The organism is Pelomonas caseinilytica, from assembly GCF_021353235.1.
GTDB classification, from domain to species: Bacteria; Pseudomonadota; Gammaproteobacteria; order Burkholderiales; family Burkholderiaceae_C; genus Pelomonas; species Pelomonas caseinilytica.
This window is the reverse complement of record NZ_JAJTWT010000009.1, coordinates 55,719-111,184: the sequence shown is the minus strand read 5'-3', so window position 1 is coordinate 111,184 and position 55,466 is coordinate 55,719. Positions and strand designations below refer to the sequence as shown.

Below are 55,466 nucleotides of genomic sequence, written 5' to 3'. Positions count from 1 at the left end.
GCCATCGGTGGTGATGAAGCCGGCGTCGATGGCCGCCAGCGTCGTGGCCAGGCCCTGCTCGGTCTCCAGCAGGTGGTCCTCGGCGCTGTGGCGGCGGTCCATCTCCTGGCGCAGGGCCTCGTTGGCGGCGCGCATCTCGTCCACCGACGGCACGGCCAGCAGCCGCGGCATCAGCCGCCAGGCGACCACGGCGGTCAGCACCGAGGCGATGGCGGTGACGGCCTTGGCGGCGGTCTGCAGCGCGTAGTCGGGCCGCCAGATCGTCCAGACGTCCATCACATGGGTGGTGCCGCAGGCGAAGATGAAGACGGCGAACAGCGTCGCCAGGCTGCCCAGGTTGACCTGGGGCCGCCGGCGCGAATAGCTGGCGATGACCAGCGGGATGGAGAAATAGGCCAGGGCGATGGCGAGGTCCGAGCCCACCATGGTCCAGAGCAGGCCCGGCGACCACTGGAAGCAGTAGCCGTGCGGCAGGAAACCCGCCTTCGCGACGATCCCGGTCAGCTGGTCCATCCCGTGCTCCGTCCCCTGCAACAGGGCGTTATGAGCGGAGCATTTTGATCCCTCGAACGGGCGAAGGGGCGACTCCGGGCGTGGCTTACTACCGGGCGGTCAGCGGGGTGCGAGCACGCCGAAACCGGCGTAGCGGGCAATGAAGCGCTCGCGCCCTTCGCGGGCGAAGGCCTCGGCGTCCCAATCGCCGGGCAGCAGGCGGTCGGCGAAGGCGGCGCGGAAACGGTAGACCTGGGCCGGCAGGGTGCGGCCGTCCGGCAGGACCACGAGGACGTCGACGCGCTCGTACTCCTCGCCCTCGAAGGCGTCGAGCCGCGCCCAGGCTTGCGCGTCGACGTCGCGGTAGAGCCGCCCCGGCACGAGCCCGCCGGGTGCGGCGCACAGGCCGGGGTAGTCCTGGCCGCGCACCGGACGGCGCGCGTGGCCGGCCAGCGAGGCGGGCTCGCCGGCGAACTCGCGCCCGCAGACGCGGGCCATGATGTCGGCCCACATCAGCGAGCCGTAGGTGAAGCAGTGGGCCGTCACTGCACCTTCTGCGCCAGCTCGCCGCGGGCATAGGCCGCGGCGACGTCGGCCAGCGTGCGAGGCTTGATCTTGCCGGCCTGGCCTTCGCAGCCGAACTCCATGTAGCGCTGCTTGCAGATGGCCTTGGCGGCCTCGCGGGCGGGCTTGAGCCACTCGCGGGCGTCGAACTTGTCGGGGTTCTCGGCCATGAACTTGCGCACGGCGCCCGTCATCGCCAGGCGGATGTCGGTGTCGATGTTGATCTTGCGCACGCCGTGCTTGATGGCTTCCTGGATCTCCTCGACGGGCACGCCGAAGGTCTCCTTCATCTTGCCGCCGTACTGGTTGATGATGGCCAGCAGCTCCTGCGGCACGCTGGACGAGCCGTGCATGACGAGGTGGGTGTTGGGGATGCGGGCGTGGATCTCCTTCACGCGGCCGATGGCCAGGATGTCGCCCGTGGGCTTGCGGCTGAACTTGTAGGCGCCGTGGCTGGTGCCGATGGCGATGGCCAGGGCGTCGAGCTGGGTGGCCTTGACGAACTGGGCGGCCTCCTCGGGGTCGGTCAGCATCTGGGCGTGGCTGAGCTTGCCCTCGGCGCCGATGCCGTCCTCCTCGCCGGCGTCGCCGGTCTCGAGGTTGCCCAGGCAGCCGAGCTCGCCCTCGACGGTCACGCCCACCTTGTGCGCCATCTCGACGACCTTGCGGGTCACCTCCATGTTGTAGTCGAAGGAGGCGGGCGTCTTGCCGTCTTCCATCAGCGAGCCGTCCATCATCACCGAGCCGAAGCCCAGCTCGATGGCGCCGGCGCAGACCTTGGGGCTGGTGCCGTGGTCCTGGTGCATGACGAGCGGGATGTGCGGGTAGGCCTCGGTCGCCGCCAGGATGAGGTGCTTGATGAAGGGCTCGCCGGCGTATTTGCGGGCACCGGCCGAGGCCTGCAGGATGACCGGCGCGCCGACCTCGTCGGCCGCGGCCATGACGGCCTGCACCTGCTCCAGGTTGTTGACGTTGAAGGCCGGAATGCCGTAGCCGTTTTCGGCGGCGTGGTCCAGCAGCTGGCGCATGGAGACGAGAGACATGGGAATTCCCCGGTGGAGTTGAAAAACCTTCTGGCTCGCGATCCAACCCTAGGCCGTAACCGCGTCGTAACTGGTTGGGGATTCTATGGAGGCCGCCGGGTCGGTGCCGACCCCACCCCCCTCGGTTGACGGGAACGACCACAATCCGGCGCCATGACGCGCCTTGTGTTCGACCACCTGACCAACTGGATCACCGCGGCGGCGAGCGAGCACTCGCACGACCTCGCCGTGCACGTGGAGGAGCGCACGGGCGCCAGCCGCCGGGCCGTGCTGGCGGCGCTCAAGCGCCTGGTCGACGCCGGCTGGCTGACCCGTTCGGGCACCAGCCGCCGGCCGGTGTTCGGCCCGGGTGCGCTGCGCCAGGTGGCGCGCAGCTACACGCTGTACGGCCTGCAGGAGGACCTGCCCTGGCAGCGCGACTTCGCCCCGCACTTCGCCCTGCCCCGCCACGTCGAACGCATGATCCAGCACGGCTTCACCGAACTGGTCAACAACGCGGCCGACCACTCCGGCGGCACCAGCGTGACCGTCTCGCTGCGCCAGACGCCCACCCACGTGCAGCTCCTCGTCAGCGACGACGGCGTCGGCGTGTTCGACAGGATCTGCGCGGCCTTCCAGCTCGAGGACCCCCAGCACGCCATGCTGGAGCTGAGCAAGGGGCGCCTGACCAGCGCCCCCGACGCCCACACCGGCCGGGGGCTGTTCTTCAGCAGCCAGCTGGCCGACGTCTTCGACATCCACGCCAACAACACCGCCTACCAGCGCCGCGCCTGGGAAAGCGCCGGCTGGCGCAAGGGCCGCGCCCTGCCACGCCAGGGCAGCAGCATCTACATGGCCATCGCGCTGAACACGACGCGCACGCTGGACGGCGTCATGGCGGCCTGGAGCATCGCCGGCGACGGCATCGACTTCGACCAGACCCGGGTGCAACTGCGCCTGCTGACGAGCGAGGGCCAGGCGCTGGACTCGCGCGCTGCGGCCCGCCGCGTCGGCTCGCGGCTCACCACCTTCAAGCGCGCCGAGATCGACTTCGAAGGCGTGACCGACGTGGGCCACGGCTTCACGGACGAGCTCTTCCGCGTCTTCGCCAAGGCGCATCCGCAGATCGAGCTGGTGGCGACGAACGCCACGCCGCGGATCGAGGCGCTGGTGAAGAGCGCGCGAGGGGGCTGAGGGCTTAGGGCCTGCGCAGGGCCGGCACCGGCGGCACGGGGATGCGCGGGCCGTCGTAGCCGCGCACGGCGCCGAAGCGCCCGCCGTCCTCGCGCGCCCAGTCCAGCGCCCAGGCCTGCATCTCGGCGGGCTCCCGGCCGACGAAGTTCCACCACAGCAGCGGCGGCACGGGCCAGGGCGCGCCGCCCAGCAGCAGCAGCCGGCAGGCGGCGCCGGCGCGCAGCTCGACCGACTCGCAGCCCGGCCCGACGTAGAGCAGGGTGCCGGGCGCGATGGCCTCCACCGTTTCGTGGCCCATGGGCGCCACCTCGATCTCGCCCTCCAGCGGCATCAGGCCGTATTCGAAGCCGGGCCGCAGGCGCAGCACCGCGTCGACCGGGCCGCCGGCGGCCAGGTCCATGCCCAGCAGCGGCGTGAAGCTGGGCACCGGCGAACGCTCGCCGCCGAACTCGCCCACGAGCAGGGTCGCGTCGAAACCGCCCAGGCCCAGGCGCGGCAGCGTCGCGAAATGCTGGAAGCCGGGCTGGCGTTCGCGCTCTGCGTCGGGCAGGGCGATCCAGAGCTGGGCGAGGTGGATGCGGTCGGTCAGCGACTCCTCGCTGTGGCTGATGCCATGGCCGGCCGTCATCAGGTTGACCTCGCCCGCGCGCAGCACCTGCTCGGAGCCCAGGCTGTCGCGGTGCAGCACCTCGCCCTCGATCATCCAGCTGAAGGTGGACAGGCCCGTGTGCGGGTGGGGGCCGACGCGCATGCGCTGGTCCGGCGGCAGCGTGGCCGGGCCGGCGTGGTCGGCGAAGCACCAGGCGCCGATGGTGCGGCGGACCCGGTTCGGCAGCGAGCGCTGGATGGGGATGCCGCCAACGTCGCCGACGTGGCTCTGGATGCGCTCGACGGCAAAGCTCATGGCTGGCACCGCTTCTGCACGAAGGCGACGAAGCCCTCGACGAAGGCCTGCAGCTGCGCGTGGACCTTGTCGTCCACCAGCCGGCCCTCGGCGTCGAAGACCGCCCCGGCGCGCGACACCATGAGCCGGCCCGCCATCCAGAAGTCGCAGCCCAGGGTGCGCAGCACCGACAGCAGCGCGTCCTGCGATTGCACCGTGCCGAAGCCGCCCGGCGTCGCACCGATCAGGGCCGTGGGCCGCCCCCCGAAGAGCCTTGCCCCCTCGCCGCTGGGCCGAGACAGCCAGTCGATGCCGTTCTTCAACACGCCGGGGATGGAGTTGTTGTACTCGGGCGTGCCGATCAGCAGGGCGTCGGCCGCGCGGATGTCCTCGCGCAGCGTGGTCACCGCCTCCGGGATGCCCTGGGCCTCGACGTCGCCGTCGTAGAGGGGAATGCCGTGCAGGGTGCGCAGCTCCATCGTCACGCCCTCGGGCGCCATCGCGATGGCCGCGCGCAGCAGGGCGGTGTTGTAGGAGGCGCGCCTCAGCGCGCCGCTCAGGGCGATGATCTTCATGGGGCCCGCTCAGGCGAATTTGAACGGCAGTTCCCGTTGCCGCTGCCCCGTCAGGCGCGCCACGGCGTTGGCCAGGGCCGGGGCCAGCGGCGGCAGGCCGGGCTCGCCCATGCCCTTGGGCGGGTCGTTGCTGGGCACGATGCTGACCGTCATCACCTGGGGCGCGTCGGGCATGCGCGGCATGGCCATGTCCTGGAAGTTGCCCTGCTCGACGACCCCGTCCTTGAACGTGATGCGGTGGGTCGGCATCGTGGTGGCCAGGGCCATGATGGCCGCGCCTTGAACCTGGGTCTCCACGGCACGCGGGTTCACGCAGAGGTTGCAGTGCACGCCGGCATGCACCTCCTGCAGCACCGGCTGGCGGTCCTTGCCCTTGCCCTTCATGCTGGCCACGACGACGTAGGCAACGACGGACTCGAAGCTCTCGTGCACCGCCACGCCCCAGGCCTGGCCGGCCTTCAGCTTGCGCTTGCCATAACCGCTCTTGTCGACGGCAGCCTGCAGGGCCAGGCGATGGCGCTCGGCCTTGGCGTTGCCCTCCATGAGCTTCATGCGGTAGGCCACCGGGTCCTGCTTCGTCGAGAAGGCGATCTCGTCGACCAGGGTCTCCATGACGTAGGCCGTGTGGGTGGAGCCCACCGAGCGCCACCACAGCACCGGCACGTTCACCTCCGGATGGTGCACGCTGAGGTTCATCGGCAGCCCGTAGGGCTCGCCCATGCCCTCCGTCGTGGTGTTGTCCACGCCCTTCTGGTAGCCGAAGCCCTCCAGCGGCGAGCCCTTGAGGATGCTCTGGCTGACGATGCGGTGCTGCCAGCCGATGACCTTGCCGCCGGCGTCGAAGCCGATCTCGGCGCGGTGCACGGTCATGGGCCGGTAGTAGCCGGCCTTGACGTCGTCCTCGCGGCTCCAGATCACCTTGACCGGCATGCGCTGCCCCGCCTGGGCCAGTGCCACGGCCACGGCCGCCGCCTCGCGCGGCCACTCGGTGGCGGGGGTGGCGCGCCGGCCGAAGCCGCCGCCGGCCATCTGCACGTTGATCTGCACCTGCTCGGGCTTCATGCCGACGGCCTTGGCCAGGTTCATGGCATCGATGCCGGGCATCTGCGAGGCGTAGTAGAAGTCGCAGCGGTCGGCCTTCAGGTCCACCGTGCAGGCCAGCGGCTCCATCTGCGCATGGTTGAGGTAGGGGAAGACGAAGTCGGCGACGATCTTCTTCGGGGCCTTCTCCCAGCCGCTGGCGTCGGCCTGGAACTCGGGCTTGGGCGCCGGGGTGCCGGGCGTCCTGGCGAGCGCCAGGTACTGGGCCGTCAGGGCGGCGGTGTCGGGCTTGGGCGTGCCGGCCAGGTCCCAGTCGATCTTCAGCGCGTCGCGCCCCTTCTTGGCGGCCCAGTAGCCGCTGGCCACGACGGCCACGCCCTGGCCGCCCCGGTCCAACGTCACCGGCAGCACGGCCTTGACGCCCTTGACCTTGAGCGCCTCGCTCGAATCGAGCCTCGCGACCTTGCCATTGAACACCGGCGGGCGCTGGATGACGGCCACGGCCATGCCGGGCAGTTGCACGTCCATGCCATAGGCCTGCCTGCCGGTGGACTTGGCCTGGCTCACGGTCAGCGTGGTCGGCCGGCCGATCAGCTTGAAGGCCTTGGGGTCCTTGAGCGTCACGGCCTCGGGCACGGGCTGCTTCATCGCCGCGTCGAAGAACTCGCCGTAGCCGGCGCTCTTGCCGCCGCCGGAGATGACCCCGTTTTCCGCCTTCAGGGATGCCGCCGGCACGCCCCAGCTCTGGGCGGCCACGGCGACCAGCATGGCCTTGGTGCGGGCGCCGAGTTCGCGGTACTGCTGGTAGCTGTTCTTGACGGAGTTGGAGCCGCCGGTCAGGTGGATGCCGAACAGCGGGTCGACGTATTCGGCCTTCTGGTCGCCGAAGCCGGTGCGCACCCGGCTCCAGTCGGCGTCCAGCTCCTCGGCGCAGATCATGGCCAGGCCGGTCTCGATGCCCTGGCCCATGTCCATGCGGTTGCACAGGATGGTGGTGGTGCCGTCCTTGGCGATGGTGACGAAGGCCAGCGGCTGCTCGGTGGGCTTGGAACCCGGCTTGGCGGGCGCGCCCTGCTGGGCGGCGGCGAGGCCCGGCAGCAGGGCCAGGCCGACGGCGCCGCCGACGGTGGTGGTCACGAAGGCGCGGCGCGAAAGCCCGCCGCTGACGATGCGGTCGATGCGTTGGGGGTTGAGCATGGGCGTCTCCTCAGGCCAGCTTGGCCGCGGCGGCGTGGATGGCCGCACGGATGCGGGTGTAGGTGCCGCAGCGGCAGAGGTTGCCGGCCATGGCCGCGTCGATCTGGGCGTCGGTGGGCTTCTTGTTGCCCTTGAGCAGGGCGACGGCGCTCATGACCTGGCCGCTCTGGCAATAACCGCACTGGGCCACGTCGTGCTCGACCCAGGCGGCCTGCACGGCCTGGCCGACCTTGTCGTTGGCGATGCCTTCGATGGTCGTCACCGGCCCCGTGACCGAGGAGATCGGCGTCAGGCAGGACCGCACGGGGCTGCCGGCCACGTGCATGGTGCAGGCCCCGCACTGGGCGGCGCCGCAGCCGAACTTGCTGCCGGTCAGCTGCAATTCCTCGCGAACGGCCCACAGCAGGGGCATGTCGGGCTCGGCGTCGAGCGAGACGGCGCGACCGTTGACGGTCAGGTTGATCATGGGGCCTCCGGGGGGTCGGGAAGCGGGCGACTCTAGCCAGAAGCAGTGCCCCCGTACATCACTCAGGCATTGCGATGCGCAGGCGCCTGGCGGCGTCAGACGCGCGCATGCCGGGCCAGCGCCTGCTGCAGCGCCGCCAGACTGACCGGTTTGGTGAGATGGGCATCGCAGCCCGCCTCGAGGGACTGTCGCACGTCGGCGTCGCCGGCATGGGCGGTGAGCGCCACGATGGGCGTGCGCGGGCGGCCCTGCTGCGCCTCCTCGGTCCGCCACCGGCGTGTGGCCGTCAAGCCGTCCATGCCCGGCATCAGCACGTCCATCAGCACGAGGTCGAAGTCGCCCTCGCGCAGGGCCGCCAGCGCCTCGGCGCCGTCGCGCACCCGCGTGATGCGGTGGCCCAGCGGCTCGAGCATGCCCTCGACGATGAGGACGTTGACGTCGTTGTCCTCGGCCAGCAGCAGGTTCAGCGGGCGGCCGGGGGCGTCGCGCTCGGGCCGGGCGCCGGCGGCGTCGAGCTGCACGGCCGGCGTGGCCGGCAGGTCCAGCCAGGCCTCGAAGCGGCTGCCCTCGCCGGGGCGGCTGCTGACCGTGACGTCCCCGCCCATGAGCCGCGCCAGGCTGCGGGTGATGGCCAGGCCCAGGCCCGTGCCGCCGAACTCGCGCGAGATGGCGGCGTCGGCCTGGGCGAAGGGCTGGAAGATGCGCTCCAGCCGTTCCGGTGCGATGCCGATGCCGGTGTCCTGCACGGCAATGCACATCCGGCCATCGGCCGCGCGCGACAGTTCCACCGTCACCCCGCCGGCCGAGGTGAACTTGACGGCATTGCCCACGAGGTTGGTGACGATCTGGGCGACGCGCTGCGCATCGCCCAGCACCCAGCCCACGGCCTCGCCCTGCACGACGGCGCGCAGCCACAGGCCGCGGCTCTCGGCCCGCTCGCGCAGCATCGCCAGCTGCAGCTCAACGAGGTCCGGCAGGTTGAAGGGGTGGGGAGCCAGCTCCAGCCGGCCGCTTTCGATGCGGGCGTTGTCGAGCAGGTCGTTGATGAGGGCGAAGACCTGGCGCCCCGCCAGGCCGAGCATCTCGACGTAGCGGGCCTGGCCCGGCGCGAGGGGCGTGCGCGCCAGGATGTCAGAGAAGCCCAGCACGGCGTTCATCGGCGTGCGCATCTCGTGGCTGACGTGGGCCAGCAGCTCGGTCTTGGCTCGGCTGCGCGCCTCAGCGAGTTCGCGCTCGCGCCGCAGTTCGCGTTCACGCTCGTGGGAGCGGCGCGCCCGCTCGGCGGCCGTCAACAGCAGGGCCAGGGCGAGCAGGTAGAGGGCCGGCGCAGGCGCGGCCAGCAGCCCCGCCCTTGCGCCGGCCCAGGCGGCCGAGGCCAGGCCCGCCATCGCCAGGCCCGCCGCGAGCGCCTGGCGGCGCAAGACCAGCGGCAGCCCGCCCAGGGCCAGCAGCAGCGCTTCGAGGGCCCGGACGGCGCCTCCGCGCTCGCGCAGCACCGCCGGCGGCTCGGCCCCCAGGGCCTCGAAGAGGGCGGCGTTCAGCGCCGTGCCCGAGAACCGGCCCTCGGGCGTCATGACCTCGTCGGCGAAGAAGGCGCTGCTCCCCACGAAGACGCTGCGGCCGTTGAGCTGATGCGCCAGTTCGGCGTCATCGGCCTCGCCCAGCGCCGCGCGCATCAGCCGCTGCCAGGGCAGGCGTGGCAGGTCGCCACCGGCGAGGGGCAGGCGCAGCCGCAGCCGGGCCTGTTCGTCCACCGGCCAGCGCCGCCGGCCGGCCACGAGCTCGCCGCCCTCCATCCGCCAGCCGGCCGCGCCGTCGGCCCGCAGCCGCGCGGCCAGGGCCAGGCTGGGCAGCGAGCGGCCCTGCACTTGGTGCAGCAGCGGCACTTCGCGCAACAGGCCGTCATCGTCCAGCGCCACCGAAATGACGCCCAGGCTGCCCGGCCCCCGCAGCGCGGCGAGCAGGGCGTCGGAGGGCGCCACCAGCCCGGCCCAGGGCAGGCCGGCCGGGGCGGCGCCGACGCGCTGCAAGGCCGCCGCCTCGGCCGGCGAGGCGGCAGCGAGCTCGACCCCGGCGCGCTGGCGCGGCGCCAGGCCGGCGGCGCCGAGCACGACCGGCGGCGCGCCGGCGAGGGCCTGGGCCAGGCGCGCGTCGCCCTCGCGCGGGCCGGCGAAGACGATGTCGATGACGACGAGGCGCACGCCCGCCTGGCGCAGGTAGTCCAGCATCAAGGCGTAGACGCCGCGCGGATAAGGCCACTCGCCCAGGGACTCGCGCAGGGCCAGCAGGGAGACGTCGTCGATGTCGACGATGACGCTGCCCGGCCGCGCCGGTGGCGCCGGCGCCGCAGCGCGGGCGACGAGGTCGCCCAGGGCCCGGTCCACGCGCGGCTGCACGCCCACGACGACGAGCAGCCCCCACAGCGCCAGGGCCGCGGGCAGGGCCAGCCAGCGCAGGCGCATCAGAACAGCGGGATCAGCGCCAGCGGCAGCAGCCACACCCAGCGCGGATAGGGCTGCTCGATGCGCTGGGTCTGGCCCCACGGGCCGGGCACGCCCGCGGCGTTGATCGCACGGGCCCGCAGGAAGTAGGTGCCGGGCGCGGGACGGGGCAGCGCCAGCTCAGGCCGGCCGGTGTCGAAGCGCCGCACCTCCGCGCCCTCGAAGGCCGGCGCCACCGACCATTCGAGCTGGTAGCGCGCCGCGCCGGTACCCCCCTGCCAGCGCAGGCGCAGCTGCTCGCCGCTGACTTCGGATTCCGCCGGCGGCGGCGCGGGCGGCGGCGGCCGGATCTCGAAGCGCTGCGCATCGCCGAAAGGCCCGGCCCGGCCGCTGGCGTCGACGGCCGCGATGCGCCAGTGGTAGCCGCCGTCGGGCAGCCGGGCCTCGAAGCCGGCGGCGGCGATGGGCGGCGGCTGCAGGACGAGGTCCTGGAACGCCGGGTCGCGCGCGATCTGCAGGCGCACGTCAGGCGCCGCCGTGTTGCGGGTCCAGGCGAAGGCCATGCCGCCCGAGTAGCTGACGGCCTCAGGCGGCGGCGCCTGCATGAACGGCGGCTCGGGCCGGGCCTGCAGGTGGACGTCGGCATCGGCCGCCGCGCCTTCGTGGCCACGGGCGTCGATGCCGCGCAGGCGCAGCGTGTAGTCGCCGTCGGCCAGTTCGCGAGCCTGCGGCCAGGCGACGGCCGGCTCGTCGACACGGGCGTCCAGCAGCAGGCGGTCGAAATCACCCTTGGGAAAGAGCTGGGCCCGCCAGGCCACGGCACCCGGCGGCGAGGCGGGCCAGGTCAGGCGCAGCGGCAGCCGGTCCGCGGCGCCGGCGGAGCCCGCCAGCTGGGGCGCCGGCAGCAGCGGCCCGACGCTGCGCGCGCCGCCCTCGGCCAGCAGGCCCTGGCCGCCGGACACGTCGGCCGCCAGGCCATCGGCATGGACCGCGCCGCGCAGCACCTGCATGCGCGTCGCCGCCCCGGCCACCTGCACGCGGAACTCCGTGCCGCGCACGCCGAGGTTGACGTGGGGCGTGCGCAGCTCGTACATCGGCACGTGCTGGGCATTGGGCGCGACGCTGTTGTCCACGCCGCCGCGGACCAGGTCCACCCGCACCGCCGGCAGGGCGCCGCGGCCGAGCACCAACAGCTGCACGAGCGTGACCTCGCTGTCCGGTGGCACGAGCAGGCGCGAGCCGTCGGCAAAGCGCAGGCTGACGCTGGACTGGGCGCCGGTGCGCAGGGCGTCGCCGCTGCGCAGGCTGGCGCCGGCCGCCAGGGCTTCGCGGCCGCCGCCGCGCTGCAGCGTCACCCCGCCCTTGACGAAGACCACCTCCGCGACGGCCGCTTCGCGCCTGAGCCAGGCCACGGGCATGCGCAGCGTCGAGCCGGGCATGAGGCGCAGCGGGTCGTCGACGCGGTTGAGCTTCTGCAGCTCGCGCCAGGTGCGCGGCGGCGCCAGCCAGGCCTCGGTCAGGGTGATCAGGGTGTCACCGCGGATGACGCGGTAGCGCCAGTCCGCGTCAGCCGCCGCCGCGGGCTGCGCGCGCGCCGCGGCCACGACGGCCGCCAGCAGGCCGAAGGCCAGCCAGGCCCGGAGTGTCTTCATGTGAGCCTCCCTTCCCGATGGCGGGGGATCGTAGCCCTCGCCCGGCGCGGGCGCGAGTCACCTAGGCACTGGACAAAGCGTCATGCAGCTGCGCACGCAGGCGGCGCAGCCGCTGCAGTTCCTCGTCGGGCGCCTGCAGGGCCGGCCACAGCAGGGCCACGAGGTCGCGGGCGCTGGCCTCGACGTCGAGCTGACGGCCGGTGATGACCGCCTCCCAGAGCATGTGCTCCATCGGCCCGAAGACCAGGGAGCGCAGCAGGCGCAGCGGGATGTCCTGCCTCACCTCGCCGGCCTGCTGGCCGCGCGCCAGCAGCTCCATCAACGGGGCGGTGTAGCGGCGCTGCAGCTCGACGAAGCCCTCGCCGAGGTCGCCGGCGCCGTGGCCGGCGTCCTTGCGCCCCTCCGACAGCACCAGGGCGCACAGCCCGGTGCCTTGGATGAGGAAGAGGCGCAGGTGGGTCAGCACGATGAATTCCAGCTGCTCGCGCACGCTGGCCTGGCGGGGCAGGCCCGACTCGATGGCGGCGATGATCTCGTCGTACCAGTCCTGGATGACGCGCATGCACAGCTCCCGCTTGCCGCGGAAGTAGGTGAAGACGGTGGCCTCGGAAATGGCCAAGCGCTGGGCGATCTCGGTGGTGGTGGCGCGCTCGTAGCCGCGCTCCGCGAAGACCTCGCGGCCCACCCGCAGGATGTCGCGCACGCGCTGCTCGGCCTTGGGGCCGGCGGGGGAGCGGCGCTGGGGTGCGGCGGAGGGCGTCGTCATCGGGCCCCGATTCTGCGCAAATCTTGAGCGTTACTCAAGTCCGGCTTGCATCGAGATTCCACTGGAATTATCCTGATGCCCCGACGCGCCCCACCGGGCCGGATCACAAGAAATTGAGTCACGCTTAACCAGCGCGGCGCCTTCGAGGAGACCCCATGCCGGTCCTGAACACGCAGCTCAACGCCCGCTCGGCGGACTTCAAGGCCAATGCCGAGGCCATGCGCGGCCTCGTCGACGACCTCAACGCCCGGCTCGCGCAGATCGCCCTGGGCGGCGGCGAGGTGGCGCGCGCCAGGCACACGGCCCGCGGCAAGCTGCTGCCACGCGAGCGCGTGGAGATGCTGCTCGACCCCGGCACGCCCTTCCTGGAGCTGGCGCCGCTGGCCGGCCTGAACCTCTACGACAACGCGGCACCCTGCGGCGGCGTCATCGCCGGCATCGGCCGGGTGGCGGGCGTCGAATGCATGATCGTCTGCAACGACGCGACCGTGAAGGGCGGCACCTACTACCCCATCACGGTCAAGAAGCACCTGCGCGCCCAGGAGATCGCGGCGCAGAACCGCCTGCCCTGCCTCTACCTCGTGGACAGCGGCGGCGCCAACCTGCCCAACCAGGACGAAGTCTTCCCCGACCGCGACCACTTCGGCCGCATCTTCTTCAACCAGGCCAACCTCAGCGCCGAGGGCATCCCGCAGATCGCCGTGGTGATGGGCTCGTGCACGGCCGGCGGCGCCTACGTGCCGGCCATGAGCGACGAGACCATCATCGTCAAGAACCAGGGCACCATCTTCCTCGGCGGCCCGCCGCTGGTGAAGGCCGCTACCGGCGAGGTCGTGACGGCCGAGGACCTGGGCGGTGGCGACGTGCACACGCGGCTGTCGGGCGTGGCCGACCACCTCGCCAACAACGACACCCATGCCCTGGCCATCGCCCGCCAGTCCGTCGCGCGGCTGAACTGGCGCAAGGCCAACCCGCTGGCGGTGCAGGCACCGCGCCCGCCGGCCCACGACCCGGCCGAACTGCACGGCGTCATCCCCACCGACACGCGCAAGCCCTTCGACGTGCGCGAGGTCATCGCCCGCATCGTCGATGGCAGTGAGCTCGACGAATTCAAGGCCCGCTACGGCACCACCCTGGTCTGCGGCTTCGCCCACGTCGAGGGCATGCCGGTGGGCATCGTCGCCAACAACGGCATCCTCTTCGCCGAGAGCGCCAACAAGGGCGCGCACTTCATCGAGCTGTGCTGCCAGCGCAAGGTGCCGCTGGCGTTCCTGCAGAACATCACCGGCTTCATGGTCGGCCGCAAGTACGAGAACGAGGGCATCGCCCGCGCCGGCGCCAAGATGGTGACGGCCGTGGCCTGCGCCCAGGTGCCCAAGTTCACGGTCATCATCGGCGGCAGCTTCGGCGCCGGGAACTACGGCATGTGCGGGCGCGCCTACTCGCCGCGCTTCCTGTGGATGTGGCCCAACGCGCGCATCTCGGTGATGGGCGGCGAGCAGGCCGCGAGCGTGCTGTCCACGCTGCGCCGCGACGCCATCGAGGCCAAGGGCGGGCAGTGGAGCGCCGAGGAGGAAGAGGCCTTCAAGGCCCCGCTGCGCCAGCAGTACGAGGACCAGGGCCACCCCTACTACGCCTCGGCGCGGCTGTGGGACGACGGCGTCATCGACCCGGCCGACACGCGCCGCGTGCTGGCGCTGGGATTGAGCGCATCGCTGAACGCGCCCATCCCGGAGACGAAGTTCGGCGTGTTCCGGATGTGATGGTCATCCGCCCACTCCGGCCCGGCGACTCTCTCGAGGCGCTGACCGCGCTGCTGCACGCGGCCTATGCCAGCCTTGCCGCGCAAGGCTGGAACTTCACCGCCGTCGACCAGAGCGTGGACGTCACGCGCGAGCGACTGAAGGGCGCCCAAGGCTTTGTCGCGGAACTGAATGGCCGCTTCGTCGGCACCATCGCCATCCGCGGCCCCAAGCCCGCCGGCGAGGCCTACATCGCCGACCCACCGCCGGCGCTGTACACGACACCCGGCACGGCCATCCTGTCCCAGCTCGCCGTGCACCCGGACTGCCGCGGCCTGGGCTTGGGCGAGCGGCTGATGGACGCCGCCGAAGCCTGGGCGCGCGAGCAGGGCTTCAAACATGTCGCGCTCGACACGGCCGAGCCTGCCGAGGCACTGCGCCGGCGCTACGAGCGCCGCGGCTACGCCGAGGTCGGGCGCGTGCAGTGGCAGGGCAAGACCTACGCCTCGGTGCTGATGCGCAAGCGCGTGGGCGGAGGAAGTCCCGAGTAGAATGCACACGAATTCCGGATTTCATACACATCATGCGCACCAACATCGATATTGACGACGAGTTGATGGCCCGCGTTCTGGCGGCTGGACCGTTCAAGACCAAGAAGGAGGCCGTGGAAGCCGGCCTGCGCATGCTGGAGCGCCAGGCCGCTTATCGCGAGATCCTGAAATGGCGCGGCAAGCTGCGCTGGGGCTGGGGTGACGAAGAGCGCCTGAACGGTGAGCCCAACTGGTCGCAGGTCGAACCCGACGCGCAGCCGCAGGCCCTTGCGGCGCAGGAGCCGCGCAAGGCCTATGCGGCCAAGGCGTCGCGCAAGACCGCCAACGCGCCGAAGCGCAAGCGCCATGCTGGTCGCTGACAGCAGCGTCTGGATCGACTTCTTCAACGGCGTCGCCAACGCCGCCACTGAAGCGCTTGAGGGCTGGTTGCTCCAGGGCGATGCGCAGGTGCTGATGCCCGACCTCGTGCTGTTCGAGGTGATGCGCGGCTTTCGCACGGAACGCGAGATGCGGGACGCCGGCCGCATCCTGGCGCCGATGGGCGCGCAGCCCATCGGCGGCGAGGCGCAGGCACTGCGGGCGGCCGAGCGCTACCGCAGCCTGCGCGCTGCCGGCTGGACCGTGCGCAGCAGCGTCGACGCGCTGCTGGCGAGCTATTGCATCGACCACGACCACATCCTTCTGCACCGCGACCGCGACTTCCAGCCCTACGTCGAGCGCTTCGGTCTGCGCGTGTGGCCGCTTCCCGCCTGAGCCCGCCCATGACCTCCTCCGCCCTGCACATCGCCATCGCCGGCCCCGTCGCCCGCGTCACGCTCAACCGCCCCGAAGTCCGCAACGCCTTCAACGAGGGCCTGATCGCCGAACTGACCGCGGCCTTCACCGAGCTCGGCGCGCGTGAGGACCTGCGCGCCATCGTGCTGGCCGCCGAAGGCAAGGCCTTCTGCGCCGGTGCCGACCTGAACTGGATGAAGGCCATGGCCGGCTACTCGTGGGAAGAGAACCACGCCGACGCCACCCGCCTGGCCGACATGCTGTGGGCGATCTACAGCTGCCCGCTGCCCGTCATCGCGCGCGTGCAGGGCGACGTCTACGCCGGCGGCGTGGGCCTGGTGGCCTGCGCAGACATCGTCGTGGCGGTCGACACTGCGGGCTTCTGCCTGTCGGAAGCGAAGCTCGGGCTCCTTCCCGCCACCATCGGCCCCTATGTCGTCAAGGCGCTGGGCGAGCAGGCCTCGCGGCGCTACTTCGTGACGGCCGAGCGCTTCGACGCAGCCCAGGCGCAGCGCCTGGGCCTGGTGCACGAGGTCGTGGCCGCCGAGGCGCTGGACGCCAAGGTCGACGAGCTCGTTGCCGCCATCACGGCCAACGGCCCCGCCGCCGTGCGGGCCTGCAAGCGCCTGGTCAAGGACGTGGCCGCGCGCGAGATCACGCCCGAACTGCGCGACGACACGGCGCGCCGCATCGCCGACATCCGCGCCAGCGCCGAGGGCCGCGAGGGCGTGCAGAGCTTCCTCAACAAGTCCAGGCCCTCCTGGCTGCCCGGATGAACCTCGACGCAACCCACCTGCTCGCGCTGGCCGCCGCCCTCGGCTGGGCCAGCGGCCTGCGCCTGTACCTGACGGTGCTGCTCGTCGGCATCGCCGGGCACTGGGGCTGGATCGACCTCCCGCCCAGCCTGCAGGTGCTGGGTTCGCCCTGGGTGATGGCCTGCGCCGCCGTGCTGGCCCTGGTGGAATTCGGGGCCGACAAGATCCCGCTCGTCGACAGCGCCTGGGATGGCCTGCACACCTTCATCCGCATCCCCGCCGGGGCGGCCCTGGTGGCCGGCCTCGTCAGCGGCTGGGCCGGCGACCAGGGCCAGGCCTGGGGCGTGGTGGCCGCCCTGCTCGGCGGCGGCCTGGCCGCCACGGCCCACGCCGCCAAGGCCAGCACGCGCGCGGCAGCCAACACCTCGCCCGAGCCCTTCTCCAACCTCGGCCTGTCCCTGCTGGGCGACGTGGCCGTGCCGGGCATGCTGTGGCTGGCCTGGGCGCACCCGCTCCTGTTCTTCCCGCTGCTGGCCCTGGCCCTCGCCGTCATGGCCACGCTGATCTGGTTCTGCTTCAAGTTCCTGCGCGCCCTCCTGCGGCGCGTGCGACGCCCTGCTTCCGCATGACCTCCCTCCAAGACCGCAGCCGCGCCGCCGTGTGGCACCCCTGCACCCAGATGGCCCGGCTGGCCGACCTGCCGCCCCTGCCCATCGCCCGCGGCGAGGGCCCGTGGCTCTTCGACACCGAGGGCCGCCGCTACTTCGACGCCAACGCGTCGTGGTGGGTCAATCTCTTCGGCCACAGCGACCGGGCCCTGCACGACGCCATCAAGGCCCAGCTCGACACCCTGCCCCACGTGATGCTGGCCGGCTGCACCCACGAGCCGGCGGTGCGCCTGGCCGAGCGCCTGTCCGCGCGCACCGGTGGGGCGCTCGGACACGCGTTCTTCGGCAGCGACGGCGCCAGCGCCGTGGAGATCGCGCTCAAGCAGAGCTTCCACAGCTGGAAGAACCGCGGCCGGCCGGCCAAGCGCGAGTTCGTCTGCCTGAAGAACAGCTACCACGGCGAGACGCTCGGCGCTTTAAGCGTGACCGACGTGCAGGTCTTCCGCGACGCCTACGACCCGCTGCTGATGCGGGCTCACATCGTCGCCTCACCCGATGCCCGGCTGGGCAACGAAGCCCAGGCGCTGACGGCGATGCGCGCGCTGCTGGCCGAGCGCCATGCCCACATCGCCTGCGTGATCGTCGAGCCGCTGGTGCAAGGCGCGGCCGGCATGGTGATGCACTCGCCCGACTACCTGCGCGGCCTCCGGGAGCTGACGCGGGAGTTCGGCGTGCACCTCATCGCCGACGAGATCGCGGTGGGCTGTGGGCGCACCGGCACCTTCTTCGCTTGGGAGCAGACGCAAGCCGACTGGCCGGACTTCATCCTGCTCTCCAAGGGCATCACCGGCGGCACGATGGCGCTGTCGCTGGTGCTGACCACCGACGAGGTGTTCGACGCCTTCTGGAGCGAGGACGTGACGCGGGGCTTCCTGCACTCGCACTCCTACACCGGCAACCCGCTGGCCTGCGCGGCGGCCAACGCGGTGCTGGACCGCTTCGACGCCGGCCAGCTCGAGGACAACCGCGCCCAGGCCGAACGGCTGGCCCGCGCTTTCGCGCCCTTGACCTCGCGCATGGCCCACCTGCGCCAACGCGGCATGATCCTGGCCTTCGATGTGCCGAACGCGCCTGCGCGCTTCGCCGAGACCTTCCACCTGAAGGCCCGCGCCCACGAACTGCTGATCCGACCGATTGGCAGCACCGTCTACCTCATGCCCCCCTACCTGATCGACGACGCGACCGCGGCCTTCCTGGCCGGGGCCGTGACGCAAACGTTGGACGATCTGCTGAACGATGTCCCTGCTTGACCACCTGAACACCAAGCTCGCCGCGCTCTCGGCGCAGAGCCTCAGGCGCAGCCTGCGCCGCGCCGACACCGGCACCGCGCCGCGCCAGACCGTCGATGGCCGCCCGCTGCTGATGTTCTGCTCCAACGACTATCTCGGCCTGGCCGCCGAACCCGCCATCGCCAAGGCCCTGGCCGAAGGCGCGCGCCGCTGGGGCGGCGGCTCGGGCGCCTCGCCCCTGGTCAGCGGCCACAGCGCCGCCCACGAGGCCGTCGCCGACACCCTCGCCCGCTGGTATGCGCCCCACATCCCCGAGGCCCGCGCCATCGGCTTCTGCACCGGCTACATGGCCAACCTGGCCGTCGTGACGGCCCTGGGCGACGAGCACGCGGAGATCTTTTCCGAACAGCTCAACCACGCGTCATTGATCGACGCCGCCCGCCTGTCCAAGGCCCGCGTCACGCGCTACGGCCATGCCGACGTGGCCGGCCTGCGCGCCCTGTTGGCGGCCAGCACCGCCCGGGTCAAGCTCATCGTCACGGACGCCGTCTTCAGCATGGACGGCGACCTGGCGCCGCTGCCCGAGCTGCTGGCGCTGGCCGAGGCCTTCGACGCCTGGCTCATCGTCGACGACGCCCATGGCTTCGGCGTGCTGGGCGCGACCGGCCGCGGCTCGCTGGAGCACTTCGGCCTGAGCAGCGAGCGCCTCATCCTCGTCGGCACGCTGGGCAAGGCCGCCGGCCTCGCGGGCGCCTTCGTCGCGGCCCACACGACCATCGTCGACTACCTGCTGCAGTCCGCCCGCAACTTCATCTTCTCGACCGCCTCGCCGCCCGCCATCGAGCATGCGCTGCTGACGAGCTTCGCCCTCATCGAGGGACCGCTGGGCGCCGCCCGCCGCGCCAACCTGCGGGCGCGGCAGACGCAGCTGCGCGACGGCCTGCTGGCGCTGATCGACCACCACCCGCGCCTGGGCTGGTCGCTGACCGATGCCGCCACGCCCATCCAGCCCCTGGTCGTCGGCGGCAATGCCGAGGTGATGGCCCTGGCCGCCGCGCTGGAGGCCGCCGGCCTGCGTGTGCCGGGCATCCGCCCGCCCACGGTCGCCCCCGGCACGGCACGGCTGCGCATCACGCTGTGCGGCACGCACACCGAGGCCGACGTGGACGCCCTGCTGGACGCGCTGCAGCGCGCCGCGGCGGCGCAGGAGCGGGCCGCATGACGCTCAAGGGCTTCTTCATCACCGGCACCGATACCGAGATCGGCAAGACCGCCGTCACGGCCGGCCTGGCGCACGCCTTCGCGCAGACGGGCCGGCGCGTCGCGGCGCTCAAGCCCGTCTCGGCCGGCCAGGACTTCGTCGACGGCCGCTGGCTCAACGACGACGTGGAGCGGCTGCGGGCCGCCGGCAACCTGGGCCTGTCGTCCGCCGAGGTCGGCGCCCTGCAGCTGCGCACCGCCTGTGCGCCCCACATCGCCGCCCGCATCGAGGAAGAGGCCATCGCCCGCGAACCGCTGCTGCATGCGCTGCGCTGGGTGGGCGGACGGGCCGACGTCGCCCTGGTCGAAGGCGTGGGGGGCTTTCGCGTGCCGCTCAACGACCACTGGGACACCGCCGACCTGGCCGCCGACCTGGGCCTGCCCGTCGTCCTCGTCGTCGGCCTGCGCCTGGGCTGCATCAACCACGCGCTGCTGACGGCCGAGGCCGTGCGCGCCCGCGGGCTGACGCTGGCCGCCTGGGTGGCCAACACGGTGGACGAGCGTCAGCCCCACGTCACCGAGAATCTGCAAGCTCTGCAGCGGGGCCTGCAAGCCCCCTGCCTCGGCCATGTGCCGCGCCTGGCCGACGCCGGCCACGCCACGATGGCCCGCCACCTCGCCCTCGAACCCCTGCTCGCCCACCTGCCCTCATGAACCAGATCCTCTCCCGCACCCCCACGACCGACGCCGACCGCCGCCAGGCCAGGCCCTGGACCGTCGACGAGGTGGCCGCCCTGTTCGAGCTGCCCTTCAACGACCTGCTCTTCCGCGCCCAGCAGGTGCACCGCGAGCACTTCGACGCCAACGCCGTGCAGCTGTCCACGCTGCTGTCCATCAAGACCGGCGGCTGCGAGGAGGACTGCAAGTACTGCCCGCAGTCGGCCCATTTCGACACGGGGCTCAAGGCCGAGAAGCTGCTGCCGCTGGACGAGGTGATGGAGGCGGCCCGCGCCGCCAAGGCCAACGGCGCCACGCGCTTCTGCATGGGCGCGGCCTGGCGCAGCCCCAAGCCGCGCCATCTGGAGGCCATCGGCACGATGATTTCCGAGGTCAAGGCCCTGGGCCTGGAGACCTGCCTGACCGCCGGCATGCTGGAAGACGGCCAGGCCGAGCAGCTCAAGGACGCGGGCCTGGACTACTACAACCACAACCTCGACACCTCGCCCGAGTTCTACGGCCAGATCATCACCACGCGCACCTACCAGGACCGCCTGGACACGCTGGAGCGCGTGCGCCAGCAGGGCATGAAGGTCTGCTCGGGCGGCATCGTCGGCATGGGCGAGACGCGGCGCCAGCGCGCCGGCCTCATCGTGCAGCTGGCCAACCTCGACCCCTACCCCGAGAGCGTGCCCATCAACAACCTCGTGCAGGTGGAAGGCACGCCGCTGGCTGGCACCGCGCCGCTGGACCCGCTGGAGTTCATCCGCACCATCGCCGTGGCGCGCATCACCATGCCCCGCGCCATGGTGCGCCTGTCCGCCGGCCGAGAGCAGATGCCCGAGACCATGCAGGCCCTGTGCTTCCTGGCCGGCGCCAACTCCATGTTCTACGGCGACAGGCTGCTCACCACCAGCAACCCGCAGGCCGAAAAGGACCGCGCGCTGCTGGCCCGGCTGGGCATGCGCTGCTCCACGGAGGCGGGCCTGGCCAGCGAGGCCGCCGCCAAGGTCGAACTCTGCAGGCACTGACATGCGGGCCGCCGTGTTGACCCTGATCGCCGCCGCCGGCCTGTCCGGTTGCGGCCTGCTCTACGACATCGGCCAGGACAAGGCCTTGCAGAACTGCGAGCGCGCCTACAGCGCCGCGGACCGCCAGGCCTGCCGCAAAGCCAACAGCCAGAGCTACGAGGACTACGAGAAGCGTCGGCAGGCCGCCAAGGAGGGCAAGGCCCCCTGACACCGACCGCTTGATCCTTGAGCCCCGGCGCCCGCCCCACGCTGGCAGCGCGCCGCCTCCACCCGCCCAGTTCACAAGACTTGGAGACAAGACGAGATGTTCAAGAAGATCCTCATCGCCAACCGGGGTGCTCGCGCCCGAGGCGCGGTCGCGACAGCGACAGCGACAAATTGCGGGATGACCGGCGCAGCCGGGCATGCAGGCGAGTTCACCCCGGAGACCCGCCGTGTTTAAGAAGATCCTCATCGCCAACCGGGGTGAAATCGCCTGCCGGGTGGCCGCGACCGCCCGCCGCCTCGGCATCCAGACTGTCGCCGTCTACTCCGAGGCCGATGCCCATGCCCAGCACGTCCAGGCCTGCGACGAGGCCGTGCTGATCGGCGGCCCCGCGCCGCGCGACTCCTACCTGCAGTGGGAGCGCATCCTGGCTGCCGCCAAGGCCACCGGCGCCGAGGCCGTGCACCCAGGCTACGGCTTCCTCAGCGAGAACGAGGCCTTCGCCCAGGCCTGCGCGGATGCGGGCGTGGTCTTCATCGGCCCGCCGCCGTCCGCCATCCAGGCCATGGGCCTGAAGGCCGAGTCCAAGCGGCTGATGGAGGCCGCGAAGGTGCCCCTGGTGCCCGGCTACCACGGCGCCGACCAGGACCCCGCCCTGCTCAAGCGCGAGGCCGACCGCATCGGCTACCCCGTGCTCATCAAGGCCAGCGCGGGCGGCGGCGGCAAAGGCATGCGCGCGGTCTTCAGCGCCGACGAGTTCGACGCGGCGCTGGCCTCCTGCCAGCGCGAGGCCATCAACAGCTTCGGCGACGACGCCGTGCTCATCGAGCGTTATGTGCAGCGCCCGCGCCACATCGAGATCCAGGTCTTCGGCGACACCCACGGCGACTGCGTCTACCTCTTCGAGCGCGACTGCTCCGTGCAACGCCGCCACCAGAAGGTGCTGGAAGAAGCCCCCGCCCCCGGCATGACGCCCGAGCGCCGCGCCCAGATGGGCGAGGCCGCCGTCGCCGCCGCCAAGGCGGTCGGTTATGTCGGCGCCGGCACCGTCGAGTTCATCGCGGAACAGGACGGTCGCTTCTACTTCATGGAGATGAACACGCGGCTGCAGGTCGAGCATCCGGTCACCGAGGCCATCACGGGCCAGGACCTGGTCGAGTGGCAGCTGCGCGTGGCTGCCGGCGAGCCGCTGCCGCTCAAGCAAGACGAGTTGACGATGCGCGGCCATGCCATCGAGGCGCGCATCTGTGCGGAGAACCCGGACGGCGGCTTCCTGCCCGCGACCGGCACGCTGGACGTGGCGCGCTGGCCCGCCCACGTCGCCTTCCAGCGGGGCGACGTCCGCATCGACGCCGGTGTGCGTGAAGGCGACGCGATCAGCCCCTACTACGACTCGATGATCGCCAAGCTCATCGTCTGGGGCGAGGACAGGGCCCAGGCCCTGGCGCGGCTGGACGCGGCACTGCGCGACACCCACGTCGTCGGCCTGCACACCAACGTGGCCTTCCTGCGCCGCTGCGCGGCCACGGCGTCGTTCTCGAACGCCGACCTGGACACCGGCCTGATCGAACGCGAGCGGGCCGTGCTCTTCGACCAGCCGGGCCTGCCGCTGCAAGTGAGCGCATCCGCCGTCGTCGCCCACACCCTGGCCGCCGAGGCCACGACGCAAGACGGCGACCCGTGGAGCGCCCGCGACGGATGGCGGCTGTTCGGCGCGGCGACGCGGCGCTTCGACCTGGAGGCCGGCGGCACCCACCACGAGGTGCTGCTGTCGCGCCACCACCGCGGCGGCATGGCGCTCACCGTCGAGGGCGAGTCCATCGACTTCGCCGTGCAATCGCTGGATGCCGAGACGCACGAACTCTTCCTCGGCGCCGAACGCGTCCGCGTGAAGACCTATGCCCACGGTGAGCGCGTGGCCGTCTTCGCCGCGAACGGCTCCGCCGTGCTGACCGAGGTGGACCTCATCGCCCATGCCGGCGACGGCGCGGCCGAAGGCGGGCGGCTCACCGCGCCCATGCCGGGCAAGCTGGTGGCCTTCCTCGCCAAGCCGGGCGACACCGTCACCCAGGGCCAGCCCCTGGCCGTCATGGAGGCGATGAAGATGGAGCACACCATCTCCGCGCCGCGCGACGGCGTCGTCGCCGAACTGCTGTTCGCCGTGGGCGACCAGGTGGGCGACGGCGCGGAACTGCTGAGGCTGCAGGCTTGACAATCCGCCCATGCTGCGCGTCCTGAAGGTCACTCACCGCCACAGCCAGCCGGCCGACGATCTGGCTTACTGGCTTTCGCGCCCGATGGCAGAGCGCATCGCCGCCGTGGAAACGCTGCGGCAGCAACTTCTGCCGCCCAACGAATCCGGCGATGCTGAACCAAGACTTCAAAGAGTTTGCCGAGTTGCTCAACGCTCACGGCGTTGAGTACCTGGTCGTCGGCGGCTATGCGCTGGCCGCGCATGGCCATCCGCGCTACACCGGCGCCATCGACTTCTGGGTTCGGCTCGAACCCACAAACGTGCAGCGGCTTCTCGATGCCTTGCAGGCGTTCGGATTTGCGTCGCTCGGCTTGCGGCCCGAGGACTTCGACGGCGACACCGTCCTCCAGCTCGGCCAGCCGCCGCGCCGAATCGACATCCTGACAGCCATCGACGGCGTGGACTTCGACGCCTGCTTCCAACGTCGGGAGTCCGCCATGCTTGGCGGCGTCACGCTCCACGTGATCGGCCGGTCAGACTTCATCACCAACAAGAAGGCCTCGGGCCGGCTGAAGGATCAGGCCGACCTCGAGGCCCTCGACCCACCACAGCCCTGAACCAAGCATGGACCTCCCCACCCACGTCAAGATCCTCGACGTCGGCCCCCGCGACGGGCTGCAGAACGAGAAGGAGAACGTCGCCACCGGGCACAAGGCGCGGCTCGTGGCGATGCTGCAGGACGCCGGGCTGAAGGAGATCGAGGTCACCAGCTTCGTGTCGCCGAAGTGGGTGCCGCAGATGGGCGACAACGCCGCCCTGATGGCGGCCATCGAGCGGCGGCCCGGCGTGCGCTACTCGGTGCTGGTGCCCAACATGAAGGGGCTGGAGCCGGCACTGGCCAGCCGGCCGGACGAGATCCTCGTCTTCACCGCGGCCAGCGAGGCCTTCACGCAGAAGAACATCAACTGCTCCATCGCCGAGAGCCTGGAGCGCTTCGCACCCGTCGTCGAGGGCGCCCATGCGGCGGGCCTGAAGGTGCGCGCGGCCCTGTCCTGCGCGCTGGGCTGCCCCTACGAGGGCGAGATCAGCGCCGACCAGGTCGAGGCCGTCGTGAAACCGCTGCGCGCCCTCGGCGTGGACGCCATCGACATCGCCGACACCATCGGCGTGGGCACGCCGCGCAAGGTGCAGGCGGCCATGGAGCGGGCGCTGAAGCACTTCCCGCTCGCCGAGGTGTCGGGCCACTTCCACGACACCTACGGCCAGGCGCTGACCAACATCTACGCCAGCCTGGAACTGGGCGTGCACAGCTTCCACGCCAGCGTCGCGGGCCTGGGCGGCTGCCCCTATGCCAAGGGCGCGACCGGCAATGTCGCGACCGAGGACGTGGTGTTCATGCTCGACGGCCTGGGCATCGCCACCGGCATCGACCTGGACCGGCTGGTCGATGCCGGCGCCTTCATCTCCGGCGTGCTGGGCCGCTCGCCGGTGTCGCGGGTGGCCCGGGCCGTGCTCGCCAAACGGGCCGGCTGAGCGGGCTCAGCCGAGGCGGTCCAGTGCCGTCTCGAGCTGGCCGCGTTCGAAGTCGCCCAGGCCGCGGCCCGCTCGGCGCAGGCGATCCACCAGGGCCGGCGTGCCCGCCTTGGCTTCGTCGAGCTTGCCGGCCACGCGCAGCAGCACCTGCAGGCGCTCGAAGCCGGCGTCCATGCCCTCGGCCGCGGCGATGACCTGTTCCACGCCGGCCGGCGCCAGCGCGGCGCGGTCGAGCAGGGTCGTCAAGGCCTCGCGCCGCTCGAAGCCGCCCTGGATGCCGGCCGCGGTGCGGGCATAGGCCTCCACGAGTTCAGGCTCGTCGCCGCGCAGTTGCCGGGCGACGGCGGCGAGGGCCTCACGCTTGTCGAAGTCGCCTTGCAAGCGGCCCGCGGCCTGCAGGGCACCGCGCAGCACGGGCGGCTGCGGCGTCGCTGCGACCTGGGTCTCGATGGCCGAGCGCAGATCGAAGTCGCCACCGATGCGGCCAAGCACCTGCTGCCAGGCCTCGACGACGGCCGGCGCCATCGACAGCCGGGGCGCCAGCGCGGCCAGGGCCTCGCGGCGGTCGAAGTCGCCGTCGATGCCCGCGGCCGCCTTCAGCCAGGCGAGCTGTGCCGCTTCAGCCAGCGGCAGTCGCGCGATGGCCACGAGGGCCTCGCGCCGGTCGAAGCCGCCACCGAGCAGGGCCGCGGCGGCGATCAGGCGGTCCAGCACCACGGGTGGCAGCGGCTCGCCGAGCTTGAGCACGGCCTCGACGCGCAGGCGGCGCGGGAAGTCCTCATGGGCCGCTTCGAGATCGGCAAGCACCGCGTCCATGCCGCCCTTGGCGAACAGCTTGCGGGCGCGCACCAGCGGGTCGGTCATGGCCTCCGACGTGCGGTGGACGGCCTGGCTCCACCATTGGCGCGCCGCCTCGTCCAGAGGCCGGCTCTCGCGGTCGACGCGGTAGTCGCGCTCGATGCGGCCGTCGGCCGAGGAGGTCAGCGTCATCTCGCGCAGGACGCCGCCCTCGCGCTCGCGCACGGCGAGGGTGCCGGTCAGCGTCTGCACGTCGTCCTCGGCATCGTTGAAGCCGACGCTGCCGTTGAGCTTGACCGCGAAACTGCCGCCCGGATAACGGCTGTAGATGCGCGTGCCCCCGTGCATCGAGAGGCCGTCGGCCAGCTCGCCGAGGTCGAAGCGCTCCAACAGCCCGCGCGCATCCGTGTGGCTGACCACCACCGCCGGCAACGCGACGAGGCCGGCCAGCATGGCCGCCAGCAGGCCCCAGCGCAGGGCACGGCGCTCGCGCGGCGCGGCGTCGCCCTCGCCATCGCCCTTGAGCAGCCGGCGCACCCGGGCCATCAGCGGCGAGCCCGGTGTCACCGCGCCGCAGGCCAGTGCCGGACCATGGTGCGGCCCGGCATCCTTCAGCGCCTGGGCGCAGCGCAGCAGGCTCTGGGCCAGCGCCAGGCGCTGGCCCGCGGGCGCGGCGGCGGCGGCATCGCAGGCCAGCTCGGCCAGCAGGTCCAGCCGCTGCCCGGCGATGCGGTTGAGCAGCTGCGGCCACAGCAGCGCACGCAGGGCCGCCGACAGCAAGCGCCAGGCCGGGTCGCGGCGGCGCAGGTGGGCGAGTTCGTGGCCGAGGACGGCGCGCGCCTCGTCGTCGGGGAGGTCCAGACACCAGGCCGGCAGGCACAGCACCCGGCCGGGCGCCATCAAGGGGCTGGCCCAGCCGCGGAGGGCCAGCCGCAGCGCGGGCCGCGCCACGCCCATCTCGCCCGCCCGCTGCGTGGCCAGGGCCTGCCAGCGCGCATCGGCCACAGGCGGCAGACGGCGCACGGTCCGGCGCAGCCAGGCCCACTGCAAGGCCAGCCGCGCCATCAGCAGCGCCGCGCCGGCCAGCCACAGCGCCACCAGGCCGATGGCCACGTCATGGGCCTGCGGCGCAAGACGGGTGGCCAAGGGCAAGGTGCCCAGCTGCGCCTGGGGAGCAGTCGCCACGGGTGCATCGACGACGCGGGAGGGCGGCTCGGCCACGGGTGCCGCGGCAGGCACGGCGGCGGGCACCGAGGAGACCGCATGCGCCGGCGGTGCCGGCTCGCCGGCCGGCAGGGCCGGCAGCAGCGGCAGGCTGGCGCTGACGAGGCCGCCGAGCAGGGCCAGGCGCCACAGCGCCTCCTGCGTCGAGGTGCCGAGGCGGCCCAGCAGGCCGGCGCGCTCGGCCGCCCAGAGGCCCGCGATGAGCAGGCTGCTGTGCAGCAGATAGCTGCACAGCCAAGTGAGCAGGACGTCAGTCATGGCCGGTCTCCTTGCGCTGCTTCAACAGGGCCTGCAGCTCCGCCAGTTCGCCGGCATCGACCCGCCTGGCGTCCAGCAGGTGGCTGACCAGGGCGCTGGCGCGGCCGGCGAACAGCCGGTCCACGAGGCTACCGACCATGGAGCGCTGCACCTCGGCCTCGCTGACGCGGGGCGTGTACAGCAGCGCCCGGCCCTCGCGCCGGCTGCAGACGAGGCCGCGCTTTTCCAGGCGGGTCAGCAGCGTCGCCACCGTCGTGTGGGCCAGGCCGCGCCCGCCGCGCAGGGCCTCGGCCACGTCGGCCGTGCTGGCCTCGCCGCGCGCCCACAGCACGCGCATCAGTTCGAGCTGCAGCTCGCTCAGCGATACGTCGCCGCTGCCGGTGTCTTCGTCCATGCGAATCTTCTACAGTTGTCGTACTACAAATGTAGAAGATCGCCATCGCTGGCGGCAAGTGCCTTTTGGCAGGGGTCAGGGCGCCGGGTGCCCGGGCGGATTGCGCAGCCGCTGGCTGAACCACCACAGGTGGCCGTCGGGGTCGACGCAGCCATAGCTGCGGTCACGCCAGTAGTCCGGGCCGTAGTCGTTTTCAGTCAGCTCGTAGGTGACGTTCGCACCCGCGGCGCGGGCCTGGGCGCAGTGGGCATCCACGTCGTCAACGTAGAGGAACAGCCCCTGGGTGTTGACGCCGCCGACCGTCCTGGGCGCACGGCCGGGCACGCCGAAGCGCGCCTCGCGCCCGGCGCCGCCTTCGCTCACCATGACGATGGCTTCGCCGAAGCGCAGCTCGCTGTGCATGACGCTGCCGTCGGGCGCATCGACGACGATCTCGGCCGTGAAGCCGAAGGCGCGCTGGTACCAGGCGATGGCCTCGCGGGCGTTCTCGCAGTACACGACCGAGGACAGGCGCGGCCAGCCGGGTGGTGGGGGTTTGGCGAAACCTGTGGTTTTCATCGGGGTCTCCAAGGTGCGGGGATGCGGTTCAATCCTCCCACCGACATTGCCGCGCCACCACACCATGAAGCTGCTTTCCGCCTGCGCCCCCGTCCTGCTCGCCGCCTTGCTGGCCGCCCTGCCCTGCCGAGCGCAGGAGGCGCCTGCCGCCTACGACGCCGCCAAGGCCCAGGCCTGGGGCGCCAACGACAACGGGCTGCGCGCCTACACCCTGGTGCTGCTCAAGACGGGCCCGAAGCGCATGCCCGACGGCCCGGCCCGCGACGAGATGTTCAAGGGCCATTTCGCCAACATGCAACGCCTGGCCAAGGAAGGCCTGCTCGTCTACGCCGGCCCGCTGGACGGCGTCGAGGGCCTGCGCGGCCTTTTCATCTTCGCCTCGACCGACGCCGAGGTCGTCCGCAAGGCCGTGGAGGCCGACCCCGTCGTCGCCAACGGCGAGATGGTGGCCGAGCCGCACAGGCACTTCGGCTCGGCCGCGCTGATGGCGGTGAACGAGTGGCATCCGAGGCTGGTCAGGCCCAAGCCCTGAGCCGGGGCATTCCTCAAATGATGTTGAGGTGCTGGCTGAGGTTGAACATCGTGCGCATCATGTTCAACCAGCCCTGGCAAGCTCGCATGGCATTCACGACGGCCTGGACCAGCGTGGCGTCGAAGTCATGTCTCATTCGCATCGCCTCGTCGATGCCACCCTTGTGGGTCTGCCGAATGTCACCCGGATCTTCCCGATCGATGTCTTGGGTGAGCTGGTCCAGGTCGTTGACGATGATGCCCATCAGGGCCAGTTGGGCGCGGAGCTCGCGCCGGATGTCGTAGGAATCCATGCGGGCCTCCTCAGCGCGATTCGAGCTTGTACTTGACGCAGTTCTTCTTGATCAGCGCCGCCAGGTTCTTGTCCGCCGCAGCCTCTTTCTTCGCCAGCGCCTCACCTTTCTCGAGCGCCTTCTTGAATTCGGCCGTGGTTTGATGAAGCTTCTTGGCCTGGATCGCCAGCTCGTGCTTCATCTTGGTCCAGATCACTTTCTGCTTCGCATCCGCGCTTCCCTTGGACATGACAGCTCCCCATAACGCTCACAGCGAGCGCACAGAAATACTAGTAATGCAAGGTGCCGGGGAGCATCGTCAATGCGGCGGGTCGGCAGTCGTCGATCCGCGGGAGAAGTCGATGTCGGCTTTCGGCACCGGATTCCGTTACCCGCGTTGCGGCCTTCGACTCAACCGCGCCCCAGCACCTTCTCCACCGGATTCGGCCTCAGCCTGAACGCATCCGGCATGCCCGAGCCCAGCAGCGGGCGCAGGTAGAGGCGGAAGGCGTCGGTCACGTCGGTGCCCGCCTCGTTGATGAAGTGGTCCTCCATCGTGCGGGTCTTGCCGGCCACGTCGGCCAGCGGCAGCAGGGCGTAGTCGACCGAGTAGTAGCCGACGCGCTGAATGGCCACGGAGCCGTCGCGGCTGCCGTGGAAGGCGTACTGCACGGCTTTCTCGCCGACCTCGCGGGCCTCGCGCTGGTCGACGTCGCTGACGCAGCCGAGGAAGCTGCGTTGCAGGTAGCCGAAGGTGTCGCCGCGCACGCGCTTGATGCCCAGGCGCGCCTTGACTTCCTCGCACAGCAGGTCGGCCAGGGCGCCGGTGCCGCTGAGCTGCACGTTGCCGTGGGCGTCGCGCTCCAGGTCGCCAGCGAGCTTGGCGAGCATGGGCGCGCCGGAGGCGTCGTGGATGCCCTCGCTGACCGCGATCACGCAGCGCCCGTAGCGCTCGTGCGTGGCCTTCACGTCCCGCAGGAACTCGTCGAGGTGGAAGTCCCGCTCGGGCAGGTAGATGAGGTGGGGGCCGTCGTCGTCGAACTTCTTGCCCAGGGCCGCGGCGGCCGTCAGGAAACCGGCGTGCCGGCCCATGACGACGCCGACGTAGACCCCGGGCAGGGCCGCGTTGTCGAGGTTGGCACCGGCGAAGGCCTGGGCGACGAAGCGCGCGGCCGAGGCGTAGCCGGGCGTGTGGTCGTTGCCGACGAGGTCGTTGTCGATGGTCTTGGGGATGTGGATGCAGCGCAGCGGGTAGCTGGCGGCGGCGGCCTCTTCGGAGACGATGCGCACGGTGTCGGACGAGTCGTTGCCGCCGATGTAGAAGAAATGCGTGATGCCGTGGGCCTGCAGCACGGTGAAGATCTCGCGGCAGTAGGCGGCGTCGGGCTTGTCGCGGGTCGACCCGAGGGCCGAGGCGGGCGTGCCCGCCACCAGCTCGAGGTTGTGGCTGGTCTCCTGCGTGAGGTCGACGAAGTCCTCGTTGACGATGCCGCGCACGCCGTGCCGGGCGCCGTAGACCTTGCTGACGCCGGCCTGCCGCCGCGCTTCGAGCACGACGCCGACGAGGCTCTGGTTGATGACGGCGGTGGGGCCGCCGCCCTGGGCGACGAGGATCTTGGCGAGACTCATGGGCGCTCCTGGCTGTCGGGATCGACGGCGCAGTTTAGGAGCGTCCGGCGTCAGCGCTGCATCCAGGTTTCGAGCTGCTCGGCCGGCATGGGCCTGGCGAACAGCCAGCCCTGGCCTTCGTGGCAGCCCAGGCCGATGAGGTAGCGGCGCTGCTCCTCGGTCTCGATGCCTTCGGCGATGACGGTCAGGCCCAGGCCGCGGCCGAGGTTGACCACCATCTGGGCGATGGTGGAGCCGGCGGAGGAGGACTGCGCCTCCTGCACGAAGGCGCGGTCGATCTTGAGGCGGTCGACCTGCAGCTGGCGGAGCTGGCTGAGCGACGAGAAGCCGGTGCCGAAGTCGTCGATGGCGACGCTGAAGCCCAGGCGCTTGATGCCGGCCAGCACGCGCAGCACGAGGTCGGCGTCGTCCATGGCCATGGACTCGGTGATCTCGAGCTCGATGTTGTGGCCGGCGACGCCGCTGTCATGCAGCGCCCTGGCCAGCATGTCGATGAAGCCCGGATGGCGGAACTGCGCCATGGAGACGTTGACGGCCATGCGGAAGTCGGTGTGGCCCAGGCGCTGCATCTTGCGCAGCTGCGCGCAGGCCGCGCGCATGACGAACTCGCCGATGGGAATGATGAGGCCGCTCTGCTCGGCCAGCGGGATGAACTGGTCGGGCGGGATGAAGCGATCCTCGGGCGTGCGCCAGCGCAGCAGGGCTTCAGCGCCGATCACCCGGGCGCTGTCGAGGTCGACCTGCGGCTGGTAGACGACGAAGAGCTGGTTCTCCTCGAAGCCGGCGCGCAGGCCCTTGAGCAGCTTGAAGCGCTCGCGCGCGTCGCTGCCCATGGCGGCCGAGAAATATTGAGATGAGCCGCGCTGCTGCTGCTTGGCCCGCTTGAGGGCGATCTGGGCGTCGAGCAGCAGCTCGGAGCCGACCGCCTTGGATTCGCTCAGGCGCACCAGGCCGGTGGTGGCCGACAGCTGCAGCCGCTCGCCGGCCACGATGAAGGGGTCGGCGAACACCGCCTGCACGCTGTCCGGGCAGACCTTGGCGTGCTCGCCCAGCACGCCGAAGGTGTCGGCGCCGACGCGGGCCATGGCAGTGTTCAGGCCCAGCATCTCGCTCATGCGGTGGGTGACCGCCTGCAGGACCTGGTCGCCGAAGTGGTGGCCGAAGGCGTCGTTGATGTCGGAGAAATCGTCGATGTCGATGAGCGCGAGGGTGACGCCGGCGGGGTCCTTGAGGTTCTTGTCGAGCAGCTCGACGAAGCGGTTGCGGTTGGGCAGGCGCAGCAGCGGGTCGTTGTAGGCCTGGTCGAGCAGCTGGCTGTAGAGCACGACGTTCTCGAAGCCGACCGCGATGTTGGAGCAGAAGGCGCGCAGCAGTTGCTGGTCGAGCTCGTCGAGCTCGCGGCCGACGTCCACCAGGGCCGCCATCGCCCGGCCGTTGCCCATGCCGAAGTACAGGCAGGTGCCGTTCTCGTAGAGGTTGCGCTGTTCGTCCAGGCAGCGCTCCAGGCGCTCGCGCACGGTGGTGATCTTGACCTGCGCCAGGGGCCGGTCGATGAGGCCGCTGTACTGGCCGGCCGCGGCGACGATGCGCACTTCCTCGGGCGTCTCGCCGTTGACCTGGGCGCAGACCAGGCCCTCGGGCAGGATGCCCAGCAGGGCGCAGAGCTGGGTCACCACGCCCTCAGCGAAGCGCGACAGGCCCCGCATGCGCGACAGCGAGGTGCTGCTCTCGACGATCATCTCCAGGCCGCGGCGGTTGGCCTCCAGCGCGCAGATCTGGCGGTAGGAGCGCACGGCGGCCGTCAGCACGGTGTAGAGCCGCGTGCGCGTCAGCTCGGACTTGGTCTTGTAGTCGTTGATGTCATAGGCCTGCACCGTCTCGATTTCGGGGGCATAGCCCGGCTGGCCGGTGCGCAGCACGATGCGCAGGGCGCTCATGCCCAGTTCGTCGCGGATGTGGCGCACGAGCTGCAGGCCGGCGTCCTCGCTCTCCATCACCACGTCCAGCAGCACGACGGCAAGGTCGTCCTCGCTGCCCAGCATCTGGCGGGCCTGGGCGGCGGAGGTGGCGTGCAGGAAGACGAGGGGCTGGCCTTCGACCGTCAGGCCCTGCATGGCCAGCTCGGTGGCCTTGTGGACGTCGCCGTCGTCATCAACGATGAGGATGCGCCAGGGCCGGTCGTGGGGGCGATGCAGGTCCGCGTCGGCGTGCTCGGGCTCGTCGAGCAGCTCGAGCAGGTCGTCGTCAGCGGCTGGGGTCTCGTGCATGGGGGCGCAGCCTCCGGGCTGGGGCGGCCACGGCGGCGGCCTCTTCTCTCAAGAGCCACAAGCGTAGTGCATCACGAAGTGCACTGTCACGGCCGGCAAAGGCAATAGTCAACGCTTCGCGGGCTAACGCTTTGCGGGTTTGCCCGGACGCCCGGCAGCCGGGCCGCGTGCCGCGCCGGTCACCCGCGGCGGCAGGCCGGTGTGCTGGGTCAAGATCTGGCCCTTGCGGGGCGCGGCGGGCTTGGGCGCCGTGGAGTTCTTGCGCCGTGCGCTCTCGTAGCCGCCGTCGGTCAGGGGCTGGTAGCTCGGGACCAGGTGGTGCTTGCCGTTGCCGATGAGGTCGGCCCGGCCCATGGCCTTGAGGGCCTCGCGCAGCAGCGGCCAGTTGTTGGCGTCGTGGTAGCGCAGGAAGGCCTTGTGCAGGCGGCGGCGACGCTCGCCGCGCACGACGTCGACCTTCTCGCCCCGGGTTTCGTCGCGGCTGATGCCCTTGAGCGGGTTGCGGCCGGAGTGGTACATGGCCGTGGCGGTGGCCATGGGGCTCGGGTAGAAGGTCTGGACCTGGTCGGCCCGGAAGCCGTTGCGCTTGAGCCAGACGGCGAGGTTCATCATGTCCTCGTCGCTGGTGCCAGGGTGGGCGGCGATGAAGTAGGGGATCAGGTACTGCTTCTTGCCGGCCGCGGCGCTGGCGGCCTCGAACATCTGCTTGAAGCGGTCGTAGGTGCCGATGCCCGGCTTCATCATCTTGGACAGCGGGCCCTGCTCGGTGTGCTCCGGCGCGATCTTGAGGTAGCCGCCGACGTGGTGCGTGACCAGCTCCTTCACGTACTCGGGCGACTGCACGGCCAGGTCGTAGCGCAGGCCGGAGCCGATGAGGATCTTCTTGACCCCCGGCAGCGCCCGCGCGCGGCGGTACATCCGGATCAGCGGGTCGTGGCTGGTGTTGAGGTTGGGGCAGATGCCCGGGTAGACGCAGCTGGGCTTGCGGCAGGCGGCCTCGATCTCGGGGCTCCTGCAGCCGATGCGGTACATGTTGGCCGTGGGGCCGCCGAGGTCCGACACGATGCCGGTGAAGCCCTTGACCTTGTCGCGCATCTCCTCGATCTCGCGGATCACGGAGTCTTCCGAGCGGCTCTGGATGATGCGGCCCTCGTGCTCGGTGATGGAGCAGAAGGTGCAACCGCCGAAGCAGCCCCGCATGATGTTCACGCTGAAGCGGATCATCTCCCAGGCGGGGATCTTGGTCGCGCCGTCGTGGCTGCCGTTGGCGTCGGCATAGCTCGGGTGCGGGCTGCGGGCGTAGGGCAGGTCGAAGACGTGGTCCATCTCCGGCGTCGTCAGCGGGATGGGCGGCGGGTTGATCCAGAGGTCGCGCTCGATGCCGTTGAAGTCGTAGCGCTGCACCAGGGCGCGGGCATTGCCCGGGTTGGTTTCCAGGTGCAGCACGCGGTTGGCGTGGGCGTAGAGGACAGGGTCGCTCTTGACCTGCTCGTAGGCCGGCAGGCGCACCACCGTGCGCTCGCGCGGCGGCATGGTGATGCGGCCGGTCCTGTGCAGGGTGATCGGCCTGGGCGCGTCGGCCTCCGTGGCGCAGGCGTCCTGCTTGATCTCCTGGTAGGGGCTGATCAGCTCGTCGATGCGGCCGGGGCGGTCCACCTCGGTGGAGTCCAGCTCGAACCAGCCGTCAGCGGTCGGGTCGTCCGTGCGCCGCATGAAGGCGGTGCCGCGGATGTCGGTCAGGCTCTCGACCGGCTCGCGGCGGGCCAGGCGGTGGGCGATCTCGACGATGGCCCGCTCGGCATTGCCGTAGACCAGCAGGTCGGCCTTGCTGTCCACGAGGATGGAGCGGCGCACCTTGTCCTGCCAGTAGTCGTAGTGCGCGATGCGGCGCAGCGAGGCCTCGATGCCGCCGATGACGACGGGCACGTCCTTGTAGGCCTCCTGGCAGCGCTGGGTGTAGACGAGCGTCGCCCGGTCGGGGCGCTTGCCGCCTTCGCCGCCGGGCGTGTAGGCGTCGTCGCTGCGGATCTTGCGGTCCGCGGTGTAGCGGTTGATCATGGAATCCATGTTCCCGGCCGCCACGCCGAAGAACAGGTTGGGCCGGCCCAAGGCCTTGAAGGCCTCGGCGCTGTGCCAGTCGGGCTGGGCGACGATTCCGACGCGGAACCCCTGCGCCTCCAGCGTGCGGCCGATGACGGCCATGCCGAAGCTCGGGTGGTCGACGTAGGCGTCGCCCGTGACGATGATGATGTCGCAGGAGTCCCAGCCGAGCTGCTCCATCTCCTGCCGGCTCATGGGCAGGAAGGGCGCTGGACCGAAGCGCTTGGCCCAGAAGGGGCGGTAGGCGGTCAACGCTTTGGGCGGTTGGGGAAGTGCGGACATGACCCTCGATTGTCTCTGCCAGGCCCCGGAAAGCACAAAGCCCGCGCCAGGCGCGGGCTTTGCATCGGGGACCGGCGTGAATTACAGCGCGCGGATATTGGCGGCCTGCAGGCCCTTGGGGCCCTGCTTCACCTCGAATTCGACCTGGGCGCCTTCGGCCAGCGTGCGAAAGCCGCCACCGTTCTTGATCTCGGTGTGGTGGGCGAAGAGGTCCTTGCCGCCGTCGGCGGGGGTGATGAAGCCGAAGCCCTTGCCGTCGTCAAACCACTTGACGATGCCGGTCTGGAGGGTGCTCATGGAATTTCCTTGCTGTTGTCGTGCCATGCAGCTCGCTCCAGAGCGGCTGCGGAATTCACAACAACGTTCAGGAAACAAGCCAACAAAAAGCGCCGGATGTCGGCGCCGGGCGGCATTCTAGGGCCTGTTCAAGCCGCCACCAGGGCACTGACGGCGGCGGACACCCCTGGAGCGCCGCCTTTGGTGGCCGCCTGCCCACTCTGCCGGAGCCGGGCAAGCCCGATCCTCGCTACAGGAAGCGTTCCAGCAGCTTCTTGGACGGCTTGTCCAGCGCCCAGCGGTCGGGTACCTCCAGCTGCACGCCGTGGCTGGACGTGATCAGCAGCCGGCCACCTTCCAGCCGGCGGATGTCTTCCTCGCTCTTGAGCACGAAATCGACCTCGCCGCGGTCGGTCTCGATGCGCCAGGTGCTGGGCGTGCCGAAGGTGTTGACGGAGATCAGCCGCTTCATCACGGGGTGGAACTCGCGCGCGGCGAGCTCGGCCTCGAGCAGGCGGCGCGGCGCCTCGGGCAGGTCGGACACGCGTTCCACCCAGGCCAGCTCGTGACCATGGCTGCCCACCAGGGACAGGCCTTCGTCCGGCGCCGAGATGGGATGGGCACGCACCGGCGTCACGCCGACGTGGGCATCGCCGTTCAGGTCGGTCAGCACCAGCTTGCCGAAGGCGTCCAGGTGCAGGTCGCGGAAGGGCAGCAGGCTCATGCGTTCTCCGTGTGGGCACTGGGATTGGGCGCGACGACGAGCAGACCGTCGTCCTCGCCGGCCTCGGCATCGACGCGGCGGGCCTGGGCCTCCCACAGCCGCCAATAGTGGCCCTGCTGGGCGATCAGCTCGTCGTGCGGGCCGAGTTCGACGATCTCGCCACGGTCCATCACCACGAGGCGGTCGGCCTTGCGCAGCGTCGACAGCCGGTGGGCGATGGCGATGGTGGTGCGGCCCTTGACGAGGTTGTCCAGCGCGCGCTGGATCTCTTTTTCCGTCTCGGTGTCGACCGCGCTCGTCGCCTCGTCGAGGATGAGGATGGCCGGGTCGATGAGCAGGGCGCGGGCGATGGAGATGCGCTGGCGCTCGCCGCCGGACAGGCCCTGGCCGCGCTCGCCGACGAGGCTGTCGTAGCCATGCGGCAGGCGCAGGATGAACTCGTGGGCGTGGGCGGCGCGCGCCGCCGCGACGATCTCGGCCCGCGTCGCGTTCGGCTTGCCGTAGGCGATGTTCTCGGCGATGGTGCCGAAGAAGAGGAAGGGCTCCTGCAGCACCAGGCCGATGTGGCGGCGATAGTCGGCCACCTTGACGCGCCGCAGGTCCACGCCGTCGACCTTGATGGCGCCCTCGGTCACGTCGTAGAAGCGGCAGATCAGGTTGACCAGGGTGCTCTTGCCCGAGCCGCTGTGGCCCACCAGGCCCACCATCTCGCCGGGGCGGATGTCCAGGTTGAGCGAGCGGATGACCGAGCGCGAGCCGTAGCGGAAGTTGACCCCCTGCATCGAGATGGCGCCCGTCACGTCGTGGAAGGGCAGCGGGTTGACCGGGTCGGGCACGTTGGAGACGTGGTCGAGGATGTCGAAGATGCGCTTGGCGCCGGCCGCGGCCTTCTGCGTGACGGAGACGATGCGGCTCATCGAGTCCAGCCGGCCGTAGAAGCGGCCGATGTAGGCCAGGAAGGCCGTCAGCGTGCCCACGGTGATGCTCTGGTGGGCGATCAGCCAGATGCCCACGCCCCAGACGACGAGCAGGCCCATCTCGGTGAGCAGGGCGACGGTGGGGGTGAACAGGCTCCAGGTCTTGTTCAGCCGGTCGTTGACGGCCAGGTTGTTGGCATTGGCGTCGCGAAAGCGCGTGGCCTCGCGCTTTTCCTGGGCGAACGCCTTGACCACGCGGATGCCGGGGATGGTGTCGGCCAGCACGTTGGTGATCTCGCCCCAAACGCGGTCGATCTTCTCGAAGCCGGTGCGCAGCCGGTCGCGCACCAGATGGATGAGCCAGGCGATGAAGGGCAGCGGCACCAGCGTGGCCAGGGCCAGCCCCGGGTGGATGCTGAACAGGATGATGGACGTCATCGCCAGCATCAGCACGTCGGTGATGAAGTCCAGCGCGTGCAGGCTCAGGAAGACCGAGATGCGGTCGGTCTCCGAGCCGATGCGCGACATCAGGTCGCCGGTGCGCTTGTTGCCGAAGTATTCGAGCGACAGGCCCAGCAGGTGCTCGAAGGTGGTCGTTCGCAGGTCGGCCGCGATGCGCTCGGACACCAGCGCCAGCAGATAGGTCTTGGCCCAGCCCAGGGCCCAGGAGAACAGCGCCGCGCCGAGCAGGCCGGCCAGCAGCAGCGTGACGAGATGGGGGTCGATGGCCTGGCCGTTCTGGAAGGGGATGAGCACCTTGTCCATCAGCGGCATGGTCAGGTAAGGCGACACCAGGGTGGCCCCGGTCGCGCCCAGCATCAGCGCGAAGCCCAGCAGCAGTTGCCCCTGGTAGGGCCGGGCGAAGCGCCCCAGCCTGAGCAGCACCCAGGTGCTGGGCGGCGCGCCGGCCTCGCCGAAGTCGAAGCTCGACTCCTCGCCGTCGTCTTCCTCGTCGCGCACGACATGGCCGGCCAGGCGCTGCACCTCGCGGTCGAAGGCCTCGACGAAGCGCACGGCCGCCGGGTTGCAGGCCAGGGTGAAGCGCCAGCGGGCCAGGCGCCGGTGGGTGTCGAACAGCTCCATGAAGGCCAGGCCGCCATGGTCGCTCAGCTTGAGGCCCAGGCCTGGCGCGAGCGGGAACTCGGCCCAGGCGCCGCCGTCCGGCTCGAAGGCCAGCAGGCGTGCATTCGTCAACGCCACCAGGCCCTGGGCGAAGCGTCCGTGGGCGTCCAGGTCAACCTCGAGCGTCGCCACCACGTTCTCGCCAGCCAGGAGCCGCGATTGCAATGCGGTCGCGTGTGGATGAGGCAGGTCGACGGGAGGATGTTCTTGCATGTGTTCTTCGCTCTTACGGGCTGGGCCGATTCTCCCTGATGACTTCGGCGCACAATTCCACGCGCTTAGGCCCTGCACAACCCCTTACTCGACACGCTCCATGAGCAAGAAGAACGACATCCGCCTGCTGCGCATCAACTACCTGCGCGGTCCCAACATGTGGACCTACCGGCCGGTGCTGGAAGTCTGGCTGGACCTCGGCGAGCTGGAAGACCATCCCAGCCACCTGCTGCCCGGCTTCAACGACCGGCTCACCGCCGCCCTGCCCAACCTCATCGAGCACCACTGCGGCGTCGGCGAGCGCGGCGGCTTCCTGGAGCGGCTGCGCGAGGGCACCTGGTGCGGCCACGTGCTGGAGCACATCGTCATCGAGCTGCTCAACCTGGCCGGCATGCCCACCGGCTTCGGCCAGACCCGCTCCACCAGCCAGCGCGGCGTCTACCGCATGGTCTTCCGTGCTCGCGACGAGCAGGTCGCCCGCGCCGCCCTGGCCGAGGGCCACGCCCTCATCATGGCCACCATCAACGACGAGCCTTTCGACGTGGCCGCCGCCGTGGCCCGCGTGCGCGACAAGCTCGACGACTGCTACCTGGGCCCCTCCACGGCAGCCATCGTCGCCGCCGCCACCGACCGGCGCATTCCCCACATCCGCCTGAACGACGGCAACCTCGTGCAGCTCGGCCATGGCGCCCGCCAACGCCGCATCTGGACGGCAGAGACCGACATGACCAGCGCCATCGCCGAGGGCATCGCCGGCGACAAGGACCTCACCAAGACCCTGCTCAAGGCCGTCGGCGTGCCGGTGCCCGAGGGCCAGGAGGTCAAGACCGTCGCCGAGGCCTGGGAGGCCGCGCAGGACATCGGCCTGCCGGTGGTCATCAAGCCCAGCGACGGCAACCACGGCCGCGGCGTCACGCTCGACATCGCCAACCAGGCCGACTGCGAGGCCGCCTTCAAGCTGGCCGATGCCGAAGGCTCCTCGGTGCTGGTGGAGAGCTACATCCGCGGCAATGAGCACCGCGTGCTCGTCGTCGGCGGCCGGGTCGTGGCCGCCGCCCGCGGCGAGGCCGCCTGGGTGCACGGCGATGGCCAGCACAGCATCGCCGAGCTGGTCGACCTCCAGATCAACACCGACCCCCGCCGCGGCCTGACCGAGGATTTCCCTCTCAACCGCATCGTGCTGGGCGAGGACGCCGTGGTGCTGCTGGACCTGCAGCGCCAGGGCTTCAGCCCCGAGGCCGTGCCGCCGGCCGGCAAGTCGGTGCTGATCCAGCGCAACGGCAACGTGGCCATCGACTGCACGGCCGAGGTCCACCCGGAGGTGGCCCATGCCGTGTCCCTCGCGGCACGGACCGTGGGCCTGGACATCGCCGGCGTCGACCTCGTCACCGAGGACATCTCCAAGCCGCTGGCCGAGACGGGCGGCGCCATCGTCGAGGTCAACGCCGGCCCCGGGCTGCTGATGCACCTCAAGCCCGCGGGCGGCGCGCCACAGCCGGTCGGCCAGGCCATCATCGACCACCTCTTCGCCGAGGACGAGAACGGCCGCATCCCCATCGTCGGCGTCGCCGGCTCGCGCGGCGGGCACCAGGTCACGCGGCTGGTCGCCTGGCTGCTGCATCTCAACGGCCGCCACGTCGGCCTGGCCTGCCGTGACGGCCTGTTCCTGGGCACCCGCCGCGTCGAGAAGCGCAACAGCGCCCGTTGGGATGCCGCACACCGCCTGCTGATGAACCGCGGCGTCAATGCCGTCGTCGTCGAGAACGACCCGGCCTCCATCCTGCGCGATGGCCTGGCCTACGACCGCTGCCACGTCGGCGTCGTGACCGACCTGGACGGCGCCGAAGCCCTGGCCGAGTTCGACGTGCAGGAAGCCGACCAGCTCTACAAGGTGCTGCGCACCCAGGTCGACGTGGTCCTCAGCGACGGCGCGGCCGTGCTGAACGCGGCCTGCCCGCGCCTCGTCGACATGGCCGAGCTCAGCGACGGCGAGGTGGTCTTCTACGCCGAGGATGGCGAGCTCGAGGCCCTGCGCCACCACCGCGAGCGCGGCGGCCGGGCCGTCTTCCTGCGCGGTGGCGCCGCGGTGCTGGCGCAGGGGCCGGCCGAGACGCCCGGAGCCAACATCGAAGCCCTGCTGCGCCGCTTCGGCGAACGCGCGACCGACGCCTCCACGCTGCTGGCCGCCGTCGCCACCGCCTGGGCGCTGGGCATCTCGCCGGAACTCATCGCCGCCGGCCTGGACACTTTCGTCCCCGAGCTCCACCTCGCCTGAACTCCAAAACAAAGAACCGCCACACCAACATGGACGTTTCCCGCACCCGCGCCCTGCGCGGCCCCAACATGTGGAGCCGCCACACGGCCATCGAGGCCGTCGTGCACTGCAGCGACGTCGAGCGTTCGCTCGAACGCCTGCCCGGCTTCGAGCCGCGCCTGCGCAAGCTCTTCCCCACCATCGGCGAGCTGCGGGCCGACGCCTCGCTGGCCCAGGTGCTGGAGCAGGCGACGCTGGCCCTGCAGGCCCAGGCCGGCTGCCCGGTCACCTTCAGCCAGACCCACGTCACGCCCGAGGCGGGCACCTACCAGATCGTCATCGAGTACAGCGAGGAGGACGTCGGGCGCCTGGCCTTCGAGCAGGCGGTCAAGCTCGTCAACGCCGCCCTCACCGGCGGCGAGTTCGAGGCCGACACCGTGCTCGCCCAGCTGCGCGAACTCGACGAGGACATCCGCCTCGGCCCGTCCACCGGCTCCATCGTCAACGCGGCACAAGCACGCGGCATCCCCTACCGCCGCCTCACCCAGGGCAGCCTCGTGCAGTTCGGCTGGGGCGCCAAGCAGCGCCGCATCTGGGCCGCCGAGGTGGACGCCACCAGCGCCGTGAGCGAATCCATCGCCCAGGACAAGGACCTGTGCAAGCGCCTGCTGCAGTCCGCCGGCGTGCCCGTGCCCACCGGCCGACCCGTCGACTCCCCCGAGGACGGCTGGGCCGTCGCCCAGGAGATCGGCCTGCCCGTCGTCGTCAAGCCGCAGGACGGCAACCAGGGCAAGGGCGTGACGGTCAATGTCGTGGACCGCGCCCACTTCGACATTGCCTACAAGGCCGCCGACGAGATCGGCCAGGTCATGGTCGAGAAGTTCCTGCCCGGCGGCGACTACCGGCTGCTCGTCATCGGCGACAAGCTCATCGCGGCGGCCCGCCGCGACCCGCCCCACGTCATCGGCGACGGCCAGCTCACCGTCAAGCAGCTGGTCGACAAGGTCAACGCCGACCCGCGCCGCGGCGACGGCCATGCCACCTCGCTGACCAAGATCCGCTTCGACGACATCGCCGTCGCGCGGCTGACCCAGCAGGGCCTGACGCCCGAGTCCGTGCCCGAGAAGGGCCAGCGCGTCATCCTGCGCAACAACGCCAACCTCTCCACCGGCGGCACCGCGACGGACGTGACCGACGACGTCCATCCCGAGGTGGCGGCCCGCGCCATCGCGGCGGCCCAGGTCGTGGGACTCCACGTCTGCGGCGTGGACGTGGTGGCCGAGAGCGTGCTGCGCCCGCTGGAGGAGATCAACGGCGGCATCGTCGAGGTCAATGCCGCGCCGGGCCTGCGCATGCACCTGTCGCCCAGCTTCGGCAAGGGCCGCAACGTCGGCGAAGCCATCATCGGCCACCTGTTCGGCACCGGGCATAAATCGGGAGGGATGGCCGAAGACGGCCGCATCCCCGTCGTCGCCGTCACCGGCACGAACGGCAAGACCACGGTGACCCGCCTCATCGCCCACATGTTCGCCAGCTGCGGCCTCAAGGTGGGCATGACCAACACCGACGGCGTCTACGTCGACGGCCGCCAGATCGACAGCGGCGACTGCTCCGGCCCCAAGAGCGCCCGCAACGTGCTGATGCACCCCGACGTGGAAGCCGCCGTGCTCGAGACCGCCCGCGGCGGCATCCTGCGCGAAGGCCTGGGCTTCGACCGCTGCCAGGTGGCGGTCGTCACCAACGTCGGCGAGGGAGACCACCTCGGCATGAACTTCCTGAACACGGCCGAGGACCTGGTGCTCGTCAAGCGCGTCATCGTGCAGAACGTGGCGCCGAGCGGCTATGCCGTGCTCAACGCGGCCGACCCGCTGACGGCCTCCATGGCCGCCGTCTGCCCCGGCCAGGTCATCTACTTCGCCGCCGACCGCCACCATCCGCTGATGGCCACCCACCGCGCACAGGGCAAACGCTGCGTCTACGTGGACGGCGACCAGCTCGTCGCCGCCCAGGGCGTGTGGCGCGAGAGCATCCCGCTGCGCGACATCCCCCTCACCCGCGGCGGCGTCATCGGCTTCCAGGTCGAGAACGCCATGGCCGCGGTCGCCGCGGCCTGGGGCGTGGGCCTGGACTGGGACACCATCCGCCGCGGCGTCGGCAGCTTCGCCAACGACGCCGACAACGCGCCCGGCCGCTTCAACGTCATGGACTACCGCGGTGCCACCGTCATCGCCGACTACGGCCACAACGGCGACGCGATGAAGGCCCTCGTGGGCGCCGTGTCGGCCATGCCGGCGAACAAACGCGTCGTCGTCATCAGCGGCGCGGGCGACCGCCGCGACGAGGACCTGCGCGTGCAGACCGAGATCCTCGGCGGCGCCTTCGACGAAGTCATCCTGTACGAGGACGCCTGCCAGCGCGGACGCGCGGCCGGCGAAGTAGTGGCCCTGCTGCGTGCCGGCCTGCAAGGGGCTTCGCGCACCCGGCACGTGGAGGAGATCGTCGGCGAATTCATCGCCATCGACCGCGCCCTGGCCCGCCTCTCGCCCGGCGACCTCTGCCTGGTGCTCGTCGACCAGGTCGAGGAGGCGCTCGCCCACCTGGCCCGGCGCATTGCCGAGGGCTGAGCCGGCCGCGCCTTCAGCGGTAGCGGGCCAGCAGGCGGTTGAGCTCGCCCTCGGCCACCAGCCCCTGGATGGCCGCGTTCAAGGCCGCCAGGCCCACCGGGCTGCTCGGCGAGAGGGCGCACTGGGCCAGCACCTCCGACACCACCAGCGGCGGGTGCAGCGCCAGCCGCACATGGCCCAGGCGCTGCTGGTACTCCAGCACGCGCCGGCCCGTCAGGGCGTGGCGCACGCGGCCCAGTTCCAGCTTCTGCAGGTTGGTGACGGCGTCGGGCGCGTCCTCGCGCACGAAGCCGCCGCGCAAGGCCTCGCTGACCTCGGGGTAGACGTAGCCGCGCACCGTGCCGATGGGCTCGCCGGCCAGCGCCGACAGCTGCGCCGGTGCCGGCGCCACCGCGGCGCTGATGAGCAGCGCCTGGTCCGGCAGGAAAGGCCGGCTCCAGGCGAAGACGCCCGGCAGCCAGTCGCTCTGGTAATCGCAGAGCAGGTCGCCCTCGCCCCGCTGCAGGGCCTCCGCCAGCCGCTTGCGCGGCACGGGCCGCGCCACCACCTCGCGGCCCAGGCGCCGGCCCAGGGCCTGGCCGAGGTCGAGATGCAGACCCTCCACGACGCGCTCGCCCTCGATGCGGGCCTGGGGCATGAGGGCGCTGGTCTCCACCAGCATCACCAGCGACCGGGGCGGCTGGCCAGGCGCGGACGCGGCCAGCAGCAGGGCGGCCAGGCTGCCCAGCATCCGTCGCGCCTCACGACTCCATGCCCCGCTCATGGGCCGCGATGATGCCGCCGCTGCGCACCCCTCCACCGCCTGAAAACCCGCAGTGCCGCCGCCCGGCGTGACCGGCGCACGACAGCTGTGCCCGGGTCGCCCCACGCACCGCAGGCCCATCGACCGCGCCGCTAGACTGGCCGGATGAAGCCCCTGCTCGCGCTCGCCACCGCCGCCTTCCTGCTGGCGGCCGGGCTGGTCCACGCGCAAACGGCCGGACGCAGCGTCGTGCCCGGCGCGGCGCCGCTGCCTGCCGACGACAGCCTCTACCGCGAGCTCGGCGGGCGCGAAGCCATCCAGCGCTTCACCGACGACTTCTACGGCCGGCTGCTGGCCGACCGGCGCCTGGCGCCCTTCTTCGACGGGCTCAACCCCCGCGCCCTCGAACGCTCCCTGGCCGACTATTTCTGCGTCGTCGCCGGCGGCCCCTGCACCTACGAAGGCGTCAGCATGGTCGACGCCCACGCCGGCCTGGGCATACGCCGCGCCGACTTCAACGCCCTGGTGGAGCACCTGCAGGACGCCATGGACGCCGCCGGCCTGCCCTTCGCCACCCAGAACCGGCTGCTCGCCCGGCTGGCGTTCTCGCACCGCGACGTCGTCACCCGGTGAGCCGGCCGCCTCATCACCGCCGGGGCGGTTTCCAGAACAACCACGGCGATTTCGAGGCCAAGTCGCTCGCCGAGGTGATCCGCTGGCGCTGGAGCGCCGCCCGCCGCGGGCTGCCGCCACGGCCGCTGGTGCCCATCCCGGCCCAGCCGGCCGACCTCGGCTTCATCCACGGCAATGCCGGCCCGGCGCAGGCCCCCGCCGTCACCTGGGTCGGCCATGCCACGGTGCTGGCCCAGGTGGGCGGCCTGAACCTGCTGACCGATCCGATCTTTTCGGAACGCGCCTCGCCCCTGCCCTTCGCCGGGCCGAAGCGCGAGCAGCCGCCGGGCCTGGCCCTGCGCGAGCTGCCGCGCATCGACGCCGTCCTGGTCTCGCACAACCACTACGACCACCTCGACCTTCCGTCCTGCCGCGCGCTGGCGGCCCAGTCGAGCGGCAGCCCGCTGTTCGCGGTGCCGCTCGGCCTGGCCGACTGGTTCCGCCGCCGCGGCATCGAGCGCGTGGTGGAGCTGGACTGGTGGCAGTCGCATGGCCTGGACGGCCTGGAACTGGTGCTGGTGCCGGCGCGGCACTGGTCGGCGCGGGGCCTGGGCGACCGCATGAAGACCCTGTGGGGCGGCTTCGCCGTCTTCGCGCCCGACTGCCACCTGTTCTTCGCCGGCGACACCGGCTACTCGCGCGACTTCACCGACATCCGCGAGCGCTTCGCCACGCGCCAGGCCGAGGGCGGTTTCGACATCGCCCTGATCCCCATCGGCGCCTACGAGCCGCGCTGGTTCATGCAGGACCAGCACGTCAACGTCGAGGAGGCATTGAAGATCCATGCCGACCTGGGCGCCAAGCGTTCGCTCGGCGTGCATTGGGGCACCTTCGAGCTGACCGACGAAGCCCTGGACGAGCCGCCCCGCCAGCTCGGCTGGCAACGCGCGGCCCAAGGCCTGGCCGAAGAGGCCTTCTTCACCCTGGCGATCGGCGAGACCCGGCGCATCCCACCGCGGCGCTGACGCCTTGGCGCAAGCGCCTGACAGCTCCACGACAAACAACGTCACAGGCCAGCCCTAGGCTGGCGCCATGCCGTCTCCCGCCGAACCCGCCCGCCGCCTGCCGGCCTGGGCCCCCCTCGCGCTGCTGGCGCTGTGGCTGGTGGCCCTGGCCGGATGGCGCCCCGTCGCCCTGCCCGACGAGGGCCGTTACGGCGGCGTCGCCTACGAGATGCTGGCCGGCGGCGATGGCCTGACGCCCACCCTCTTCGGCCTGCCCTATTTCCACAAGCCGCCGTTGATGTACTGGATCGACATGGCGGCCCTGCACCTGCTCGGCCCCAAGCCGCTGGCCCTGCGCGCCGCGCCGCTGCTGGGCGCCTGGCTGCTGGGCCTGGCCTTGTGGATCGAGGCCCGCGCGCGCTGGGGGGCGCAGGACGCCGCCCGCGCCCTGGCCTGGCTGGCCGTGCTGCCGCTGTTCTACCTCGGCGGCCAATACGCCAACCACGACATGCTGGTGGCCGGCTGGATCTCGCTGGCCGTCGTGGCAGCGCGGCGTGCCTTCGATGCCGAGCGCCACCGCCTGGCCTGGATCTGCGGCGCCTGGGCGGCGATGGCCATGGCCCTGCTCTCCAAGGGCCTCATCGGCGTCGTGCTGCCCGGCCTCGTGGTGCTGCCGGTGCTGCTGTGGCAGCGCCGCTGGCGGGCGCTGCGCCTGGCCCTGCACCCCCTCGGCCTGGCCGTGTTCGCCGCGCTGGCCCTGCCCTGGATGCTGGCCATGCAGCAGCGCTATCCGGGCTTTTTCGATTACTTCATCGTCGAGCAGCATTTCCACCGCTACACCGAGGCGCGCTTCAACAACGCCCAGCCGTGGTGGTTCTTCCTGGCCGTGCTGCCCCTGGGCACCCTGCCGATGAGCCTGCGACTGCCCGCCGCCCTGCGCCGCATCGGGCCAGACCTGTGGTGGGTCATCGCCATCGTCGCCTTCTTCTCGCTGCCGCGCTCCAAGCTGGTCGGCTATGTGCTGCCCGCCCTGCTGCCGCTGACCCTGCTGCTCTTCGAGGCCTGGCGCGGCCGGCGTGGCGCGCGGCTGGCCTGGGGCCTGGGCGCGCTGATCTGCGTCGCGGCGGTGCCCGGCATCGTGCGCTGGGGCAAGCCCGACCATGCCGACGTCGGCGCCGCCCTGCACGCCCGCATGGCGCCCGGCGACCGCGTGGTAGTCACTTCGGAGCCCTTCTTCGACCTGCGCCTGCAGGCCCGGCTGACGCAGCCGCCGGCCGTGCTGGCCGACTGGGATGCCCTGCGCAACGACGGCGCCGACAGCTGGCATCGCGAGCTGTTGGATGCCGCGCGCTTCGACCCAGCGGGCGGCGACCGCGTGCTGTGGACGCCCGCGCGCCTGGCCCGAGAACGCTGCGGCCCCGGCCGGCTCTGGCTGGTGGCTCCGCCCGACGCCGCGCCGCAGGACGCACGACCGGTTTCCACGGGCCGGCGCGCCACGCTCTACGAACTGCCGCGGCCGACGGCCTGCCCATGAGCCGGCTGCTGCGCTATGCCGGCGTCGGCGCCGTCGCCACCGCCACCCACTACGCGTTGATGGTGCTGGCGGTGGAAGTGGGCCACTGGCCGGCCTGGCTGGCTTCGGGAGCCGGCGCGCTGGCAGGCGCCCAGATCGCCTTCTGGGCCAACCGCCGCTTCACCTTCGGCCACCGCGGCGGCTGGTGGCCGGCGTGGTGCCGCTTCCATGCGACGGCGGGGGCAGGCGCCCTGCTGGGCATGCTGCTGGTGGACGCCGGCGTGCAGGCCGGCCTGCACTACCTGCTGGCCCAGGCGGGGGCCACGGTCGTCGTCATGCTGGCCACCTTCGTGGCCAACCGCGCCTGGGCCTTCAGGCCAACGTGACGCCGGCCTCGACCAGATCCTCGGCGAAGGCGTCGCTGCCGAGATAGGCCATCTCGCCGGCGCGAGCGGCGGCGATGGGGTCGCCGGCATCAGGCGCGCCGAGCGCCGGGTGGCAGAACATCAACGCCCCGTCGGGGGCCGCCCGCAACCAGCCGCGCACCAGGGCGCGGTAGTCCTCGCGCGGGTGAAAGCCCCGCACGCCCACCAGGGCCGGCGCATGCCCGATGCCGCGTGAGCGCATCGCCCCGAGCAGAGCCCGGCCGCCGCAGGCCTCGATGACACGCCGCTTGAATGCGAAGCCAGGGCCGAGCACCCGGCCGGTGTTGCGCACCGGCAGGCCCAGGCTCTGCGCGGCGGCGATCACGATGGGGCGAACGCCCGGCAGCGCATGCACGTGCTGGTGGCCATCGATGAAGTCCGGCGCCCGGCCCACCGCGGCGACGAAGCGCTGCAGCTGCGCCTGGAACTCTTCGGCCAGGCCCTCGGGGAGGCGGCCACGCAGGGCCAGGCCGATCAGGGTGCCCAGGGCCGGAAAGCGCGGCCAGGCGCCGCGCAGCGCGGCGCTGACGGGCTCGCCCTCGGTCAGGTTGAAGTGCAGGCCGGTGGGCTCGGCCCCCTCCTGCAGCGCACGGGCGGCAGCCGGCCAGCGCGGCGGCGTGACGAGGCAGCTCACGGCCGTGATGCGCCCCTGCTCGGTCAGGACGAGGATGCCGCGGTCCACCGCCGGACCGAGGCCGTAGTCGTCCGCGCAGACGACCAGGCGCCGCAGCTGCGTCACGTCGGCTCGCCCGTGTCCAGCGCCACCAGGTAGACCGGCCGCTGCTTGACCTCGTCGAAGATGCGGCCGATGTACTCGCCGATGATGCCGATGGACAGCAGCTGCACGCCGCTGAAGAACATCAGGCCCACCACCAGCGTCGCCCAGCCGGGGATGGGGTGGCCCCAGAGCAGGTGCTCGCAGGAGATCCAGACGCCATAGGCCAGGGCGACCAGGGCGATGCTGCCGCCCAGGGCACTCCACACGCGCAGCGGCAGGTTGCTGAAGGCGGTGACGCCGGTGAAGGCCAGGGCCAGCAGCCGGCCCAGCGAGAAGCTGCTGGCTCCGCCTTGGCGCGGCTTCGGCACATAGGGCAGGAACTCCGTGCGGAATCCCACCCAGGCGTACAGGCCCTTCATGAAGCGATTGCGCTCGGGCAGGGCATTCAGCGCATCGACGACGCGGCGATCGAGCAGCCGGAAGTCGCCCGCGTCGGGCGGGATGTGCAGCCGGGTGAAGGCATTGACGAAGCCATAGAAGAGCCGCGTGCCCAGGCGCTTCAGAGGCCCTTCCTCATCACGGTTGGCGCGCACGGCGCAGACCATGTCGGCACCGGCCAGCCAGGCCTCGTGCATGGCCGTGATCATCTCGGGCGCATGCTGGCCGTCGGCATCCATCAGCAGCACGCGGTCGGCATCGGCCAGGGCCAGGCCGGCCGTCAGGGCGGCCTCCTTGCCGAAGTTGCGCGACAGGCGCACATAACGCAGCGGCAGGCCGGCGGCGCGCGCCGCCAGCGCCACGCCCTGGGTATCGTCCCGACTGCCGTCGTCGACGAGCAGAATGCGCCAGCGCGGCGTGAGCGCACCCAGGGCGCCGCGCAGCCGGGCGAGCAGGTCCGGCAGGTTCGCGGCTTCATTGAACGCCGGCACGACGACGTCGAGACTGGCGTTGGACAGGCGCACCTTCGTTGGCATTCGAGGATTCTGGTTAACCCGCATGACGCCCTGCTTGCTCCCGACTGACCGCTGGCTGACGGCCCCATGCGTGGGCATGAGGCTTGCCAGGCGCGCCCCATGAAAGTGCTTCGCGACTGGCTGCGCCAACTCGGGCCCGGCCTCATCACCGGTGCCGCCGACGACGATCCCAGCGGCATCGCCACCTACTCCCAGGCCGGCGCGCGATTCGGCTACTCGATGCTGTGGAGCCTCGTCTTCACGCTGCCGCTGATGACGGCCATCCAGATCGTCAGCGCGCGCATCGGTTATGTCTCAGGCCGCGGCCTGGCGGCCAACATGAAGCAGGCCTTCCCGCGGCCGGTGCTGTTCGGCCTGGTCGGCCTGCTGCTGGCGGCCAACACGCTGAATATCGCGGCCGACGTCGCGGCCATGGCCGCCGCCGTCCACCTGCTGGTCGGCGGCCCGACGCAGGCCTACGCGCTGGCCTTCGGCATCGCCAGCGTGCTGATGCAGGTGTTCCTGCGCTACGAGAGTTATGTCCGCTGGCTGAAATGGCTGACCCTGGCCCTGCTGGCCTATGTCGGCGTGGTCGCCGTGCTGAACCTGGACTGGGCCGACGTGCTGGCGCGCACCGTGCACCCCCGGCTGGACTGGAACCGCGACACGCTGCTGATGGTGGTGGCGGTGTTCGGCACCACCATCAGCCCCTACCTCTTCTTCTGGCAGGCCGGCCAGGAGGTCGAGGACCGGCAGGCCGACGGCCAGGCGGCCCCCACGGCCGAGCAGGTGCGCGCCCATCTGCACCGCATCAAGCTCGACACCCATGTCGGCATGCTCTTCTCCAACCTCATCGCCTTCTGCATCATGCTGGCCACGGCCGCCACGCTGCACAAGGCCGGCGTGCATCAGATCGACACCTCGGCCCAGGCCGTCGAAGCGCTGCGGCCGGTGGCGGGCGCGCATGCGGCCCTGCTCTTCAGCCTGGGCATCATCGGCACCGGCCTGCTGGCGGTGCCGGTGCTCGCCGGTTCGGCGGGTTATGCGGTGGCCGAGGTGGCGGGCTGGCGCGACAGCCTCAGCCTGAGGCTGGAACGCGGCGAAGGCCGCGGCTTCTACGGCGTCATCGCCGTGGCGACGCTGGGCGGCGTGGCGCTGTGCTTCGCGCCCATGGACCCGGTGCGCCAGCTGTTCTGGTCAGCCGTGTTCAACGGCATCACGGCCGTGCCCATCATGGCCGCGATGATGGTGCTGGCCACCCGCCCCGCCGTCATGGGCAGCCACGTCATCGGCCCCAAGCTGCGGCGCCTCGGCTGGGCCGCCACGGCCGTCATGGCCCTTACGGTGCTGGCCCTGGCAATCGCCTAGGCCACCCTGCACACTTTCAGCATGTTGGTGCCGCCCGGATAGCCCATGGGCTCGCCGCAGGTGATGGCGTAGGTGTCGCCCGGCATCAGCACGCCGCGCTCCACGAGCAGCTTCTCGGCGGCAGCCAGGGCCGTGTCGCGGTCGTCGTACTTGGGCATCAGCAGGGAGCTGACGTTGCGGTAGAGCGCCATCTTGCGCTGGCTGACGAGCTGCGTCGTCAGGCCGAAGATGGGCACCTGCACGCGGTGGCGGCTCATCCATAGCGCCGTCGAGCCGGACTCGGTCAGGGCCAGGATGGCCTTGCAGCCGAGGTGGTAGGCGGTGAAGAGCGCGCCCATGGCGATGGACTGGTCGATGCGGCCGAACTGGCGGCCGGCGAAGTCGGTGTCCAGGCTGACGAACTCGGCGCGCTCGGCCTCCAGCGCGATGGCGGCCATCTGCTCGATGGTCTCGACCGGGAACTTGCCCGCGGCCGTCTCGGCCGACAGCATGACGGCGTCGGTGCCGTCCAGCACGGCATTGGCCACGTCGCTGACCTCGGCGCGCGTGGGCACCGGGTTGACGATCATGGACTCCATCATCTGCGTGGCGGTGATGGCGACCTTGTCGAGTTCGCGGGCCATCTTGATCATGCGCTTTTGCAGCGCGGGCACGGCGGCGTTGCCCACCTCCACGGCCAGGTCGCCGCGGGCCACCATGATGCCGTCGCTGGCCTTGAGGATGGCCTCGAGATGGGGGATGGCCTCGTAGCGCTCGATCTTGGCGATCATGGCCGGCTTGTGGCGCCAGGGCTCGCCGGCCACATTGGCCAGCTGGCGCGCCATCTCCATGTCGGTGGCGTTCTTGGGGAAGCTCACGGCCAGGTATTCGCACTGGAAGGACATCGCGGTCTTGATGTCGTCCATGTCCTTGGCCGTCAGGGCCGGGGCGGTGAGGCCGCCGCCCTGCTTGTTGATGCCCTTGTTGTTGGACAGCTCGCCGCCGAGCTTGACGGTGGTGTGCACCTGGGCGCCGCGCACGGCGTCCACGGTCAGCACCAGCAGGCCGTCGTTGAGCAGCAGGGTGTCGCCCGGCTTCACGTCGCGCGGCAGCTCCTTGTAGTCGAGGCTGGCGATGTCCTGGTTGCCGAGTTCGGTGCGGTCGGCGTCGAGGATGAACTTGGCGCCGGGGATGAGCTCGATCTTGTTGTTCTCGAACTTGCCGACGCGGATCTTGGGGCCCTGCAGGTCGGCCATGATGGCCACCGACTTGCCGACCCGCTCGGCCGCCGCGCGGACCATGGCGGCGCGGTCGATGTGGTCCTGGGCCTTGCCGTGGGAGAAGTTCAGCCGCACGACGTCGACGCCGGCGTGGATCATCTTCTCCAGCACCTCCGGCGTGTTCGAGGCGGGGCCGAGGGTGGCGACGATCTTGGTGGCGCGGGTCATGGCTTGTCTCAACTTTCTTGGGGGCGCGGAATTATGGTCCGCGCCGCCCGCCGCGAGTTTCTTCGCGTTTCAGGCCAGCGCCTTCTCCATAAACAGGCTCAGCGGGTCGGGGGCGTAGCCGCCGAAGGGCCCGCGCTCGACATAGCCCAGCCGCCGGTACAGGCCCAGGGCCTCGGGCTGGTGGATGCCCGTCTCCAGCCGCGCCAGGCGCACGCCGCGGGCGGTGAGTTCGCCCTCCAGCGCCGCCATCAATTGCCGGGCCACGCCCCGCCCGCGCTCGCTGTCCAGCACGAAAAGCCGCTTGATCTCACCGTAAGCCGGCCCGCCGTCCGCCGCGAAGTGCTTGACCCCACCGCAGCCGACGAGGCGCTCGCCGCGCCAGGCCCCGTAGAAGCCGCCCTGCGGCGGGCGCAGGCCTTCGGCCGGCTCGAAGTGGTTGCTCTCGCTGGGGTAGAGGGCGCTCATCAGGGCCTCGGACCGGGCGATCAGCGCCTGGGCTTCGGGGTGCGCGGGGTCGAGCGGCGCGATGCGCGTGGGCGGTTGGGGATCCATGGGGTTTCAGCTCCGGGTGGGCAAGGGCTCGCTGCAGCGCGGTGGCTGCGCGGGAGAATTCTGACCTCCGCCCGCCCCGCCCTCATGTCCGATCGCTCCACCGCACCGCCCGCCCCGGCGCCCTTGCTCGCCGCCCTCGCCGTGGTGCTGATCTGGGGCCTCAATTTCCCGCTGCAAAAGGCGCTGTTCGGCCAGGTCGGTCCGGTCGGCTTCCTTGGACTGCGCTACCTGCTCGTGCCCTTCTGCGCGGTGGCCCTGCTGTGCTGGCGCTTCGGGCTGCGCTGGCCGCGGCTGGACCGCGCCGAGGTGGCGCCGCTGGTGCGCCTCACCCTCGTGGGCCAGGGCCTGCACCTGCTGTTGTCGGCCTATGGCATGCAGGGCTCCACCGCCTTCAGCGCCAGCGTGCTGCTGGCCTGCGGGCCGGTGTTCACGCTGCTGATCCTGCGGTTGAGCGGCGTCGAACGCCTGTCGGCCGGGCAGGTCGCCGGCGTGGCCACGGCCGCCGCCGGGGCGCTGGTGTTCACGTCGGACAAGCTGCTCGCGGCGGACTGGCAGGCTTCGCTCGGCGACCTGACGCTGCTGGCCGCCGCGGCCCTGTTCAGCTACTACACGGTGGCGAGCAAGCCCCTCATCCAGCACCACGGCGGCGTGACGGTGCTGGGCTATGGCAGCCTCGTGTGCACGCTGCCCATGCTGCTGTGGTGCCTGCCGGCGCTGCGCGCGCTGGACTGGGCGGCGCAGCCGGCATGGGTCTGGGCCGGCACGGCCTGGCAGGTGGCCGGCGGCGGCTTCATCGGCTGGCTGGCCTGGGGCTGAGCCAACGAGAGGCGCGGCGTCGCACGCACCGCCCCCTCATCTACCTGATGCCGCTGGTGGCCGGCCTCACCGCCTGGGCCTGGGGCGGCGAGCAGTTCAGCGCCCACAAGCTGCTGGGCGCGGGCGTCATCCTCGCAGGCGTCGCCCTGGCGCAGTTCAGCCCCGGCTCGGCCGCGCCTCGTGCACGTCCGCGACCGCCAGAGCCGTCATGTTGACGATGCGGCGCACCGTGGCCGAGGGCGTCAGGATGTGCACCGGGCGCGCGGCGCCGAGCAGGATGGGCCCCACCGTCACGCCCTGACCGGCGCTGATCTTGAGCACGTTGAAGAGGATGTTGGCCGCGTCCAGCGTCGGCAGCACCAGCAGGTTGGCCGCGCCGCTGAGCTTGCTGTCGGGCAGGAAGGCCTGGCGCACGCTCTCCGAGAGCGCCGCGTCGCCATGCATCTCGCCATCGCACTCCACCTCGGGATGCGCAGCCGCGAACAGCTCGTGGGCGCGACGCATCTTCAGCGCCGAGGGCCGCGTGCTGGAGCCGAACATCGAGTGGCTGACGAAGGCCAGCTTGGGCGGCAGGCCGAAGCGGCGCAGCTCTTCGGCGGCCATGGCGGCGATGTCGGCCAGCTCCTCGGCACCCGGGTCGTCGTTGACGAAGGTGTCGGCGATGAAGAGCGTCATCTTGTCCAGCATCAGCGCATTCATCGCGGCGAACTGGCGGGCGCCCTCGCGCAGGCCGACGAGATCGCGCACCTGCTCCAGGTGGCGGTCGAAGCGGCCGACCATGCCGCAGATCATGGCGTCGGCGTCGCCCAGCTCGATGGCCAGCGCACCGATGGCGGTGTTGGAGCGGCGCACGGCCGACTTGGCCATCTCGGGCGTCACGCCGTTGCGCTTCATGCGCGCGTGGTAGGCCTCCCAGTACTGGCGAAAGCGCGGGTCGTCCTCGGGGTCGATGACGACGACGTCTTCGCCCAGCCTCAGGCGCAGGCCGGCGCGTTCGATGCGCGCCTTCAGCACGGCGGGGCGGCCGATCAGCGTCGGCCGGGCCAGGCCTTCGTCGAGCACGACCTGCACGGCGCGCAGCACGCGCTCGTCCTCGCCCTCGGGGTAGATGACACGGGCCGGCGCGGCCTTGGCGGCCGAGAAGACGGGCCGCATGAACATGCCGGTCTGGTAGACGAAGCGCTCCAGCGACTGGCGGTAGGCGTCGAGGTCGGCAACGGGGCGGGTGGCCACGCCATCCTCGGCCGCCGCGCGCGCCACGGCCGGGGCGATGCGCAGGATGAGGCGGGCGTCGAAGGGCTTGGGGATGAGGTAGTCGGGGCCGAAGGCGAGGTCCTGGCCGGCATAGGCCGCGGCGACTTCATCGCTGGTCTCGGCCTTGGCCAGGGCCGCGATCTCGCGCACGCAGGCCAGCTTCATGCCCTCGGTGATCTTGGTGGCGCCGCAGTCCAGCGCGCCGCGGAAGATGTAGGGGAAGCACAGGACGTTGTTGACCTGGTTGGGGTAGTCGCTGCGGCCCGTGGCGATGATGCAGTCGGGCCGCACGGCCTTGGCCAGCTCGGGCCGGATCTCGGGCTCGGGGTTGGCCAGGGCCAGGATGATGGGCTGGCTGGCCATGGTCTTGACCATGTCGGCGGAGAGGACGCCGGCGGCGGAGCAGCCGAGGAAGACGTCGGCGCCCGCGACCACGTCGGCCAGCGTGCGCGCCGCGGTGACCTGGCAGTAGCGCTGCTTGGACTCATCGAGCCGGCCGGCCCGGGCGTCCTCGCGCTCGCTCTGGATGAGGCCGCGCGAGTCGCAGACGAAGACGTTCTGCCGCTTCACGCCCAGGCCCACCATGACGTCCAGGCAGGCGATGGCCGCCGCACCGGCGCCCGACACCGCCACCTTCACCGACCCGATGTCCTTGCCCACCAGCTCCAGGCCGTTGAGCAGGGCCGCCGACGAGATGATGGCGGTGCCGTGCTGGTCGTCGTGGAAGACGGGGATGTTCATGCGCTT

52 protein-coding genes (2 of these 52 cut by a window edge) are annotated in these 55,466 nt (G+C 71.3%); 25 read left to right on the top strand and 27 right to left on the bottom strand.

Annotation, left to right across the window (positions count from 1 at the left end; all coding sequences use genetic code 11):
* The 3 genes from LXT12_RS19860 to fba all read right to left on the bottom strand — a co-directional run.
* On the bottom strand, positions 1-513 hold the 5' end (the start) of the coding sequence (locus tag LXT12_RS19860; protein WP_233394033.1) for a PAS domain S-box protein. It extends 2,619 nt beyond the left edge of the window; 513 of the gene's 3,132 nt are visible here — the first part of the coding sequence; it begins with the start codon at positions 511-513; its stop codon lies off the left edge, out of view.
* Between the two features lie 99 nt (positions 514-612).
* Positions 613-1,038 (bottom strand): gamma-glutamylcyclotransferase family protein, encoded by a 426-nt coding sequence (locus tag LXT12_RS19855; protein WP_233394032.1) that lies wholly within the window; start codon positions 1,036-1,038, stop codon positions 613-615.
* Positions 1,035-2,099: a class II fructose-bisphosphate aldolase gene (fba, locus tag LXT12_RS19850; protein WP_233394031.1), complete on the bottom strand. Its 1,065-nt coding sequence runs from the start codon at positions 2,097-2,099 to the stop codon at positions 1,035-1,037. Before fba ends, LXT12_RS19855 begins: the two co-directional genes overlap by 4 nt.
* Before the next feature lie 153 nt (positions 2,100-2,252).
* Between fba and LXT12_RS19845 the strand changes: the two genes are divergently transcribed.
* Positions 2,253-3,272: an STAS-like domain-containing protein gene (locus tag LXT12_RS19845; RefSeq protein ID WP_233394030.1), complete on the top strand. Its 1,020-nt coding sequence runs from the start codon at positions 2,253-2,255 to the stop codon at positions 3,270-3,272.
* Positions 3,273-3,276: 4 nt separating this feature from the next.
* Here LXT12_RS19845 and LXT12_RS19840 read toward each other — a convergent pair whose 3' ends face one another.
* From LXT12_RS19840 to LXT12_RS19810, 7 genes are all read right to left on the bottom strand, one after another.
* A complete protein-coding gene (locus tag LXT12_RS19840) occupies positions 3,277-4,176 on the bottom strand; it encodes a pirin family protein (RefSeq protein WP_233394029.1) in 900 nt (299 codons plus the stop codon).
* Positions 4,173-4,730, bottom strand: a complete 558-nt coding sequence (locus LXT12_RS19835) for an NADPH-dependent FMN reductase (protein ID WP_233394028.1) — start codon at positions 4,728-4,730, stop codon at positions 4,173-4,175. Before LXT12_RS19835 ends, LXT12_RS19840 begins: the two co-directional genes overlap by 4 nt.
* Positions 4,731-4,739: 9 nt before the next feature.
* On the bottom strand, positions 4,740-6,968 hold the full coding sequence (locus tag LXT12_RS19830; RefSeq protein WP_233394027.1) for a xanthine dehydrogenase family protein molybdopterin-binding subunit: 2,229 nt from the start codon (positions 6,966-6,968) through the stop codon (positions 4,740-4,742).
* Between the two features lie 10 nt (positions 6,969-6,978).
* Entirely contained in the window at positions 6,979-7,434 is a 456-nt protein-coding gene (locus tag LXT12_RS19825) for a (2Fe-2S)-binding protein (RefSeq protein ID WP_233394026.1), read from the bottom strand.
* Between the two features lie 95 nt (positions 7,435-7,529).
* Positions 7,530-9,896 (bottom strand): hybrid sensor histidine kinase/response regulator, encoded by a 2,367-nt coding sequence (locus LXT12_RS19820; protein ID WP_233394025.1) that lies wholly within the window; start codon positions 9,894-9,896, stop codon positions 7,530-7,532.
* Complete coding sequence (locus tag LXT12_RS19815; RefSeq protein WP_233394024.1) at positions 9,896-11,527, bottom strand: FecR domain-containing protein; 1,632 nt, start codon at positions 11,525-11,527, stop codon at positions 9,896-9,898. Before LXT12_RS19815 ends, LXT12_RS19820 begins: the two co-directional genes overlap by 1 nt.
* A gap of 61 nt (positions 11,528-11,588) precedes the next feature.
* Complete coding sequence (locus LXT12_RS19810) at positions 11,589-12,293, bottom strand: TetR/AcrR family transcriptional regulator (protein WP_233394023.1); 705 nt, start codon at positions 12,291-12,293, stop codon at positions 11,589-11,591.
* A gap of 155 nt (positions 12,294-12,448) precedes the next feature.
* Between LXT12_RS19810 and LXT12_RS19805 the strand changes: the two genes are divergently transcribed.
* From LXT12_RS19805 to LXT12_RS19735, 15 genes are all read left to right on the top strand, one after another.
* Positions 12,449-14,056: a carboxyl transferase domain-containing protein gene (locus tag LXT12_RS19805; RefSeq protein WP_233394022.1), complete on the top strand. Its 1,608-nt coding sequence runs from the start codon at positions 12,449-12,451 to the stop codon at positions 14,054-14,056.
* On the top strand, positions 14,056-14,586 hold the full coding sequence (locus LXT12_RS19800; RefSeq protein ID WP_233394021.1) for a GNAT family N-acetyltransferase: 531 nt from the start codon (positions 14,056-14,058) through the stop codon (positions 14,584-14,586). The genes LXT12_RS19805 and LXT12_RS19800 overlap by 1 nt, the downstream gene beginning before the upstream one ends.
* Before the next feature lie 32 nt (positions 14,587-14,618).
* Positions 14,619-14,945: a type II toxin-antitoxin system VapB family antitoxin gene (locus LXT12_RS19795; protein WP_233394020.1), complete on the top strand. Its 327-nt coding sequence runs from the start codon at positions 14,619-14,621 to the stop codon at positions 14,943-14,945.
* Positions 14,932-15,339: a type II toxin-antitoxin system VapC family toxin gene (gene vapC / locus LXT12_RS19790; protein WP_233394019.1), complete on the top strand. Its 408-nt coding sequence runs from the start codon at positions 14,932-14,934 to the stop codon at positions 15,337-15,339. Before LXT12_RS19795 ends, vapC begins: the two co-directional genes overlap by 14 nt.
* An 8-nt stretch (positions 15,340-15,347) precedes the next feature.
* On the top strand, positions 15,348-16,136 hold the full coding sequence (locus tag LXT12_RS19785; RefSeq protein WP_233394018.1) for an enoyl-CoA hydratase/isomerase family protein: 789 nt from the start codon (positions 15,348-15,350) through the stop codon (positions 16,134-16,136).
* A complete protein-coding gene (locus LXT12_RS19780; RefSeq protein WP_233394017.1) occupies positions 16,133-16,744 on the top strand; it encodes a DUF4126 domain-containing protein in 612 nt (203 codons plus the stop codon). Before LXT12_RS19785 ends, LXT12_RS19780 begins: the two co-directional genes overlap by 4 nt.
* A complete protein-coding gene (gene bioA, locus LXT12_RS19775; protein WP_233394016.1) occupies positions 16,741-18,033 on the top strand; it encodes an adenosylmethionine--8-amino-7-oxononanoate transaminase in 1,293 nt (430 codons plus the stop codon). The genes LXT12_RS19780 and bioA overlap by 4 nt, the downstream gene beginning before the upstream one ends.
* The gene (bioF, locus tag LXT12_RS19770) at positions 18,020-19,234 is read left to right on the top strand and encodes an 8-amino-7-oxononanoate synthase (protein ID WP_233394015.1); all 1,215 of its coding nucleotides are present in this window, start codon (positions 18,020-18,022) and stop codon (positions 19,232-19,234) included. Before bioA ends, bioF begins: the two co-directional genes overlap by 14 nt.
* Positions 19,231-19,926 carry a dethiobiotin synthase gene (bioD, locus tag LXT12_RS19765; protein WP_233394014.1) on the top strand — a complete coding sequence of 232 codons (696 nt, stop codon included), beginning with the start codon at positions 19,231-19,233 and terminating at the stop codon, positions 19,924-19,926. The genes bioF and bioD overlap by 4 nt, the downstream gene beginning before the upstream one ends.
* Complete coding sequence (bioB, locus tag LXT12_RS19760) at positions 19,923-20,960, top strand: biotin synthase BioB (RefSeq protein WP_233394013.1); 1,038 nt, start codon at positions 19,923-19,925, stop codon at positions 20,958-20,960. Before bioD ends, bioB begins: the two co-directional genes overlap by 4 nt.
* A 13-nt stretch (positions 20,961-20,973) precedes the next feature.
* Positions 20,974-21,168, top strand: a complete 195-nt coding sequence (locus LXT12_RS19755; RefSeq protein ID WP_233394012.1) for a hypothetical protein — start codon at positions 20,974-20,976, stop codon at positions 21,166-21,168.
* Between the two features lie 226 nt (positions 21,169-21,394).
* Positions 21,395-23,377 carry an acetyl/propionyl/methylcrotonyl-CoA carboxylase subunit alpha gene (locus LXT12_RS19750; protein WP_349255041.1) on the top strand — a complete coding sequence of 661 codons (1,983 nt, stop codon included), beginning with the start codon at positions 21,395-21,397 and terminating at the stop codon, positions 23,375-23,377.
* Between the two features lie 10 nt (positions 23,378-23,387).
* A complete protein-coding gene (locus tag LXT12_RS19745) occupies positions 23,388-23,585 on the top strand; it encodes a hypothetical protein (RefSeq protein WP_233394010.1) in 198 nt (65 codons plus the stop codon).
* Complete coding sequence (locus LXT12_RS19740) at positions 23,530-23,976, top strand: hypothetical protein (protein WP_233394009.1); 447 nt, start codon at positions 23,530-23,532, stop codon at positions 23,974-23,976. The genes LXT12_RS19745 and LXT12_RS19740 overlap by 56 nt, the downstream gene beginning before the upstream one ends.
* A gap of 7 nt (positions 23,977-23,983) precedes the next feature.
* Positions 23,984-24,892: a hydroxymethylglutaryl-CoA lyase gene (locus tag LXT12_RS19735; RefSeq protein WP_233394008.1), complete on the top strand. Its 909-nt coding sequence runs from the start codon at positions 23,984-23,986 to the stop codon at positions 24,890-24,892.
* Between the two features lie 6 nt (positions 24,893-24,898).
* Here the strand turns inward: LXT12_RS19735 and LXT12_RS19730 are convergent, their stop codons facing one another.
* The 3 genes from LXT12_RS19730 to LXT12_RS19720 all read right to left on the bottom strand — a co-directional run bounded on the left by LXT12_RS19730 (position 24,899) and on the right by LXT12_RS19720 (position 28,124).
* Positions 24,899-27,172 carry a M56 family metallopeptidase gene (locus LXT12_RS19730; protein WP_233394007.1) on the bottom strand — a complete coding sequence of 758 codons (2,274 nt, stop codon included), beginning with the start codon at positions 27,170-27,172 and terminating at the stop codon, positions 24,899-24,901.
* Entirely contained in the window at positions 27,165-27,566 is a 402-nt protein-coding gene (locus tag LXT12_RS19725; protein ID WP_233394006.1) for a BlaI/MecI/CopY family transcriptional regulator, read from the bottom strand. Before LXT12_RS19725 ends, LXT12_RS19730 begins: the two co-directional genes overlap by 8 nt.
* A gap of 75 nt (positions 27,567-27,641) precedes the next feature.
* Positions 27,642-28,124 (bottom strand): VOC family protein, encoded by a 483-nt coding sequence (locus LXT12_RS19720; RefSeq protein WP_233394005.1) that lies wholly within the window; start codon positions 28,122-28,124, stop codon positions 27,642-27,644.
* Between the two features lie 64 nt (positions 28,125-28,188).
* On the opposite strand from LXT12_RS19720, the gene LXT12_RS19715 reads away from it, so the two are divergent.
* Positions 28,189-28,656, top strand: a complete 468-nt coding sequence (locus LXT12_RS19715; RefSeq protein WP_233394004.1) for a YciI family protein — start codon at positions 28,189-28,191, stop codon at positions 28,654-28,656.
* 13 nt (positions 28,657-28,669) lie between these two features.
* Here the strand turns inward: LXT12_RS19715 and LXT12_RS19710 are convergent, their stop codons facing one another.
* The 8 genes from LXT12_RS19710 to LXT12_RS19675 form a co-directional block, all read right to left on the bottom strand.
* Positions 28,670-28,948, bottom strand: a complete 279-nt coding sequence (locus LXT12_RS19710) for a hypothetical protein (RefSeq protein ID WP_233394003.1) — start codon at positions 28,946-28,948, stop codon at positions 28,670-28,672.
* Positions 28,949-28,958: 10 nt separating this feature from the next.
* Positions 28,959-29,177 carry a hypothetical protein gene (locus LXT12_RS19705; RefSeq protein ID WP_233394002.1) on the bottom strand — a complete coding sequence of 73 codons (219 nt, stop codon included), beginning with the start codon at positions 29,175-29,177 and terminating at the stop codon, positions 28,959-28,961.
* Between the two features lie 161 nt (positions 29,178-29,338).
* Positions 29,339-30,556, bottom strand: coding sequence for a 6-phosphofructokinase (locus tag LXT12_RS19700; RefSeq protein ID WP_233394001.1), 1,218 nt, complete (start codon positions 30,554-30,556; stop codon positions 29,339-29,341).
* 50 nt (positions 30,557-30,606) lie between these two features.
* Positions 30,607-32,823, bottom strand: a complete 2,217-nt coding sequence (locus LXT12_RS19695; RefSeq protein WP_233394000.1) for a putative bifunctional diguanylate cyclase/phosphodiesterase — start codon at positions 32,821-32,823, stop codon at positions 30,607-30,609.
* 123 nt (positions 32,824-32,946) lie between these two features.
* Positions 32,947-35,205 (bottom strand): YgiQ family radical SAM protein, encoded by a 2,259-nt coding sequence (locus LXT12_RS19690; RefSeq protein WP_233393999.1) that lies wholly within the window; start codon positions 35,203-35,205, stop codon positions 32,947-32,949.
* Between the two features lie 81 nt (positions 35,206-35,286).
* Positions 35,287-35,502: a cold-shock protein gene (locus LXT12_RS19685; protein WP_088485239.1), complete on the bottom strand. Its 216-nt coding sequence runs from the start codon at positions 35,500-35,502 to the stop codon at positions 35,287-35,289.
* A 229-nt stretch (positions 35,503-35,731) separates the two neighbouring features.
* Positions 35,732-36,205 carry a cyanophycin metabolism-associated DUF1854 family protein gene (locus tag LXT12_RS19680; protein WP_233393998.1) on the bottom strand — a complete coding sequence of 158 codons (474 nt, stop codon included), beginning with the start codon at positions 36,203-36,205 and terminating at the stop codon, positions 35,732-35,734.
* A complete protein-coding gene (locus LXT12_RS19675) occupies positions 36,202-38,457 on the bottom strand; it encodes a cyanophycin metabolism-associated ABC transporter (protein ID WP_233393997.1) in 2,256 nt (751 codons plus the stop codon). The genes LXT12_RS19680 and LXT12_RS19675 overlap by 4 nt, the downstream gene beginning before the upstream one ends.
* A 100-nt stretch (positions 38,458-38,557) precedes the next feature.
* On the opposite strand from LXT12_RS19675, the gene LXT12_RS19670 reads away from it, so the two are divergent.
* Both LXT12_RS19670 and cphA read left to right on the top strand, forming a co-directional pair.
* Entirely contained in the window at positions 38,558-40,732 is a 2,175-nt protein-coding gene (locus LXT12_RS19670) for a cyanophycin synthetase (protein ID WP_233393996.1), read from the top strand.
* Positions 40,733-40,761: 29 nt separating this feature from the next.
* Entirely contained in the window at positions 40,762-43,335 is a 2,574-nt protein-coding gene (cphA, locus tag LXT12_RS19665) for a cyanophycin synthetase (protein ID WP_233393995.1), read from the top strand.
* 13 nt (positions 43,336-43,348) lie between these two features.
* On the opposite strand, the gene LXT12_RS19660 is transcribed toward cphA, so the two are convergent.
* The gene (locus LXT12_RS19660) at positions 43,349-44,065 is read right to left on the bottom strand and encodes a substrate-binding periplasmic protein (RefSeq protein ID WP_233393994.1); all 717 of its coding nucleotides are present in this window, start codon (positions 44,063-44,065) and stop codon (positions 43,349-43,351) included.
* Between the two features lie 177 nt (positions 44,066-44,242).
* On the opposite strand from LXT12_RS19660, the gene LXT12_RS19655 reads away from it, so the two are divergent.
* The 4 genes from LXT12_RS19655 (at position 44,243) to LXT12_RS19640 (ending at position 47,592) form a co-directional block, all read left to right on the top strand.
* On the top strand, positions 44,243-44,710 hold the full coding sequence (locus LXT12_RS19655) for a group I truncated hemoglobin (protein ID WP_233393993.1): 468 nt from the start codon (positions 44,243-44,245) through the stop codon (positions 44,708-44,710).
* A complete protein-coding gene (locus tag LXT12_RS19650; protein ID WP_233393992.1) occupies positions 44,707-45,714 on the top strand; it encodes an MBL fold metallo-hydrolase in 1,008 nt (335 codons plus the stop codon). The genes LXT12_RS19655 and LXT12_RS19650 overlap by 4 nt, the downstream gene beginning before the upstream one ends.
* A gap of 67 nt (positions 45,715-45,781) precedes the next feature.
* Positions 45,782-47,227, top strand: a complete 1,446-nt coding sequence (locus LXT12_RS19645) for a glycosyltransferase family 39 protein (protein WP_233393991.1) — start codon at positions 45,782-45,784, stop codon at positions 47,225-47,227.
* On the top strand, positions 47,224-47,592 hold the full coding sequence (locus LXT12_RS19640) for a GtrA family protein (protein WP_233393990.1): 369 nt from the start codon (positions 47,224-47,226) through the stop codon (positions 47,590-47,592). Before LXT12_RS19645 ends, LXT12_RS19640 begins: the two co-directional genes overlap by 4 nt.
* Here the strand turns inward: LXT12_RS19640 and LXT12_RS19635 are convergent.
* Together LXT12_RS19635 and LXT12_RS19630 are read right to left on the bottom strand one after the other, a co-directional pair.
* Entirely contained in the window at positions 47,579-48,370 is a 792-nt protein-coding gene (locus LXT12_RS19635; protein ID WP_233393989.1) for a ChbG/HpnK family deacetylase, read from the bottom strand. The two genes, LXT12_RS19640 and LXT12_RS19635, sit on opposite strands and share 14 nt — an antisense overlap.
* On the bottom strand, positions 48,367-49,323 hold the full coding sequence (locus LXT12_RS19630; protein WP_233393988.1) for a glycosyltransferase family 2 protein: 957 nt from the start codon (positions 49,321-49,323) through the stop codon (positions 48,367-48,369). Before LXT12_RS19630 ends, LXT12_RS19635 begins: the two co-directional genes overlap by 4 nt.
* 99 nt (positions 49,324-49,422) lie before the next feature.
* On the opposite strand from LXT12_RS19630, the gene LXT12_RS19625 reads away from it, so the two are divergent.
* Entirely contained in the window at positions 49,423-50,670 is a 1,248-nt protein-coding gene (locus LXT12_RS19625) for an NRAMP family divalent metal transporter (protein ID WP_233393987.1), read from the top strand.
* Here LXT12_RS19625 and pyk read toward each other — a convergent pair.
* Both pyk and LXT12_RS19615 read right to left on the bottom strand, forming a co-directional pair.
* Entirely contained in the window at positions 50,667-52,097 is a 1,431-nt protein-coding gene (gene pyk, locus LXT12_RS19620; protein WP_233393986.1) for a pyruvate kinase, read from the bottom strand. The genes LXT12_RS19625 and pyk overlap by 4 nt on opposite strands.
* A 69-nt stretch (positions 52,098-52,166) precedes the next feature.
* Complete coding sequence (locus LXT12_RS19615) at positions 52,167-52,649, bottom strand: GNAT family N-acetyltransferase (RefSeq protein WP_233393985.1); 483 nt, start codon at positions 52,647-52,649, stop codon at positions 52,167-52,169.
* Between the two features lie 84 nt (positions 52,650-52,733).
* On the opposite strand from LXT12_RS19615, the gene LXT12_RS19610 reads away from it, so the two are divergent.
* Positions 52,734-53,465 (top strand): DMT family transporter, encoded by a 732-nt coding sequence (locus tag LXT12_RS19610; RefSeq protein WP_233393984.1) that lies wholly within the window; start codon positions 52,734-52,736, stop codon positions 53,463-53,465.
* A gap of 156 nt (positions 53,466-53,621) precedes the next feature.
* Here LXT12_RS19610 and LXT12_RS19605 read toward each other — a convergent pair whose 3' ends face one another.
* Positions 53,622-55,466, bottom strand: partial view of an NADP-dependent malic enzyme gene (locus LXT12_RS19605; RefSeq protein ID WP_233393983.1) — the 3' portion only. Its footprint extends 483 nt past the window's final position; 1,845 of the gene's 2,328 nt are visible here — the last part of the coding sequence; its start codon lies beyond the right edge, outside the window; it ends in the stop codon at positions 53,622-53,624.

Excerpts from the sequence above, each read along its gene's own strand:
- fba (WP_233394031.1), bottom strand. The coding sequence starts at position 2,099 with ATGTCTCTCGTCTCCATGCGCCAGCTGCTGGACCACGCCGCCGAAAAC.
- LXT12_RS19845 (WP_233394030.1), top strand. The coding sequence starts at position 2,253 with ATGACGCGCCTTGTGTTCGACCACCTGACCAACTGGATCACCGCGGCG.
- LXT12_RS19840 (WP_233394029.1), bottom strand. The coding sequence starts at position 4,176 with ATGAGCTTTGCCGTCGAGCGCATCCAGAGCCACGTCGGCGACGTTGGC.
- LXT12_RS19835 (WP_233394028.1), bottom strand. The coding sequence starts at position 4,730 with ATGAAGATCATCGCCCTGAGCGGCGCGCTGAGGCGCGCCTCCTACAAC.
- LXT12_RS19830 (WP_233394027.1), bottom strand. The coding sequence starts at position 6,968 with ATGCTCAACCCCCAACGCATCGACCGCATCGTCAGCGGCGGGCTTTCG.
- LXT12_RS19825 (WP_233394026.1), bottom strand. The coding sequence starts at position 7,434 with ATGATCAACCTGACCGTCAACGGTCGCGCCGTCTCGCTCGACGCCGAG.
- LXT12_RS19820 (WP_233394025.1), bottom strand. The coding sequence starts at position 9,896 with ATGCGCCTGCGCTGGCTGGCCCTGCCCGCGGCCCTGGCGCTGTGGGGG.
- LXT12_RS19815 (WP_233394024.1), bottom strand. The coding sequence starts at position 11,527 with ATGAAGACACTCCGGGCCTGGCTGGCCTTCGGCCTGCTGGCGGCCGTC.
- LXT12_RS19810 (WP_233394023.1), bottom strand. The coding sequence starts at position 12,293 with ATGACGACGCCCTCCGCCGCACCCCAGCGCCGCTCCCCCGCCGGCCCC.
- LXT12_RS19805 (WP_233394022.1), top strand. The coding sequence starts at position 12,449 with ATGCCGGTCCTGAACACGCAGCTCAACGCCCGCTCGGCGGACTTCAAG.
- LXT12_RS19800 (WP_233394021.1), top strand. The coding sequence starts at position 14,056 with ATGGTCATCCGCCCACTCCGGCCCGGCGACTCTCTCGAGGCGCTGACC.
- LXT12_RS19795 (WP_233394020.1), top strand. The coding sequence starts at position 14,619 with ATGCGCACCAACATCGATATTGACGACGAGTTGATGGCCCGCGTTCTG.
- vapC (WP_233394019.1), top strand. The coding sequence starts at position 14,932 with ATGCTGGTCGCTGACAGCAGCGTCTGGATCGACTTCTTCAACGGCGTC.
- LXT12_RS19785 (WP_233394018.1), top strand. The coding sequence starts at position 15,348 with ATGACCTCCTCCGCCCTGCACATCGCCATCGCCGGCCCCGTCGCCCGC.
- LXT12_RS19780 (WP_233394017.1), top strand. The coding sequence starts at position 16,133 with ATGAACCTCGACGCAACCCACCTGCTCGCGCTGGCCGCCGCCCTCGGC.
- bioA (WP_233394016.1), top strand. The coding sequence starts at position 16,741 with ATGACCTCCCTCCAAGACCGCAGCCGCGCCGCCGTGTGGCACCCCTGC.
- bioF (WP_233394015.1), top strand. The coding sequence starts at position 18,020 with ATGTCCCTGCTTGACCACCTGAACACCAAGCTCGCCGCGCTCTCGGCG.
- bioD (WP_233394014.1), top strand. The coding sequence starts at position 19,231 with ATGACGCTCAAGGGCTTCTTCATCACCGGCACCGATACCGAGATCGGC.
- bioB (WP_233394013.1), top strand. The coding sequence starts at position 19,923 with ATGAACCAGATCCTCTCCCGCACCCCCACGACCGACGCCGACCGCCGC.
- LXT12_RS19745 (WP_233394010.1), top strand. The coding sequence starts at position 23,388 with ATGCTGCGCGTCCTGAAGGTCACTCACCGCCACAGCCAGCCGGCCGAC.
- LXT12_RS19740 (WP_233394009.1), top strand. The coding sequence starts at position 23,530 with ATGCTGAACCAAGACTTCAAAGAGTTTGCCGAGTTGCTCAACGCTCAC.
- LXT12_RS19735 (WP_233394008.1), top strand. The coding sequence starts at position 23,984 with ATGGACCTCCCCACCCACGTCAAGATCCTCGACGTCGGCCCCCGCGAC.
- LXT12_RS19730 (WP_233394007.1), bottom strand. The coding sequence starts at position 27,172 with ATGACTGACGTCCTGCTCACTTGGCTGTGCAGCTATCTGCTGCACAGC.
- LXT12_RS19725 (WP_233394006.1), bottom strand. The coding sequence starts at position 27,566 with ATGGACGAAGACACCGGCAGCGGCGACGTATCGCTGAGCGAGCTGCAG.
- LXT12_RS19720 (WP_233394005.1), bottom strand. The coding sequence starts at position 28,124 with ATGAAAACCACAGGTTTCGCCAAACCCCCACCACCCGGCTGGCCGCGC.
- LXT12_RS19715 (WP_233394004.1), top strand. The coding sequence starts at position 28,189 with ATGAAGCTGCTTTCCGCCTGCGCCCCCGTCCTGCTCGCCGCCTTGCTG.
- LXT12_RS19710 (WP_233394003.1), bottom strand. The coding sequence starts at position 28,948 with ATGGATTCCTACGACATCCGGCGCGAGCTCCGCGCCCAACTGGCCCTG.
- LXT12_RS19705 (WP_233394002.1), bottom strand. The coding sequence starts at position 29,177 with ATGTCCAAGGGAAGCGCGGATGCGAAGCAGAAAGTGATCTGGACCAAG.
- LXT12_RS19700 (WP_233394001.1), bottom strand. The coding sequence starts at position 30,556 with ATGAGTCTCGCCAAGATCCTCGTCGCCCAGGGCGGCGGCCCCACCGCC.
- LXT12_RS19695 (WP_233394000.1), bottom strand. The coding sequence starts at position 32,823 with ATGCACGAGACCCCAGCCGCTGACGACGACCTGCTCGAGCTGCTCGAC.
- LXT12_RS19690 (WP_233393999.1), bottom strand. The coding sequence starts at position 35,205 with ATGTCCGCACTTCCCCAACCGCCCAAAGCGTTGACCGCCTACCGCCCC.
- LXT12_RS19685 (WP_088485239.1), bottom strand. The coding sequence starts at position 35,502 with ATGAGCACCCTCCAGACCGGCATCGTCAAGTGGTTTGACGACGGCAAG.
- LXT12_RS19680 (WP_233393998.1), bottom strand. The coding sequence starts at position 36,205 with ATGAGCCTGCTGCCCTTCCGCGACCTGCACCTGGACGCCTTCGGCAAG.
- LXT12_RS19675 (WP_233393997.1), bottom strand. The coding sequence starts at position 38,457 with ATGCAAGAACATCCTCCCGTCGACCTGCCTCATCCACACGCGACCGCA.
- LXT12_RS19670 (WP_233393996.1), top strand. The coding sequence starts at position 38,558 with ATGAGCAAGAAGAACGACATCCGCCTGCTGCGCATCAACTACCTGCGC.
- cphA (WP_233393995.1), top strand. The coding sequence starts at position 40,762 with ATGGACGTTTCCCGCACCCGCGCCCTGCGCGGCCCCAACATGTGGAGC.
- LXT12_RS19660 (WP_233393994.1), bottom strand. The coding sequence starts at position 44,065 with ATGCTGGGCAGCCTGGCCGCCCTGCTGCTGGCCGCGTCCGCGCCTGGC.
- LXT12_RS19655 (WP_233393993.1), top strand. The coding sequence starts at position 44,243 with ATGAAGCCCCTGCTCGCGCTCGCCACCGCCGCCTTCCTGCTGGCGGCC.
- LXT12_RS19645 (WP_233393991.1), top strand. The coding sequence starts at position 45,782 with ATGCCGTCTCCCGCCGAACCCGCCCGCCGCCTGCCGGCCTGGGCCCCC.
- LXT12_RS19640 (WP_233393990.1), top strand. The coding sequence starts at position 47,224 with ATGAGCCGGCTGCTGCGCTATGCCGGCGTCGGCGCCGTCGCCACCGCC.
- LXT12_RS19630 (WP_233393988.1), bottom strand. The coding sequence starts at position 49,323 with ATGCCAACGAAGGTGCGCCTGTCCAACGCCAGTCTCGACGTCGTCGTG.
- LXT12_RS19625 (WP_233393987.1), top strand. The coding sequence starts at position 49,423 with ATGAAAGTGCTTCGCGACTGGCTGCGCCAACTCGGGCCCGGCCTCATC.
- pyk (WP_233393986.1), bottom strand. The coding sequence starts at position 52,097 with ATGACCCGCGCCACCAAGATCGTCGCCACCCTCGGCCCCGCCTCGAAC.
- LXT12_RS19615 (WP_233393985.1), bottom strand. The coding sequence starts at position 52,649 with ATGGATCCCCAACCGCCCACGCGCATCGCGCCGCTCGACCCCGCGCAC.
- LXT12_RS19610 (WP_233393984.1), top strand. The coding sequence starts at position 52,734 with ATGTCCGATCGCTCCACCGCACCGCCCGCCCCGGCGCCCTTGCTCGCC.